59 protein-coding genes and 1 pseudogene (1 of these 60 cut by a window edge) are annotated in these 54,191 nt (G+C 70.2%); 47 read left to right on the top strand and 13 right to left on the bottom strand.

Features of this window, described 5'->3' with window-relative positions; all coding sequences use genetic code 11:
* The 5 genes from HMPREF9336_RS17280 to truB form a co-directional block, all read left to right on the top strand.
* On the top strand, window positions 1-777 hold the 3' portion of the coding sequence (locus HMPREF9336_RS17280; protein WP_007469093.1) for an isocitrate lyase/PEP mutase family protein. Its footprint begins 66 nt before the window's first position; the window shows 777 of its 843 coding nt (coding positions 67-843); its start codon lies off the left edge, out of view; its stop codon occupies window positions 775-777.
* A 121-nt stretch (window positions 778-898) separates the two neighbouring features.
* On the top strand, window positions 899-1,384 hold the full coding sequence (locus HMPREF9336_RS17275) for a hypothetical protein (RefSeq protein WP_425277279.1): 486 nt from the start codon (window positions 899-901) through the stop codon (window positions 1,382-1,384).
* Window positions 1,385-1,460: 76 nt separating this feature from the next.
* The gene (locus HMPREF9336_RS17270) at window positions 1,461-2,381 is read left to right on the top strand and encodes a metallophosphoesterase family protein (protein WP_007469091.1); all 921 of its coding nucleotides are present in this window, start codon (window positions 1,461-1,463) and stop codon (window positions 2,379-2,381) included.
* Window positions 2,381-3,058, top strand: coding sequence for a 4'-phosphopantetheinyl transferase family protein (locus HMPREF9336_RS17265; protein ID WP_007469090.1), 678 nt, complete (start codon window positions 2,381-2,383; stop codon window positions 3,056-3,058). Before HMPREF9336_RS17270 ends, HMPREF9336_RS17265 begins: the two co-directional genes overlap by 1 nt.
* Entirely contained in the window at window positions 3,048-3,959 is a 912-nt protein-coding gene (gene truB, locus HMPREF9336_RS17260) for a tRNA pseudouridine(55) synthase TruB (protein ID WP_007469089.1), read from the top strand. Before HMPREF9336_RS17265 ends, truB begins: the two co-directional genes overlap by 11 nt.
* A gap of 74 nt (window positions 3,960-4,033) precedes the next feature.
* Here truB and HMPREF9336_RS17255 read toward each other — a convergent pair whose 3' ends face one another.
* Window positions 4,034-4,954 (bottom strand): TauD/TfdA dioxygenase family protein, encoded by a 921-nt coding sequence (locus tag HMPREF9336_RS17255; protein WP_007469088.1) that lies wholly within the window; start codon window positions 4,952-4,954, stop codon window positions 4,034-4,036.
* 58 nt (window positions 4,955-5,012) lie between these two features.
* Between HMPREF9336_RS17255 and HMPREF9336_RS17250 the strand changes: the two genes are divergently transcribed.
* Both HMPREF9336_RS17250 and HMPREF9336_RS17245 read left to right on the top strand, forming a co-directional pair.
* A complete protein-coding gene (locus HMPREF9336_RS17250; protein ID WP_007469087.1) occupies window positions 5,013-5,612 on the top strand; it encodes a TetR/AcrR family transcriptional regulator in 600 nt (199 codons plus the stop codon).
* A gap of 62 nt (window positions 5,613-5,674) precedes the next feature.
* Entirely contained in the window at window positions 5,675-6,364 is a 690-nt protein-coding gene (locus tag HMPREF9336_RS17245) for an MIP/aquaporin family protein (RefSeq protein WP_007469086.1), read from the top strand.
* Between the two features lie 25 nt (window positions 6,365-6,389).
* Here HMPREF9336_RS17245 and HMPREF9336_RS17240 read toward each other — a convergent pair whose 3' ends face one another.
* Window positions 6,390-7,091: a metal-dependent transcriptional regulator gene (locus tag HMPREF9336_RS17240; protein ID WP_007469085.1), complete on the bottom strand. Its 702-nt coding sequence runs from the start codon at window positions 7,089-7,091 to the stop codon at window positions 6,390-6,392.
* A gap of 57 nt (window positions 7,092-7,148) precedes the next feature.
* Here HMPREF9336_RS17240 and HMPREF9336_RS17235 point away from each other — a divergent pair, with 57 nt between their 5' ends.
* The 6 genes from HMPREF9336_RS17235 to HMPREF9336_RS17210 are packed head-to-tail and all read left to right on the top strand — an operon-like array spanning window position 7,149 to window position 12,659.
* Window positions 7,149-8,039: a hypothetical protein gene (locus tag HMPREF9336_RS17235; protein WP_007469084.1), complete on the top strand. Its 891-nt coding sequence runs from the start codon at window positions 7,149-7,151 to the stop codon at window positions 8,037-8,039.
* Between the two features lie 28 nt (window positions 8,040-8,067).
* Window positions 8,068-9,036, top strand: coding sequence for an ornithine carbamoyltransferase (argF, locus tag HMPREF9336_RS17230; RefSeq protein WP_007469083.1), 969 nt, complete (start codon window positions 8,068-8,070; stop codon window positions 9,034-9,036).
* The gene (gene argR / locus HMPREF9336_RS17225) at window positions 9,029-9,541 is read left to right on the top strand and encodes an arginine repressor (RefSeq protein ID WP_007469082.1); all 513 of its coding nucleotides are present in this window, start codon (window positions 9,029-9,031) and stop codon (window positions 9,539-9,541) included. Before argF ends, argR begins: the two co-directional genes overlap by 8 nt.
* Window positions 9,541-10,746: an argininosuccinate synthase gene (locus HMPREF9336_RS17220; RefSeq protein ID WP_007469081.1), complete on the top strand. Its 1,206-nt coding sequence runs from the start codon at window positions 9,541-9,543 to the stop codon at window positions 10,744-10,746. Before argR ends, HMPREF9336_RS17220 begins: the two co-directional genes overlap by 1 nt.
* Window positions 10,743-12,149, top strand: coding sequence for an argininosuccinate lyase (argH, locus tag HMPREF9336_RS17215; protein ID WP_007469080.1), 1,407 nt, complete (start codon window positions 10,743-10,745; stop codon window positions 12,147-12,149). Before HMPREF9336_RS17220 ends, argH begins: the two co-directional genes overlap by 4 nt.
* Before the next feature lie 3 nt (window positions 12,150-12,152).
* On the top strand, window positions 12,153-12,659 hold the full coding sequence (locus HMPREF9336_RS17210; RefSeq protein WP_007469079.1) for a hypothetical protein: 507 nt from the start codon (window positions 12,153-12,155) through the stop codon (window positions 12,657-12,659).
* A gap of 28 nt (window positions 12,660-12,687) precedes the next feature.
* Here HMPREF9336_RS17210 and HMPREF9336_RS17205 read toward each other — a convergent pair whose 3' ends face one another.
* Window positions 12,688-14,016: an HNH endonuclease signature motif containing protein gene (locus tag HMPREF9336_RS17205; protein ID WP_007469078.1), complete on the bottom strand. Its 1,329-nt coding sequence runs from the start codon at window positions 14,014-14,016 to the stop codon at window positions 12,688-12,690.
* A 235-nt stretch (window positions 14,017-14,251) separates the two neighbouring features.
* Here HMPREF9336_RS17205 and HMPREF9336_RS17200 point away from each other — a divergent pair, with 235 nt between their 5' ends.
* The 8 genes from HMPREF9336_RS17200 to HMPREF9336_RS17165 all read left to right on the top strand — a co-directional run bounded on the left by HMPREF9336_RS17200 (window position 14,252) and on the right by HMPREF9336_RS17165 (window position 20,860).
* On the top strand, window positions 14,252-14,815 hold the full coding sequence (locus tag HMPREF9336_RS17200) for a hypothetical protein (protein ID WP_007469077.1): 564 nt from the start codon (window positions 14,252-14,254) through the stop codon (window positions 14,813-14,815).
* A gap of 1 nt (window position 14,816) precedes the next feature.
* Window positions 14,817-15,326 (top strand): hypothetical protein, encoded by a 510-nt coding sequence (locus HMPREF9336_RS17195; protein ID WP_007469076.1) that lies wholly within the window; start codon window positions 14,817-14,819, stop codon window positions 15,324-15,326.
* The gene (locus HMPREF9336_RS18755; protein WP_007469075.1) at window positions 15,319-15,819 is read left to right on the top strand and encodes a hypothetical protein; all 501 of its coding nucleotides are present in this window, start codon (window positions 15,319-15,321) and stop codon (window positions 15,817-15,819) included. The genes HMPREF9336_RS17195 and HMPREF9336_RS18755 overlap by 8 nt, the downstream gene beginning before the upstream one ends.
* A 67-nt stretch (window positions 15,820-15,886) precedes the next feature.
* Window positions 15,887-18,865, top strand: coding sequence for an alpha/beta fold hydrolase (locus HMPREF9336_RS17185; protein ID WP_007469074.1), 2,979 nt, complete (start codon window positions 15,887-15,889; stop codon window positions 18,863-18,865).
* A gap of 46 nt (window positions 18,866-18,911) precedes the next feature.
* Entirely contained in the window at window positions 18,912-19,151 is a 240-nt protein-coding gene (locus HMPREF9336_RS17180; protein ID WP_021030937.1) for a hypothetical protein, read from the top strand.
* Window positions 19,152-19,164: 13 nt separating this feature from the next.
* Window positions 19,165-19,743 (top strand): hypothetical protein, encoded by a 579-nt coding sequence (locus HMPREF9336_RS17175; protein WP_007469072.1) that lies wholly within the window; start codon window positions 19,165-19,167, stop codon window positions 19,741-19,743.
* Between the two features lie 11 nt (window positions 19,744-19,754).
* Entirely contained in the window at window positions 19,755-19,961 is a 207-nt protein-coding gene (locus tag HMPREF9336_RS17170; RefSeq protein ID WP_007469071.1) for a Trm112 family protein, read from the top strand.
* Complete coding sequence (locus HMPREF9336_RS17165; protein WP_007469070.1) at window positions 19,958-20,860, top strand: DMT family transporter; 903 nt, start codon at window positions 19,958-19,960, stop codon at window positions 20,858-20,860. Before HMPREF9336_RS17170 ends, HMPREF9336_RS17165 begins: the two co-directional genes overlap by 4 nt.
* Window positions 20,861-20,877: 17 nt before the next feature.
* On the opposite strand, the gene HMPREF9336_RS17160 is transcribed toward HMPREF9336_RS17165, so the two are convergent.
* From HMPREF9336_RS17160 to HMPREF9336_RS17150, 3 genes and pseudogenes are all read right to left on the bottom strand, one after another.
* On the bottom strand, window positions 20,878-21,711 hold the full coding sequence (locus HMPREF9336_RS17160) for a class I SAM-dependent methyltransferase (RefSeq protein ID WP_007469069.1): 834 nt from the start codon (window positions 21,709-21,711) through the stop codon (window positions 20,878-20,880).
* A gap of 59 nt (window positions 21,712-21,770) precedes the next feature.
* A pseudogene (locus HMPREF9336_RS17155) lies at window positions 21,771-22,615 on the bottom strand (alpha/beta fold hydrolase).
* A gap of 37 nt (window positions 22,616-22,652) precedes the next feature.
* Window positions 22,653-23,075, bottom strand: a complete 423-nt coding sequence (locus HMPREF9336_RS17150) for a PPOX class F420-dependent oxidoreductase (protein ID WP_007469066.1) — start codon at window positions 23,073-23,075, stop codon at window positions 22,653-22,655.
* A gap of 140 nt (window positions 23,076-23,215) precedes the next feature.
* On the opposite strand from HMPREF9336_RS17150, the gene HMPREF9336_RS17145 reads away from it, so the two are divergent.
* Window positions 23,216-23,809, top strand: coding sequence for a hypothetical protein (locus tag HMPREF9336_RS17145; RefSeq protein WP_021030935.1), 594 nt, complete (start codon window positions 23,216-23,218; stop codon window positions 23,807-23,809).
* Here the strand turns inward: HMPREF9336_RS17145 and HMPREF9336_RS17140 are convergent.
* The gene (locus HMPREF9336_RS17140; RefSeq protein ID WP_007469064.1) at window positions 23,789-24,328 is read right to left on the bottom strand and encodes a hypothetical protein; all 540 of its coding nucleotides are present in this window, start codon (window positions 24,326-24,328) and stop codon (window positions 23,789-23,791) included. The two genes, HMPREF9336_RS17145 and HMPREF9336_RS17140, sit on opposite strands and share 21 nt — an antisense overlap.
* A 104-nt stretch (window positions 24,329-24,432) precedes the next feature.
* On the bottom strand, window positions 24,433-25,602 hold the full coding sequence (gene prpF, locus HMPREF9336_RS17135; RefSeq protein ID WP_007469063.1) for a 2-methylaconitate cis-trans isomerase PrpF: 1,170 nt from the start codon (window positions 25,600-25,602) through the stop codon (window positions 24,433-24,435).
* A 168-nt stretch (window positions 25,603-25,770) separates the two neighbouring features.
* On the opposite strand from prpF, the gene HMPREF9336_RS17130 reads away from it, so the two are divergent.
* The 12 genes from HMPREF9336_RS17130 to HMPREF9336_RS17075 all read left to right on the top strand — a co-directional run bounded on the left by HMPREF9336_RS17130 (window position 25,771) and on the right by HMPREF9336_RS17075 (window position 36,228).
* On the top strand, window positions 25,771-27,138 hold the full coding sequence (locus HMPREF9336_RS17130) for a DUF1254 domain-containing protein (RefSeq protein WP_051357467.1): 1,368 nt from the start codon (window positions 25,771-25,773) through the stop codon (window positions 27,136-27,138).
* A 37-nt stretch (window positions 27,139-27,175) separates the two neighbouring features.
* Window positions 27,176-27,808 (top strand): hypothetical protein, encoded by a 633-nt coding sequence (locus HMPREF9336_RS17125; RefSeq protein ID WP_156920447.1) that lies wholly within the window; start codon window positions 27,176-27,178, stop codon window positions 27,806-27,808.
* A gap of 102 nt (window positions 27,809-27,910) precedes the next feature.
* Window positions 27,911-28,123, top strand: coding sequence for a hypothetical protein (locus HMPREF9336_RS17120; protein WP_007469060.1), 213 nt, complete (start codon window positions 27,911-27,913; stop codon window positions 28,121-28,123).
* Window positions 28,081-28,716 carry a DNA-3-methyladenine glycosylase gene (locus HMPREF9336_RS17115; RefSeq protein ID WP_007469059.1) on the top strand — a complete coding sequence of 212 codons (636 nt, stop codon included), beginning with the start codon at window positions 28,081-28,083 and terminating at the stop codon, window positions 28,714-28,716. Before HMPREF9336_RS17120 ends, HMPREF9336_RS17115 begins: the two co-directional genes overlap by 43 nt.
* Window positions 28,713-30,119, top strand: coding sequence for a tyrosine--tRNA ligase (tyrS, locus tag HMPREF9336_RS17110; RefSeq protein ID WP_007469058.1), 1,407 nt, complete (start codon window positions 28,713-28,715; stop codon window positions 30,117-30,119). The genes HMPREF9336_RS17115 and tyrS overlap by 4 nt, the downstream gene beginning before the upstream one ends.
* Window positions 30,120-30,249: 130 nt before the next feature.
* On the top strand, window positions 30,250-31,242 hold the full coding sequence (locus HMPREF9336_RS18145; RefSeq protein ID WP_084206713.1) for a tetratricopeptide repeat protein: 993 nt from the start codon (window positions 30,250-30,252) through the stop codon (window positions 31,240-31,242).
* Entirely contained in the window at window positions 31,239-32,099 is an 861-nt protein-coding gene (locus HMPREF9336_RS17100) for an HAD-IIA family hydrolase (RefSeq protein ID WP_007469056.1), read from the top strand. The genes HMPREF9336_RS18145 and HMPREF9336_RS17100 overlap by 4 nt, the downstream gene beginning before the upstream one ends.
* Window positions 32,100-32,109: 10 nt before the next feature.
* Window positions 32,110-32,274, top strand: a complete 165-nt coding sequence (locus HMPREF9336_RS17095; RefSeq protein WP_021030933.1) for a hypothetical protein — start codon at window positions 32,110-32,112, stop codon at window positions 32,272-32,274.
* A complete protein-coding gene (locus HMPREF9336_RS17090) occupies window positions 32,267-33,094 on the top strand; it encodes a TlyA family RNA methyltransferase (protein ID WP_007469054.1) in 828 nt (275 codons plus the stop codon). Before HMPREF9336_RS17095 ends, HMPREF9336_RS17090 begins: the two co-directional genes overlap by 8 nt.
* A complete protein-coding gene (locus HMPREF9336_RS17085) occupies window positions 33,087-34,037 on the top strand; it encodes an NAD kinase (RefSeq protein ID WP_007469053.1) in 951 nt (316 codons plus the stop codon). The genes HMPREF9336_RS17090 and HMPREF9336_RS17085 overlap by 8 nt, the downstream gene beginning before the upstream one ends.
* Window positions 34,027-35,751: a DNA repair protein RecN gene (gene recN, locus HMPREF9336_RS17080; RefSeq protein WP_007469052.1), complete on the top strand. Its 1,725-nt coding sequence runs from the start codon at window positions 34,027-34,029 to the stop codon at window positions 35,749-35,751. The genes HMPREF9336_RS17085 and recN overlap by 11 nt, the downstream gene beginning before the upstream one ends.
* A 72-nt stretch (window positions 35,752-35,823) precedes the next feature.
* Window positions 35,824-36,228, top strand: a complete 405-nt coding sequence (locus HMPREF9336_RS17075) for a hypothetical protein (RefSeq protein ID WP_007469051.1) — start codon at window positions 35,824-35,826, stop codon at window positions 36,226-36,228.
* 90 nt (window positions 36,229-36,318) lie between these two features.
* Here the strand turns inward: HMPREF9336_RS17075 and HMPREF9336_RS17070 are convergent, their stop codons facing one another.
* Complete coding sequence (locus HMPREF9336_RS17070) at window positions 36,319-36,525, bottom strand: hypothetical protein (protein WP_007469050.1); 207 nt, start codon at window positions 36,523-36,525, stop codon at window positions 36,319-36,321.
* 114 nt (window positions 36,526-36,639) lie between these two features.
* A complete protein-coding gene (locus HMPREF9336_RS17065) occupies window positions 36,640-36,933 on the bottom strand; it encodes a DUF1330 domain-containing protein (protein ID WP_007469049.1) in 294 nt (97 codons plus the stop codon).
* A gap of 113 nt (window positions 36,934-37,046) precedes the next feature.
* Between HMPREF9336_RS17065 and HMPREF9336_RS17060 the strand changes: the two genes are divergently transcribed.
* From HMPREF9336_RS17060 to ahpD, 7 genes are all read left to right on the top strand, one after another.
* Entirely contained in the window at window positions 37,047-37,943 is an 897-nt protein-coding gene (locus tag HMPREF9336_RS17060; RefSeq protein WP_007469048.1) for a GNAT family N-acetyltransferase, read from the top strand.
* Window positions 37,940-38,866, top strand: coding sequence for a lysophospholipid acyltransferase family protein (locus HMPREF9336_RS17715; protein WP_021030932.1), 927 nt, complete (start codon window positions 37,940-37,942; stop codon window positions 38,864-38,866). Before HMPREF9336_RS17060 ends, HMPREF9336_RS17715 begins: the two co-directional genes overlap by 4 nt.
* Window positions 38,850-40,115 carry a cysteine desulfurase family protein gene (locus tag HMPREF9336_RS17050; RefSeq protein ID WP_021030931.1) on the top strand — a complete coding sequence of 422 codons (1,266 nt, stop codon included), beginning with the start codon at window positions 38,850-38,852 and terminating at the stop codon, window positions 40,113-40,115. The genes HMPREF9336_RS17715 and HMPREF9336_RS17050 overlap by 17 nt, the downstream gene beginning before the upstream one ends.
* Window positions 40,116-40,155: 40 nt before the next feature.
* Window positions 40,156-41,256, top strand: a complete 1,101-nt coding sequence (mnmA, locus tag HMPREF9336_RS17045; protein ID WP_021030930.1) for a tRNA 2-thiouridine(34) synthase MnmA — start codon at window positions 40,156-40,158, stop codon at window positions 41,254-41,256.
* A complete protein-coding gene (locus HMPREF9336_RS17040; protein ID WP_021030929.1) occupies window positions 41,253-42,269 on the top strand; it encodes a uroporphyrinogen decarboxylase/cobalamine-independent methonine synthase family protein in 1,017 nt (338 codons plus the stop codon). Before mnmA ends, HMPREF9336_RS17040 begins: the two co-directional genes overlap by 4 nt.
* A gap of 154 nt (window positions 42,270-42,423) precedes the next feature.
* A complete protein-coding gene (locus tag HMPREF9336_RS17035; protein ID WP_007469041.1) occupies window positions 42,424-43,017 on the top strand; it encodes a peroxiredoxin in 594 nt (197 codons plus the stop codon).
* On the top strand, window positions 43,014-43,538 hold the full coding sequence (ahpD, locus tag HMPREF9336_RS17030; protein WP_007469040.1) for an alkylhydroperoxidase, AhpD family: 525 nt from the start codon (window positions 43,014-43,016) through the stop codon (window positions 43,536-43,538). The genes HMPREF9336_RS17035 and ahpD overlap by 4 nt, the downstream gene beginning before the upstream one ends.
* A 52-nt stretch (window positions 43,539-43,590) precedes the next feature.
* On the opposite strand, the gene HMPREF9336_RS17025 is transcribed toward ahpD, so the two are convergent.
* Window positions 43,591-44,367 carry an SDR family oxidoreductase gene (locus HMPREF9336_RS17025; protein ID WP_021030928.1) on the bottom strand — a complete coding sequence of 259 codons (777 nt, stop codon included), beginning with the start codon at window positions 44,365-44,367 and terminating at the stop codon, window positions 43,591-43,593.
* Between the two features lie 112 nt (window positions 44,368-44,479).
* On the opposite strand from HMPREF9336_RS17025, the gene ligA reads away from it, so the two are divergent.
* The 4 genes from ligA to HMPREF9336_RS17005 all read left to right on the top strand — a co-directional run bounded on the left by ligA (window position 44,480) and on the right by HMPREF9336_RS17005 (window position 51,055).
* Complete coding sequence (gene ligA / locus HMPREF9336_RS17020; RefSeq protein ID WP_007469038.1) at window positions 44,480-46,618, top strand: NAD-dependent DNA ligase LigA; 2,139 nt, start codon at window positions 44,480-44,482, stop codon at window positions 46,616-46,618.
* Window positions 46,615-48,033 carry a dihydropyrimidinase gene (gene hydA, locus HMPREF9336_RS17015; protein ID WP_007469037.1) on the top strand — a complete coding sequence of 473 codons (1,419 nt, stop codon included), beginning with the start codon at window positions 46,615-46,617 and terminating at the stop codon, window positions 48,031-48,033. Before ligA ends, hydA begins: the two co-directional genes overlap by 4 nt.
* A gap of 108 nt (window positions 48,034-48,141) precedes the next feature.
* The gene (locus HMPREF9336_RS17010; RefSeq protein WP_007469036.1) at window positions 48,142-49,170 is read left to right on the top strand and encodes a TIGR03842 family LLM class F420-dependent oxidoreductase; all 1,029 of its coding nucleotides are present in this window, start codon (window positions 48,142-48,144) and stop codon (window positions 49,168-49,170) included.
* 199 nt (window positions 49,171-49,369) lie between these two features.
* Complete coding sequence (locus HMPREF9336_RS17005) at window positions 49,370-51,055, top strand: bifunctional metallophosphatase/5'-nucleotidase (RefSeq protein ID WP_021030927.1); 1,686 nt, start codon at window positions 49,370-49,372, stop codon at window positions 51,053-51,055.
* 18 nt (window positions 51,056-51,073) lie between these two features.
* Here HMPREF9336_RS17005 and HMPREF9336_RS17000 read toward each other — a convergent pair whose 3' ends face one another.
* On the bottom strand, window positions 51,074-52,483 hold the full coding sequence (locus tag HMPREF9336_RS17000) for an alpha/beta hydrolase family protein (RefSeq protein WP_051357400.1): 1,410 nt from the start codon (window positions 52,481-52,483) through the stop codon (window positions 51,074-51,076).
* 101 nt (window positions 52,484-52,584) lie between these two features.
* On the opposite strand from HMPREF9336_RS17000, the gene HMPREF9336_RS16995 reads away from it, so the two are divergent.
* Window positions 52,585-53,421, top strand: a complete 837-nt coding sequence (locus tag HMPREF9336_RS16995) for a class I SAM-dependent methyltransferase (protein ID WP_007469033.1) — start codon at window positions 52,585-52,587, stop codon at window positions 53,419-53,421.
* On the opposite strand, the gene HMPREF9336_RS19145 is transcribed toward HMPREF9336_RS16995, so the two are convergent.
* Window positions 53,418-53,843 carry a hypothetical protein gene (locus HMPREF9336_RS19145; protein WP_021030926.1) on the bottom strand — a complete coding sequence of 142 codons (426 nt, stop codon included), beginning with the start codon at window positions 53,841-53,843 and terminating at the stop codon, window positions 53,418-53,420. The genes HMPREF9336_RS16995 and HMPREF9336_RS19145 overlap by 4 nt on opposite strands.
* Window positions 53,844-53,881: 38 nt before the next feature.
* Here HMPREF9336_RS19145 and HMPREF9336_RS19140 point away from each other — a divergent pair, with 38 nt between their 5' ends.
* Window positions 53,882-54,142 carry a hypothetical protein gene (locus HMPREF9336_RS19140; RefSeq protein ID WP_244431689.1) on the top strand — a complete coding sequence of 87 codons (261 nt, stop codon included), beginning with the start codon at window positions 53,882-53,884 and terminating at the stop codon, window positions 54,140-54,142.
* Window positions 54,143-54,191: the final 49 nt, after the last annotated feature.

Here is a 54,191-nt window from a genome sequence, read left to right as displayed (position 1 = left end):
TTCGACGGATTGACCGCCAAACTGGTCGAAGAAGCCGGATTCGACCTCATCTACGGGTCCGGCGGCGCGATCTCGCGCAGCGCGGGCTTCCCCGACCTGGGCATTCTGAGCTTCAGCGAGGTCGTCACCCGCTACGAGCACATGGCGATGGTGACTTCGGTGCCGATCATCGCCGACGGGGACACCGGGTTCGGCAACCAGATCAACGCCTCCCGCATGGTCCAGACCTACGAGCGGATCGGCGTGGCCGGGCTGCACATCGAGGACCAGACCTTCCCGAAGCGTTGCGGCCACCTCGACGACAAGACGCTGGTCTCAGTGGAGGAGATGACGCACAAAGTCCGCGCGGTGAAGGCGGCGCAGACCGACCCGGACTTCGTGCTCATCGCCCGGACCGACGCCATCGCGTCGGAGAGCTTCTCCGCCGCCATCGACCGGGCGCACGCCTACCTGGACGCGGGCGCGGACTGCATCTTCGTCGAGGCCCCCGAGACGGTGGAGCAGATCGAGGAGATCGCGCGGCTGATCCCGCAGCCCAAGCTGATCAACATGTTCTTCAGCGGCAAGACTCCGATCGTGCCGCGCGACCGGCTCAGGGAGCTGGGCTACCGGCTCATCATCATCCCGTCGGACTTGCAGCGCGCGACGATCACCGCGTGCCGGAGGACGCTCGAGGCCATCAAGCGGGACGGCGACAGCTCCGCGCTGAAGGACGAGATGGTCTCTTTCAAGGAGCGCGAGGAGATCATCGAGACGAAGAAGTACCTCGCCCTCTAGCCAGGAAGAAGCGCCTCGCCCTCTAGGCCGGGTTGTGGTACTTTCTGCTTGCAGGGAGGCCACGATCAGGGGGGCCTCATCGATGCTGGAAGGATCCTTCATGCGGCCGATTTTTCGCGCGATGGCGCTCGCCGGTTCTGTGATCGCGGCGACGACGGGGCTCGCGCCCTTGGCGGGAGCCAAGCCGGACGAGCCGAAAAACCCGTACCCGGACATCACCCGGTACGTGAAGCAGGATTTCGAGGGCTACCGCGTCGCGGGCCAGCGCGGCGTGTGGTTCTCCACGCCGTCCGGGCTGGACTGCGGGATCTGGGAGGACGGCAGCTTCGGCTGCACCGGCGCGATCCCGGACTCCCCGGCAGGCACGAACCAGATCGGCTGGTTCACCGGCGACAACGCCCCGCACTTCGACAACACCAAGCAGTTGCGGTTCTCGAACGAGGAGGGCGAGGCGCAGCGGGTCCTGCCGACTGACAACTACCTGGAGCTGGGCGGCTCGAAGTGCGCGACCACCCCGGAGGGCGGCGTGTTCTGCACGCGCAACGGCTACACCCAATTCCTCATCGCCGGGGACAAGACCTACATCAACGACTCCTGGCGCAAGTGAGCCGCAGCTGACGGCCAAGCCCCCGGCCCGGCCGGGGGGCTTGGCCGTTCCCGCCCCGGTCGGCTACCTTGGAAGAATGCCAAAACTCTGGGCCGTGAGCGATCTGCACGTCGGACACCGGGGCAACAAGCCGATCACAGAGTCCATCCACCCAGAGGACCCAGGGGATTGGCTCATCGTCGCGGGCGACGTCGCCGAGAAGGTGCACGACGTGCGGTGGGCGCTGGAGCTCCTGCGCAAACGCTTCGCGAAGGTGATCTGGGTCCCCGGCAACCACGAGCTTTACACCACCTCGAGCGACCCGGTGCAGATGTTCGGCCAGGCGCGGTACGAGTACTACGTCTCGCAGTGCCGGGAGATCGACGTGGTCACCCCCGAGGACATCTACCCGCTGTGGGAGGGGGACGGCGGCCCGGTGCGGATCGTGCCGCTCTTCTTGCTCTACGACTACACCTTCCTGCCCAAAGGCACGGCCGACAAACTCCAGGCCCTCGCGTACGCCCGGTCGAAGAACGTGGTGGCCTCCGACGAGTACCTGCTCTCCGCCGAGCCGTACCCGAGCAGGGACTCGTGGTGCCGGGCCTTGGTGGCGAAGGCGGCCAAGCGGCTGGACGCGCTCGACCCCGCCGAGCCGAAGATCCTCATCAACCATTGGCCGCTGTTGCGCGAGCCCACCCGCGTGCTGCATCCGCGCGAGTTCTGCCTGTGGTGCGGCACCACGGCGACCGCCGACTGGCACGTCAAATACAACGCGGCGGCGGTGGTATACGGGCATCTGCACATTCCGCGCACGACCTGGTACGACGGGGTCCGGTTCGAGGAGGTTTCCATCGGCTACCCGCGCGAGTGGCAGCGCCGGGGCCTGCCCGAGCCGCTTTTGCGCCAGATCTGGCCGGACCCCGAGCTCACCGAGAAGACTGTCGGGGTGGGCGGGGCCCGTTTCCCGATGACCCCGGAGATGATCGCCGCCGCCAAAGCCCACCTCGAAGGACAGTGATGGGCCTGTTGAACAAGGTCCTCGCGACCCAGGTGGCAACTGCGGAGGCGCGCGAGGACGGGCCGGAGCTTGTGCCGTATCCGGGCGAGGAGGCGCTGATCGCCCAGGCCGCGCCGAAGCGGCGGGCCGAGTTCATCACCGCGCGCCGCTGCGCGCGCGAGGCGCTCGCCAAGCTCAAAGTCCCGGAGCAGCCGATCCTGCGCGGCGCGAAACGCGAGCCGTTGTGGCCGAAGGGGGTCGTCGGGACGCTGACCCACACGGCGGGCTTCCGGGGGGCCGCGGTCGCGCATTCCCTCGTGATGCGCAGCGTCGGCGCGGACGCGGAGCCGCACCTGCCGCTGCCGGACGGGGTGCTCGGCCAAGTGGCGCTGCCGGAGGAGCAGGCATGGCTGGCCGCGCGGGGCGAGGACGGCCTGCACTGGGACCGGCTGCTGTTCTGCGCGAAGGAGGCGACGTACAAGGCGTGGTTCCCGCTGACCGAGCGCTGGCTCGGCTTCGAGGACGCGCGCATCTCCTTCGAGGAGTCGGCCACGGACGGGGCCGACCGCACGGGCTCGTTCCACGTCCAGCTGCTGGTGCCGGGGCAGGCGCTGAAAGGCCCGCCGCTCGCCACGTTCGAGGGCCGCTGGGCGGTCGCGGACGGCTTCATCGTCACGGGGATCTCCCATGGCTGGTGAGGGAGGAGGCCCGCACGGGCTCGTGCTCGTGGACAAGCCGCAAGGGATGACCAGCCATGACGTGGTCGCGAGGGCGAGGCGCTGCTTCCGCACCCGCAAAGTCGGCCACGCGGGCACGCTGGACCCGATGGCGACCGGAGTGCTGGTGCTTGGCCTCGGCAAGGCGACCCGGCTGCTCGGCAGGCTCACTTCGGACGAGAAGCGATACGTCGGCACGATCCGGCTGGGCGAGCGCAGCTCCAGCGACGACGCGGACGGCGAGATCCTCGGCCGCGCCTCGACCGCCGCGCTCGCGCTCGGCCAAGTCCGGGCCGGGATCGAGCGGCTGACCGGGGAGATCGCCCAGGTGCCGCCCGCCGTCTCCGCGATCAAGGTCGGCGGCGTCCGCGCGCACGCGGCGGCGCGGGCGGGCGAAGCGTTGGAGCTGAAGGCGCGCCAGGTCGTCGTGCGCCGGTTCGAGCTGGCCGCCGAGCGCAGAATCGTCGGCGAGGACGGCGTGGAGCTCTGGGACCTCGACGTCGAGGTCGACTGCACGGCGGGCACCTACATCCGGTCGTTGGCCAGAGATCTCGGCGAGGGGCTCGGCGTCGGCGGGCATTTGACCCGGCTGCGGCGCGTCGCGTCCGGTAAGTTCGACATCGCCGGGGCGAGGCCCCTCGACGCGCTGGAGGCCGATCCGAGCCTTTCCCTCGGGCTGGACGACGCGGCCCGCGCCGCGTTCGCGGCCCGTCCGTTGACCGAAGGCGAGACGAGGGATCTGGGCTACGGGAAGAAGATCCCGCCGGTCGGCCTGTCTGGGGAATACGCCGGTTTCGCCCCGGACGGCTCTCTGGTCGCCCTGCTCGAAGAGCAAGGCGGGGCGGCGAGGCCGTCGGTGGTCTTCCAGCCCGCCGGCGTTTGAGGCAGGGCGCTGTGAGCCCGCCGGCGTTTGAGGTAGGGCGCTGTGAGCCCGCCGGCGTTTGAGGTGGGGCGCTGTCAGCCCGCCGGCGTTGAGACGAGCGCCGGTTCGAGCGGTTTGGGGACGTCGAGGACCGAGTATCCCGAGGCGTCGCCCCGGACGACGCGGCTGCGCTCGCCGCCGACCGCGACCGGCACGTCCCCGGCGAGCGTGACCCGATGCATGAGGCGGCGCTGGTCGCCGTAGTCGTCGACGGCGTAATGCTGGGTCGCGCGGTTGTCCCACATGGCGAGGTCGCCCGGCTCCCAGTTCCAGCGGACGGTGTGCTCCAGCCGGGTGATGCGGTCTTGGAAGAGCCGGATGAGCGCCTGGGACTCGGAGGATGAGACTCCGAGGATCCGTTTGGCGAAATTGCCGAGGAGCAAGGAGCGCTCCCCGGTCTCCGGATGCACTCGGACCAGTGGGTGCTCGGTGGCGAAGTCGATGGCGGACCACGCCGCAGCCAGCTCTTCGCGCGCGTTCGGGGCCGCGTAGTCGAATTGGCTGGTGTGTTCGGCCCAAAGCTCGTCCGCGAGCCTTCGCAGCGGCGCGGGCAGCCGCTCGTACGCGACGGCGGTGTTCGCCCAGCAGGTGCTGCCGCCGTGCGCGGGCAGGACGACCGCGCGCAGAAGCGAAGCCTTGGGCGGGCGGTCGCAGAACGTCACGTCGGTGTGCCACTGGTTGGCCCTCGCGCCGGTCGCCGAGTCGATCGGGACGATCTCTTGGTCCAGCGGCGCGACCGGATGGGCCGTCGTCCGTGTTCCGAGGAGGTCCGCGAAGGCTTTCTGCGCCTCGTCGTCGAGATGGCCCTGTCCTCGGAAGAAGACGACCTTGTGCGCGAGCATGGCGCGGCGGATCGCTTCGACCGTCTCCGGGGCCACGTCGCCGCCGAGGCGGACCCCGTCGATCCTCGCGCCGATGTGCTCGCCCAGTTTCGTCACGCGGATTGCCGTCGCCATGGTCCGTTCCTTTCAATTTAGTCAATCGACTACAAATGTTGTCCGCTATTGTAGCCATGTGACTACAGACTGTCCACCGACACCGCCCGGCGGGGCGAAGCCGACGGGCCGGGACGCGGTCGTCGCGGCGACCCTCACCGCAGCCTCGGAGCTTTTCGCGCAGAAGGGGCCGTCGGCGACTTCGATCCGCGACATCGCGACCCGCGCGGGGGTGAACCACGGTTTGGTCTTCCGCTATTTCGGGGCGAAAGAGCAACTGCTCGGCGCGACCCTCGACTATCTGGCGGACCTCGCCACGAGCCTGCGCCAAGCCGGGGCCGATCCCGACGAGGTCCGCGCCGCCGAGGACCGGCAGCTGCTCGTCGGGGTGCGCGCGACGCTGGACGGCTACCCTGCGGGCAGGCTGCAAAGCCGGTTCCCCGGCATGGAGCTGCTGCTGGCGGAGGTCCGGCGGCGAAACCCGGACGAGCGCGCCGCCCGGATCGCCACAGCGCACGCGGTCGCGCTGCATTTGGGCTGGCGGCTTTTCGGGCCGGGGCTGCGCGCGGGGCTCGGCCTTGACGATCTCTCCGAGGCCGAGCTCAATGCGCGCATCGCGACGGAATGCGACCGGATCACAGCGGCTCGCGCGACGAACGATGCGCGACCGGCTACATGATGGATGATCCGGAAAACTAGCCTGTGCGGGCGAGGCGTTCGACTAGCCTGGTGGAGGCGCGCGTGGCGCGGCGCGTCGTGGCCCGATTCCGCGTCGAAGAGATCCCGCAGGCAAGGGTGGTCATGCTTCGGAAACTTGTCACAGAAGCGCTCGGAACGTTCGTGCTGGTGCTCACGGTCGGGTGCGCCGTGCGCGGCGGCGCCTCCTTCGCGCCGCTGGCCATCGGCTTCGCGCTGATGGTGTCGGTGTACGCGGGCGGGCATATCTCGGGCGGGCACTACAACCCGGCGGTGAGCCTGGCCGCCGCCGTCCGGGGCCGGCTGGACTGGTCCAGGCTCGTCGGCTACTGGGCGGCGCAGATCGCGGGGGCGCTGGCCGCCGCGCTGGCCGCGGGGTACATCGTCCGGCCGGCCCCGGCGCACAAGGCTTCCCCGGTCGCGGACTTCGGGCCGGTCTTCCTCGCCGAGCTGGTGTTCACCTTCGTGCTCGCGTTCGTCGTGCTCAACGTCGCGACGAGCAAAGACCACCCGGACAACTCGTTCTACGGGCTCGCGATCGGAAGCGCTGTGTTCGTCGGGGCTGTGGCGGTGGGGCCGGTCAGCGGCGGGGCGTTCAATCCCGCCGTCGCGCTCGGCGGATCGGCGCTCGGTTTGTTCGCGTGGCAGAGCCTTTGGCTCTACGTCGTCGCGAACCTCCTCGGCGGGGCGCTCGCCGGGGCGGCGTTCCGGGCGCTCAACCCCGAAGACAAGTGAGCCCCCGCGCCTGGACGGTCCTGGCCTACGCCTCGGGGACGATCCACACCGCTTCGGCGGCGGGTTTGCCGAGCTCGATAGGGTCCTCGCCCGTCTGGTCCAGCGCGATCGTGATGGTCCCCGCGAAATCGCGCCGCCGCAGCACGGCGATCTTGGCGTCGAGCGCGAGGCCGACCGAGTCGAAGTAGCGCAGCATCTCCGGGTCGTGGTCGCTGATCCGGGCGATCAGGCCGTTCGTGCCCTCGGGGGCGTCGGCGAGCTTGCTCGCGTCCGGCGTGGGGACCGAGCCGTCCGGCCGGGGGATCGGGTCGCCGTGCGGGTCGCGCGCGGGGTGGCCGAGCTTCGCGTCCAGCCGCTCCACGAACCGGTCGGAGATCGCGTGCTCAAGGATCTCGGCCTCGTCGTGGACCTCGTCCCAGCCGTAATGCAGCTCCTCGACCAGGAACGTCTCGATGAGCCGGTGCCGCCGCACCACGCCGACCGCCTCGGCCCGCCCGGTCGGGGTGAGCGACACCGCGCCGTAGCGCTCATGCTCGACTAAGCCCTGGTCCACGAGCTTGCGCACGCCCTCGGAGGCGGTGGAGGCGGACACGCCCAGCTTCTCCGACAGGAGCTTCGTGGTGACCGGGTCGTCGGACCATTCCTGCAAGTTCCAGAGCACCTTGAGGTAGTCCTGGGTGACCGGGGAAAGCTGCGCGGACGACGTGTTGGCTCCTTGGGAGGGCATGGGGGAGAGTCTATGCGCTGCTAGCATCGGCTGCCAAGAGAAGGGAGAGGGGCGGCGATGAGCGAGACGCTTGGCGAGCCTCGGGCGGGCGTGGCCCGTGTGCGGCGCAGCCCGAGGCCGGGCGACGCGGAGGAGGCGACGGACTCGGTCAGCGGGCAGGAGTTCCGCGTCCGAGCGGGCTTGCGCGACTACGAGCGGCCGATCAGTTTGCTCGCCCTTGGCCGGACGGCCCTCGCGGCGCTGCTCAGCCTCGGGCTGTGCGTTGGCGGGATCGCGCTCGTCCTGCAGGGCGGCCCGCTGTCCGGCAGGACGATGATCCTCGCCGGGGCAGTCGGAGTCGTGCTCTCGTTCGGGCTGTCTCGCAGATCGGGGCACGCTCCGGGCCTCTACGTCACGGCGACCCCGGACCTGCTGCATTTCCCGGCCCGGATCTCCTGGTCCCCGATTCGCTGGCGCGACCTCGAAGCGCTGGAAGTCGCGGGGGCCCGAGGCGCTGCCGTCCTGTCCTTCCGCACGTCCCAAGGCTCGACTGCGCTCCTTCCGCTCGACCAGCTGTCGGACCCGGTCAGGTTCGCCGCGATGCTCTGCGAGATCGGGAACACGCCGAGCCTGCGCGCCAATCTGTTCCGGCGCGAGCAGGGCGAGCGGATCGCGGCGCACCTCGCCCGCCGGACCCGTGCCGTGGACGGCGGACAGGTGGTCGAGCTCAGCGCCGGCCGGATCCGCATGTCTGTCGTCAATCCGGAGCAATACCGGACCAAAGTCGTCGTCGGGGCCGGAGCGGAGCGCGGCCCGGACGGCGAGCGGACCGAAGCGGGGATCGGTTTGGGCGAGGTTTTATCCCAGGACATGGAGTTCCGCGACCCGTCGGTCGTCGTGCTCGACGCGGACGGGACGCCCCGCAGGCTCCGCCTGGACGGGACAGAGGCCGACAGCAGGTTTGAATAAAAATACAACATATCGTATGATTACTCGCATGACTGGCTCCATTCGGCACTTCCTGCGCGACGACGACCTCTCTCCGGCGGAGCAGGCGGAAGTCCTGGCGCTCGCCGCGGAGCTGAAGCGCGAGCCGTTCGCCAAACGGACGCTCGCGGGCCCCAGATCGGTCGGCGTCGTCTTCGAGAAGCCGTCGATCCGCACCCGGTTCTCGTTCGAGGTGGCGATCACCCAGCTCGGCGGGCACCCGATCGTGGTGGACGGCAACTCGGTCCAGCTCGGGGTGCGGGAGTCCGTTCCGGACTCGGCCAGAGTCATGTCCCGCTACACCTCTGCGGTGGTCTGGCGCACGCACGGGCACGACCGCCTCGACGAGCTCGCCGCGTACGCCACCGTGCCCGTCGTCAACGCGTTGGACGACGTGTTCCACCCCTGCCAGGTCCTCGCGGACTTGCTCACCATCTCCGAGCGCAAGGGCTCGCTGAAGGGCCTGCGTCTGGTCTTCCTCGGGGACGGCGCGAACAACATGGCGCACTCCTTGCTGCTCGCCGGGGCGACGGCGGGGATCGACGTGGTCGTCGCGGCCCCGGAGGGTTTCCACCCCGACCCCGCCGTCTTCGCGGACGCGGTGGCGAGGGGCGAGCTGACCGGGGCCCGGCCGCAGATCGTCGCCGACCCGGTCAAAGCGGTGGAGGGGGCCGACGTGGTCGTCACCGACGCGTGGGTCTCGATGGGGCAGGAGTCCGACCCCCGCGACCGCGCCACGCTGATGCGCCCCTACCAGGTGAACAAGGCGCTGCTCTCGCACGCGAAGCCGGACGCCATCGTGTTGCACTGCCTGCCCGCGCACCGCGAGGAGGAGATCACTTCCGAGGTGCTCGACGGGGCGCAGTCCGCGGTCTGGGACGAGGCGGAGAACCGCCTACACGCGCAGAAGGCGTTGTTGGTGTGGCTGTTGGAGCGTTCGGATTCGGGCCGTCCGCACACGGGGCGGGCGGATGGCTGACCAGCCGTCGCGCATCCTGCCGACGAGGTCCGCGCGCCAGGCGCGGATCTTCGAGGCGATCACCACGCGGGTGGTGCGCAGCCAGAGCGAGCTGCAGGCGCTCCTCGCCGTGGAGGGCGTGAGCGCGACGCAGGCCACGCTCTCGCGCGATCTCGAAGAGCTCGGCGCGGTGAAGGCGAAGTCGGTGGACGGGACGAGCCGCTACGTCATCCTGGACGAGACCGGCTCCAGCGGCGTGGTCTCTGCGGGGGTCGAGCCGCTGACGAGGCTGCTCGCGCAGCTGCTCGTCGCGGTGGACTGCTCGGGCTCGCTCGCGGTCCTCCGCGTCCCGGCCGGGGCGGCGCAATACTTGGCCAGCGCCATCGACCGGGCGGCCCTGCCCCAGGTCGCGGGCACCATCGCGGGCGACGACACCATCTTCGTCGCGGCCCGAGGAGCGATCACCGGCGAGGAACTGGTAGAAGTCTTCCAACAACTGGCGCATGATAAGAAGGAGAAGCCCTGATGACCGACCGCGTGATCCTCGCCTATTCCGGCGGACTCGACACCTCGGTGGCGATCAGCTGGATCGGCCAAGAGACCGGCCTCGAGGTCGTGGCGGTGGCCGTCGACGTCGGCCAGGGCGGGGAGGACCTCGGCGTCATCCGCCAGCGCGCGCTGGACTGCGGCGCGGTCGAGGCGGTCGTGATCGACGCGCGCGACGAGTTCGCCGAGCAGTACTGCCAGCCCGTCGTCGCGGCCAACGCCCTGTACATGGACCGTTACCCGCTGGTCTCCGCGATCTCGCGCCCGCTCATCGCCAAGCACCTGGTCGCGGTGGCCCGCCAGCACGGCGGCACCATCGTGGCGCACGGCTGCACCGGCAAGGGCAACGACCAGGTCCGCTTCGAATGCGGCATCACCGCCCTCGCCCCTGAGCTGACCGTCCTCGCCCCGGTCCGCGACTACGCCTGGACCCGAGAGAAGGCCATCGCCTTCGCCGAGGAGCGCAAGCTGCCCATCGCCGCGTCGAAGAAGTCGCCGTTCTCCATCGACCAGAACCTGTGGGGCCGCGCGGTGGAGACCGGATTCCTCGAAGACCCGTGGAACGGCCCGACCAAGGACGTCTACGACTACACCCAGGACCCGCAGGTCGGCTGGAACAGCCCGGACGAGCTGGTCATCGGCTTCACCTCGGGCGTGCCGACCTCCATCGACGGGCGCAAGCTTTCGGTGTGCGAGGTGATCGGTGAGCTCAACCGCCGCGCCGGGGCGCAAGGCGTCGGCCGGATCGACATCGTCGAGGACCGGCTGGTGGGCATCAAGAGCCGAGAGGTCTACGAGGCCCCCGGCGCGATGGTGCTCATCGCCGCGCACCTGGAGCTGGAGGGCATGACCCTGGAGCGCGAGCTCGCCCGGCACAAGAAGCGGATCTGCGACACTTGGACCGAGCTGGTCTACGACGGCCTGTGGTTCTCGCCGCTCAAGCGCGCGCTGGACGCGTACATCGCCGAGACCCAGCGGCACGTCACCGGCGAGATCCGGCTGTCGCTGCACGGCGGGGCGATCACCGTCTCGGGCCGCCGCTCGGACTCCTCGCTCTACGACTTCAACCTCGCGACCTACGACGAGGGCGACACCTTCGACCAGTCCCTCGCGAAGGGCTTCGTCACCCTGCACGGCCTGTCCGCGAAGATCGACGCGGCGCGCGAGCAGCGGCTGGCCAAGTGACCGAGCAGCGCGGCACCAACGAGGGATCGCTCTGGGGCGGACGCTTCGCCTCAGGGCCCTCGGCGGCGCTGACCCGGCTGTCCAAGTCCACCGACTGGGACTGGGCGCTCGCCCCCTACGACCTGCAGGGCTCCAAGGCGCACGCCGTCGTGCTCCACGAGGCCGGGCTGCTCACCGCCGACGAGCTGGCCGCGATGCACGCGGCCCTGGACGCGCTGGCCGCCGACGTGGCCTCTGGGGCGTTCGGGCCGGCCGAGTCCGACGAGGACGTGCATTCGGCCTTGGAGCGCGGACTGATCGAGCGCGCCGGTCCCGAGCTGGGCGGGAAGCTGCGCGCCGGGCGTTCGCGCAACGACCAGGTCGTGACCCTGTTCCGGCTCTGGCTGCGCGACGGGCTGGCCCGCGTGAAATCCCATACGGTCGAATTGGTGAACGCGCTGGTCGGCCAGGCCGAGCGCAACCCCGACGCGATCCTGCCGGGCAAGACGCATTTGCAGGCCGCGCAGCCGGTGCTGCTCGCGCACCACTTGCTCGCCCACGCGCATCCGCTCGTGCGCGACGTGGAGCGCCTGCGCGACCTCGGGCCGCGCCTTGAGGTCTCCGGGTACGGCTCCGGGGCGCTCGCGGGCTCCTCGCTCGGCCTGCCGCCCGAGCGGATGGCGGAGCTTTTGGGCCTCGCGCCGCCGGAGAACTCCATCGACGCCACCAGCGCGAGGGACTTCGCCGCTGAGGCCGCGTTCGTCTGCGCGCAGATCGCCGTGGACCTCTCCCGGCTCGCCGAGGATCTGATCCTCTGGTCCACCACAGAGTTCGGCTACGCGAAGCTGCACGACTCCTGGTCCACCGGCAGCTCGATCATGCCGCAGAAGAAGAACCCCGACATCGCGGAGCTCGCGCGGGGCAAGGCGGGCCGCCTCGTCGGCAACCTCACCGGCCTTCTGACGACCCTCAAGGCCCAGCCGCTCGCGTACAACCGGGACTTGCAGGAGGACAAGGAGCCCCTGTTCGACTCGGTCGCCCAGCTGGAGCTGGTGCTGCCCGCGATGGCGGGCATGGTCGCCACCCTCGAATTCGACACCGCCCGAATGGCCGAGCTCGCCCCTGCGGGGCACACCCTCGCCACCGACGTCGCGGAATGGCTGGTGCGCGCGGGCGTCCCGTTCCGGGTCGCCCACGAGGCGGCGGGAGCCGCCGTGCGCGCGGCGGACGCGAGGGGGGTCGCGCTGAGCGAGCTCACCGACGCGGAGCTGGCCGGGGCCAGCCCCGCGCTCACCCCACAGGTGCGCGAAGTGCTCGACGTGCGCGGCTCGGTCGCCTCCCGCGACGTCCGGGGCGGCACCGCCCCCGCATCGGTCGCGGCGCAGCTTGATCGGCTCAAAGCCCGGATCTCGGCGTTGGATTAGTCCATGGGGGAGACCGAGCAGACCGCGAAGCAGCGCGGCCGGAAGCAACATGGCCGCAAGAAGTGGCGCGGCAAGGCCCTCGTGTGGGCGGTGGCCGGGATGGCCGGCTACTTCGCGATTGTGGACTTCTGCTGGCTGCTGCTCAGCTCCGGCTCTTTCACGCTCGCGGCGGAATCGGGGCTCGTCGCGATCCTGCTGGTCCTGCTCGTCGGCTGGCCCGCATGGCTCATCGTCTGGGCGGTCGCGCTGCTCTGCGGAGGGTCCGCGCTGGCGCTGGTCCCGAAGGAGAAGCGTCGGCTTCGGCTGACATGTTTCATGCTGGCGATCGCGTCCGGCTGCGGGGCGGTCGCGTACGGCCCGTTGGCGTTGATCTATGGGACTGAGATCAGTTGGTCGCCGTTCAGTCCGCTCTTCCTCGCGCTCGTCACTTTCTTCGTTGGGCTGTTCGCGGCGTGGTCGTACTATCCGGGTCGGCGGCCTGGCTCGGAGCAGGAGCCGTCCGCGCTGTGACCTCGGCGGGCAGTGCTGGGCTCGGGCGTTATGCGTTGTCGGTTTGGTGGAGTGTTCGGCGGAGGTATTGGGCGAATGCTGGTGGTTTCCAGTGGGTTGCGCCTCGGTGTTTGGCGGTGTGCCAGTGGCGTGGTCCGGGGCCTGCGAGCCGGTGGTGGGCGGAGCAGGCGAGGGTGAGTTTGTCGATGTCGGTGTTTCCGCCGGTTGCCCATTGGTCGACGTGGTGGACCTCGCAGTAGTTGGGTGGCGCTGTGCAGCCTGGGAACGAACAGCCGCCTTCGGCTGCGGCGAGGGCGATGCGTTGGCCAATGCTGGCGGTTCTCTTTGACCGGCCCAAATACAGCGGCACTTCGCGGTGCTGGTCGAAAATCGTGAGATACGGGATCGTCTTGGCCGCCATGCGGATGAGATCCCGGACGGGGAGGGCTGTCTGTCCTGCGGTATAGGCCAAGCCTGCTGCCTCGTGCAGCTCTTGGAGGGTGACGGTCGCGTTCACGACCATGGGAACGCCCTTTTGGAGGGCCTCTTGGACTTCCTCGACCGAAGTTTTCCCGTCCGTGAATCTACGTGCTAAGAACTTGAGGGCGTCATGCTGGCGTTGGCCGAGGGAGCGTCCGTCGCGTGCCTCGGCTTCCGCGAACGAGATGTTCTCGTCCTCGGTCGTGCTGGTTTGCTCCTGCTGGTCTGGGTTGAGGACTCCGGGGGCTGCCAGTTTGGCGAAGACGACTTCAAGATACGCCCTTGCCTCGGGGTCGATGCGGCCTTTGAGGACGCTCATTTTGTCGGCGCCTTGGATTCCGAGTTGGATGTAGGACTTTCTGCGCCGGTCGCGCTCGTCCTCCAACGACCCGTCCGGGTCCACGCAGGAGAGCAGCCGGATCGAAAGGGGCCGAAATTGATCCGGGCGCAATCTCGTGGCGAATCCCGCGAGTTCCCGGTTGGCTTGCTCCTTCACCTCGGGATCGACCCTCGCGGGGACATGGTTGTCGAACTCGCGGAGCACTCGTACATGCTCCACGCCGATCAACCCCTCGGACTGGGCTTGCGCCGCCTCCCGGAGCCGGGGCGGCAACACCTCCCCCGTGATCAACGTCGTGGCTCCCAGATCCTTCGCCGCGCGGATCCGCTCCGCCGCGTCGCTCAAACTGATCGAGAGCCGGTCGGCGAGCAAATCACGGAGCTTGACTCCGCCGAACCCCGCACAAACCCCCTGCTCGTCCATCTGGTTGATGATCGCATGTCCCGCGCTTTGCGCCCGTCGGACCAGCTCTTCAAGCCCCCGCAAGTGCTCCAACCGCCGCGCGTTCGACCACGAGGAGGTGTCCTCCTGGTCGAGATCGAGCAACCCGTCGCGCATACAGCAATGATACCTTTGTTTGATAGATTTCTCAATAGATTATCGAGTTTATTTTTCAAGAAATTGATTCATGTAAAATAGGGGCTTGGTTTTAGTCCTCCATGGGCTTCGCGGCGCCGTGCCGATGCGGCGGCGTCCCCCGGGACCAGTATCCAGACGACTTTGTAGGCTGGCCGTCTATAGTGACCGGAGTGGGAGATCGTGTGGGTTTTAGGGTCCGTGGGGAGGTTGCGGCATGACGTTGCGCAAACCGAGGGACAAGCAATGGACGAGTGTCGCGTTTAATTGCACGCTCATCGGCAGCCTGTCGGTGGCCGTCGTGCAGGGATTGGTCTTAGCGGTGGTGGAATCGGACCGCATGACGGTGGGCATTCTCTTCAGCGCGTCATTATGCAGTGCGTTGTCGACGACGGCGATCTTGTTGTTGCTGATCGCGGTCTCGACCGCAGGCGTGGCGCGCTTTATGGAGGAAAAGGCGGACCTCGCCGAAACGCGACGCGTCTTCATCCGAGCTGTCGTTTCGATCCCGCAAGGATGCAGCATTTTGTTCTGCTCGTTCGGAGTGCTGGTCGAGTTCGCAGATCTTCATCGCTCCAGTTTGCTGAGCCTGGTGCCCCCGATATTGGACTGGGCGCTGTATTTGGCTCTGACGGTCTTGGCGGCGCGCGCCTCGGCTGCGGCGTATTTCGACTCGGCGTATCCGACCGGCCCGGAGCCGCCCGCGCGGGAGCGGCGCGTGCAATCCTACTTCGCAGAGCCGCCGCTGCCGTCCTCGCCGTTCGAACCGAAGGAGGAATGATATGGCCGCATCTCGCCGCTGGTGGCAGTCTGCGACATGGTGGCTCCTGGGCTTTCCGGTCCTTGGGATGATCGTGTGGGGCTGCGGGAGCGTGTTCGCCCAGATCGGATGGACCGCTTGGTTCGGCGGCTCGAACTCCGTGCCGCGTCCGCTCCTGCCGCTGCTCCTTGGCTCCGTCGTATATTTCGGCTGTATCGGCCTCCTCTTCTCGGCGGCGGTCAGCGCCGGGGCGGGGCTCGTGCACGAATTCGCGAAAAGCGCGCCGTCGGACAAACGGGGCGCGCTCGCGGTGCTCTGCGCTCTCGGTTTCCTCGCTCCGGTGGAACTTGCCGTCTTTTGCTACGGGCTGCCGATGGGCGACGGCCCGGTGAATAACTTCGGACTCGGGTTCACTTTCCGGCTGCCGTGGGCCAGCCCCTACGCGCACGCCGCGCTCGTGGGCTTCGGCGCGTGGTTCGGGGTCCGGGCGAAAGACGAGACGGCCGAGCCGGGGGCGGCGACCCGTGCGTGACCGGGCGAGGCTGTCCTGGCAGACGAAATGCGCGCTCTGGACCGCGGGCGGCGCGGTGGCCTCCGGGTTTTTCGTCGCGGCCGCCGAGGCTGGCTACGGAGGAGACCGCCCAAGCCTGACAGATCGCGCGGCGGCGGGACTGGGGATGGCGGTCCTGGTGCTCATCGACGGGTTCGTCGTCTGGTTCCCGCTGTTCCTGGTCGCGCTGGCGAGCGGCTGCCTCGCGCGCGCCGCCATCGATTTCGGCGGACCGCCGCGCCAAGCATGGCTTCGCCGGATCGCCTTCGCCTGCTGCACCGCGTTCTTCTGCACCGCGTTCGTCATGGCTTGGCTCCACGGCACGTCGCATGCTTTCCTCCGAGCGCTCTCCGAGGCCGTCGCCCCGGTCTCCTTCGTGGCGGCGCTGTGCTACTGCCCGTCGCCGAATGCGCCTTCGGGGCTTGATCGTTATCAAGCCGAGACCTGCTCCGAGCAGGTTCGACAGGGTCCCTAGACGTCTCCCAGTGCCACGCGGTACCCTCTCTCGAAAGAGGCCTGCCTGGCCTAAGAAAGGGGCGAATATGCGCTTGGCTCAGGAGTTTGGCAATGTGGCCGCGCGCCTGATCAACACGGCTCAGAACGGGTTGGAGGTGCTGCGCTTCGGAGGGTTCGACATCGGGCATTACGAGTCCGACCACCAGATCGTCGACACCAAGCCGATGGCCCAACTGCGCCGCTACTTCCCGCCAGGCCAGCGCGACGCGCCCAGGACCGCCCCGGTCCTCCTGGTGCCGCCGCTCGGCGTCTCCGCCGACGTGTACGACATCTCCGAGCACGGCGCGGTGACGCAGCTGCGCGAGGCGGGGCTGGACCCGTGGGTGCTCGACTTCGGCTCCCCGAACCGCTCGGAGCGCGAGGCGGAGCGCAGCCTTTCCGACCACGTGCTCGCCGTCGTCCAAGCCATCGACCTGATCAACAAGCACACCAAGCAGGCCCCGCACCTCGCGGGCTACTCCCAGGGCGGGATGTTCTGCTACCAGGCCGCCGCGTACCGGCGCTCGGAGGGCATCGCCAGCGTCATCACGTTCGGCAGCCCGGTGGACGTGCAGGCCGGGCTGCCGCTCGGCTTCGGCGGAGACACCGGGAGCGATCTCGCAGAGTTCTTGGCCGACCAGGTGCTCCGCCGCCTCGCCGTGCCGAAATGGATGGTCCGCACCGGCTTCCAAATGATGGACCCGGTCAAGAGCGTGCGCGCCAGAGTCGATTTCCTGCGCCACCTGCACGACCGAGAGCTGTTGCTGCCGAGGGAGCGCCAGCGCCGCTTCCTCATGTCGGACGGCTGGCTGGCCACCTCCGGGCCCGCGTTGGCGGACTTCATCAAGGCGTTCGTGGTGCACAACCGGATGATGACCGGCGGTCTGGTGATCAACGGGGTGCCGGTCACCCTCGCCGAGGTCACCTGCCCGGTCCTCGCCTTCGTCGGCAGTTACGACGCCATCGCCCGACCGCCGACGGTCCGCGCGTTGCCGAAGGTGGCTTCGCGCGCCGCGGTGTGGGAGAAGGAGATCCCCGCCGGGCACTTCGGGCTGGTCGTCGGCTCGCTCTCCGAGCGCGAGGTGTGGCCGACCGTCGCCGAATGGATCCGCTGGCAGGCGGGCGAGCGCGCCGGGCGGCCCGAGGACATCGAGAAGATGGCGGTCGTCGCGAAGAAGGCGGCGAAGAAGCCGACCCAGGCGAGCCCGGGGCTGCTCGGGCTGGTGCAACAGGGCGCGGGAGTCCTGGTGGAGGCGGGCGTGCGGGCCGGCCAGGACGCGCTGGAGCTCGGAGTCCAGGTCGGGCGGACCGCGACGGCGTTCGCGGGCGAGGGGACTCGCGCCATCCCGCTCCTGATCCGGCTCGGGCAGCTTCGCCCGCAGACCCGCGTCTCGCTCGGCCTCATCATGGCCGAGCAGGCGCGCCGCGCGCCGCGCGAGGAGTGCTTCTTGTTCGCGGACCGCGTGCACACCCACGAGGCGGTGGGCAAGCGCGTGGACAACGTGGTGCGCGGCCTGATCTCCGTCGGCATCCGCCACGGCGACCGGGTCGGGGTGCTCATGCGCACCCGGCCAAGCGCGCTGGTCACCATCGCCGCGCTCAACCGGCTCGGAGCCGTCGCCGTGCTGATCCCGCCGTGGGCGGACCTGCGCCAGGCGGTCGAGGCCACCGGCGCGGGCGCGGTCATCACCGACATCACCAACTTGGAGGCGGCGCGCGCCGCGGGGGTCACCGTCCTTGTCCTCGGAGTCGCGGAGAGCCGGGACACCCCCGACCTCGGCCCCGGCGTCGTGGACCTGGAGAAGATCGACCCGGACAAGGTGTCCTTGCCCGGCTGGTACACGCCGAACCCCGGTCTGGCGAAGGACCTTGCGTTCATCCTCGTCACCAACTCCGCCGGGCATCTGGTGGCGACGCCGATGACGAACCAGCGGTGGGCGGTCTCGGCCTTCGGCACCGCGACGGCGGCCTCCCTCTCGGCGAGCGACACGGTGTATTGCACCTCGCCGCTGCACCATTCCGCGGGCCTGGTCGTCGGCTGGGGCGGCGCGGTGGCGAGCGGGGCCAGGATCGCGCTCTCCGAGTACAACGACGTGAGCCATAACGATCCGGAGCGTTTCTTCGAGGAGGTCCACCGGTACGGGGTGACCGTGGTCAGCTACACGTGGACGCAGCTGCGCCCGGTGCTGGCGGAGATGGAGAAGCGCCGCTCGGCGGAACAGCGCTTGCCGATCCGGCTCTTCGTCGGCTCGGGCATCCCCGCAGGGCAGTGGGAGCGGGTGCAGGAGCAGTTCGCCCCGGCCCGCGTCGTAGAGTTCTTCGCCTCGGTGCAGGGCGGGGCGGTGCTCGCGAACGTCCGGGGCGTCAAGCCCGGCTCGAAGGGCAGGCCGTTGCCCGGCGCGGCCAGGCTGGAGCTGGGCGCGTACGACGCGTCGGCCGACCAGCTCGTCCTCGGCCAGCGCGGCTTCGTCCGGCGGGCCAAGCCGGGGGAGCCCGGCGTGCTCATCGTGAAGCCCACGCTGGAGCAGGAGTCGTTCCTCTCCCGGCGCGGCATCTTCGAGCAGTGCGACGAATGGGTCATCACCGACCACATCTTCCGGCGCGACGACGACGGCGATTTCTGGCTCCTGGACAACCGGAGCGCGCTGATCCGCGCCCAGGACGGCCCGATCTGGTCGCAGCCGATCCTCGACGCCCTCGACCGGATCCCCGCCGTGGACCTCGCCGTGGTCTACCGGACGCAGACGGCGGGGCAGGAGCTTGCCGTCGCGGCGGTCACCCTGCGCCCCGGAGCCCGGCTGCGCGCGACGGACCTGCAGCTCGGGCTCGGGCCGGTGCCCGCCTCCGAGCGCCCGCACCTGGTGCGGGTGGTCCCGGAGATCCCGCTCAGCCCCACCTACCGCCCCATCGGGTACAAGCTGCAGGCAGACGGGACGCCCCGGCCGGGGCGCGGCGTGTGGTGCCGGGACGAGGACGGCGAGTACGCCCCGTTCACCGCGGCGAAGGCCCGGTCCTTGGGCTGGTAGGGTCTGCTGCGAGGAGGATACTCGCAGCAGAGGAAAGGGGGCCGAGTTGCCTTGGCAGGTCAAGGCGTGCGTATGGATCGTTTCCGGGTATGCCGCCGTGCTGTTCCTCTGGGGTTGGGGATACTTCGTGTCGCAAGAGGGGCTGCGGCTGGAAAGCCTTCTGGACGGTGTCCTGGGCGGCTTCTGGCTCGCGGTGTACTGCTTCGTCCTTTCCTGGCCGGTCCCGCTGGCGCTGTGCCCGGCGGCGGTGCTCTGCATGGGGGCGGCCCGTTGGTTGAGCCGCTGAGCAGGAGGTTGGCGTGAGCGGTCCGGGGTTCGCGGGAGCGGCAGGCCTGACCGGCGCGGTCGGCTGGCGGCGCTGGTGGCCGCTCGTCGCGCTCGGCGGGATCCTCGTCGGCACGTTCTGCTACGCGCTCGTGCTGTTCACGGCGGTGGAGGCGATTCCGCACTGGAACAGCCGTCCGGCGGCCAGCTCCTTGGCGAGTCTGCCGTTCTTCGCGGCCATGTTCGGGCTCTGCTTCGGCGTTGTCCTCTGGTTCCCGTTGTGGGTTTCGGCGGTGGTCGGGGGCGGTCTCGTGCTGGTGGCGACCCCGCGCCCGGCCACCGTCCGAGGGGCCCGGCTGCGCCGCCTCGCGTTCAGCGCGGCGACGGCGCTGTGCTCGGCTGGGACGGTGGGGCTGCTCTTCTTCGCGCTTTTCCGCGCCGGCAGCTGCCGTCCGGGTGCTGGCGATCCGTGCATGTACGACTTCTCCTCGGTGTTCTACGACCCGGTCGTCGTGACGCCGGTGGTGTTCGTCTGCGCGGCCCTCGCCTCCTGGTGGTACGCCCCGGTCGCAGCGCCCCCTCGGGCAGACCGGCCCCAGCGGGGGAGCTGGTAGGCTCGCGACTCATGGCGATCGACGCGAAACTGCTGGAAATCCTGGCCTGCCCGCAAGACCACGGCCCGCTCCTCTACGTGGCGGACGAGCTTCTTTACAACCCGAGGCTGCGGGTTGCGTACCCGGTCGAGAACGGCCTGCCGGTGCTGCTCGCGGACCACGCGCGCGCGGTGGACGAGGCCGAGCACGAGAAGATCCTCGCGACCGCGCAGCAGTGACCGCCGCCGCCCGGCGTTTGGCTCCGGGCCAGCAATGGTCGTTGGCGCTCATCGCCGTCACTGCGGTCTGGGGTTGGTCCTTCACCGCCATCCACGACGTGCTCGCGCGAATCGCCCCGTCCACGTTCGTCGCGTACCGCTTCGCGTTGGCGGCGCTGGTTCTGGCGCTGTTCGCCCGGATGCGCGGGCTGACCGGCAAAGAGGCGCTCGCCGGGCTCGGCGCGGGGGTCTTCCTCGGCCTGGGCTTCGCGCTCCAGACGCTGGGCTTGACCACCACCACGCCGTCCAATAGCGGGTTCATCACCGGGATGACCGTGGTGTTCATCCCCGCGGCGGCGTTCCTCGTCCACCGCGCCCGGCCGAGCCCGGCGCACCTGCTCGCCATCGCGCTCGCGGTCGTGGGCCTGGCGCTGCTGACCCTGCGCGGCCTGCGCGTGTCTTCGGGGGATCTGTGGACGCTGGGCTGCGCGGTCGCCTTCTCCTGCCACGTCCTCGCCCTCGGCGTGGTGAACCGGTGGGGGAACATCCTGCGGATCACGGTGGTGCAGCTCGCCGTCGTCGCCGCGCTCAGCCTGCTCTGGGCGGGGGCGGCGGGCGACCCGGTCGTGTTGGCGGGGGATCCTCGGGTGTGGTGCGCGCTCGCCGTCACGGCCACGGCGGGCACCGCTGTCGCGTATCTCGTGCAGGCCAAGGCGCAGACGGTGCTCCCGGCGAGCCGGGTGGCGCTGATCTTCACGGCGGAGCCGGTGTTCGCGGCCGGGTTCGGCTACTGGCTCGCGGGGGACCGGTTCACCGCGCAGAGCGTGCTCGGCGGCGTGCTCGTGCTGGCCGCGATGCTCCTCGCGGAGTTCGGCGGACGAAGCCCGGAGCCCGACCATTACGCGGGGCCCGTGGGCTGATCCGGGCGCTGCGTGGCCTAGGCGGGTTTCGAGGCGCGCAGCGTGTAGGTCAGCGGCAGGCTCCCGGACTGCTCGGCCAGCGCCCATTCGCCGCCGGGCCGCAGGGTCATCCGGCCGGGAAGGGCTTCCCAGGGCACGCTGTCGTGCTCCACGAGCAGATCGATGCGCAGTCCGCTGGCGATCAAGGCCGTGACGATCTCGCCGAGGGAGTGGTTCCACTCGTAGGTCTTCGAGGCCTGGATGGCCTGGCTCGTCGGCACGTAGGACTGGTCGTCGTCCCATTCCAGCGGCTCGTCGTGCTCGAAGTACGGATAGCGCGGATAAAAGGCTTCGGTCTGGGATTCGTCGAGCGACCACAGGATCGGGTGCCCTTCGCGGATGAAGAGCGATCCGCCGGGGGCGAGGAGTTCGGCGACCACGTCCGCCCACGGGGCGACGCGCGGCAGCCAGCAGAGGGCCCCGATCCCGGTGTAGACGAGGTCGAAGCTCTGGCGCGGGAGCGTGCTCGCCGCGTCGTGCACGTCCGCCCGCACGAACGTCGCGGCGTCGCCCGTCTCGGCGGCCAGCCTCCGCGCCTCGCGGATCGAGTTCTCCGAGAAGTCCAGGCCGGTGACCTCGGCCCCGAGACGGGCGAGGGAAATCGTGTCGGTGCCGATGTGGCACTGCAGATGGACGGCGCGCTTGCCCGCGACGTCGCCGAGCCTCGGCAGGTCGAACTGGACGACCTCGGAGAGCAGCGAGCGGTCCTTGACGAACTGTTGCACCTGGTACCCGGACCCGTCGCGCGCGGCGTGCGCGACGGCCCGCTCGTCCCAGTTCGCTCGGTTCGCGTCAGACCATTGCTGCTTCATCGATGCTCCGCTCTTGTGTTGTCCTCGGCACCGCGCGGCTCCGGGGGGATGGCGGAAATCTAGCAGCGCCCCGTTCTCGCGCGCATCTGGTTTTCGGGACGGGGCTCTGGGGCCGCGAGGAGCCCGTGAAGCTCGCCCGCGACTTGTTCGGGCAGTTCGAGGGCGGGGAAGTGGGTTTTGCCGTCGAGCCGCCGATAGGTGAACCAGGGGTGCTCCTGGTGGAACCGCTCGTGCAGGAGTTCGTCCTCGGAGCCGGCCGCGCCGTTGAAGACATGCCGGACAGGCCGGGGCTCGGCGAGGCGCAGCATGCGCTCCATCGGCGATCCCCACGCTCGGTAGGCGGTTTCGATGACCCGCCCCGCGCGCGCCCAGACGTCGAACCCGAAGCCGCCCATCTCGTCGCGGATATGCCTCTTCACCGCCGCGTTGTCGCTCCCCGCCAGCCAAGCGTGGAGGAAGCGCGTCCGGCTGGCCTGCCAGGTGTCGTGGTTTTGGAACGCGCGGACGCCCTCGAGGAAATCCGGCGGGGCCTCGGCCATGATGAGGTCGATGAGCAGAATCCGGGGGATGCGCCCCGCGCCGAGCCGTTCGGCGGCTTCGAGCGCGGCCCAGCCCCGTGCGCGTGGGCGACCGGCACGCAGGAGCCGATGTCGAGCGCGTCGAGCAGCGCGACGATGTCGGCGGCTTGCTCGTCGAGCCCGAAGTCGGGCACGGGGGTGCGGTCGATGCCGTGCCCGCGCCAGTCCATCCGCACGACCCGGTGGCGGGGCAGCAGGCGCGGGAGCAGCTCGTCGTAGGTCCGGTGGTCGTGCCCCCAGCCGGTCAGCAGCAGGATCGCCGGGCCGGAGCCGAGCCCTTGGTCGTCGAAGGCGATCTGCGCGCCGTTGAGGCTGATGGTGTGCATGTTGGGTTCCTCTCGGGTGCGAATCTCGGGCCGTGGTCTAGGCGGGCAGCATGGCGCGCACGCGGGCGGGGCTCAGCCGCACGATGGCTTCCCCCGGCGCGCTGTGGTGCTCCCGCACGTATGCGGCAGCGCGCTCGCGCCCCAGGTACCTGGCCGCGATCTCGATCAGCGCGGCATGGGTCGCGTCGGGCTCGGGGTCGATCTGGACCGTCCCTTGGACCTGCACGTACCCGTAGGGCTCGGTCTGGCTGGCCACGGTGACGGCCGCGCGGGGTTCCTGGCGCAGCGCGGCGATTTTGGCTGTGCCCAGTTGCGTGACGAACTCCAGCCGGTTGTCGAGGAACCGGTACCAGACCGGCGTCACGACAGGGCCGCCGTCGCGTCCGATATAGCCGAGCTGCCCGATCAGCGCCGGTTCTGCGGCGAGGAACTCGACAGCCCTCGCGTCGATGTGGAACATTCGCGCCAACCTCCTGTGTCGTGGGCCTCCACGGTAGAACCTCAAGTTGACTTGAGGTCAAATCGGCCTTCCGGCGAAAGAGGGGACGCGTCGCCGAAGCCTCCGTGGCGAGTCGGCGCCGTTTGTGCGAGACTGGTCCCGTGGGCGATCACGAGGGGAAACATCGGCGGGTCGACGGTTCCGCGTGGTTGCTGCGCGCGTTGGGGTGGACGGTCGGCGGCATGCTCGCGTATCTGTTGGTCGTCGGGAGCGTTTCCGCGCTGCTGCGAACCGGCTCCATGGGAGACGCTTTGCGCGATGGGTTCGGGCTTGCGGGTTTCGGATTGGTCTGCGGGTTTTTCGTGTGGGTTCCGCTCTACGTCGCGGCCGTGGCGAGCGGTTGGCTGGCGCTTTGCGCGACTCGTCGGGTTCCGCCGGATCGGGACGCGGCCCGTCGGCTGGTCTTCGCCGTCGCCACAGCGGCGGGCTCTGGGATGTTCCTCTTCTTCGGATACTTGTGGCTCTGGACGGGCGGCGACCTTGGCGCGAAAAGCTCGCTCCTGCTCGAGGTCGTGGCTCCGACAGCCGTGATCGCCGGTGTCTCGGCGTGGTGCTACTACCCGCGTGAGAGACAGCAGGGCAGCTTCGACAGGGCGGAGGAGCCGAGGTGGGAGCGGCCGAAAACCTTCCAAGAGTATTTCGCCGAGCCGCCCGCCCCGCCGAGCCCGCCGGGCTCATCTGCGTCCGATGTCTGAGTCCAAAAGAGCCCGCGCCGCCCCGCGCGCATCGGCTTTGTATTTCTCCCAGTCGGACCTGGAGACTTCGTGCTCTTCCATGAAGTAGAGGCTGGAGAAACCGGGCATCAGACCGGCGAGCGCCGGATGCCTTGCTTCCCAATCGTCCGGCAGCTCGCCCGGCGCCACCCAGTAGAGAAGTCGGGAAGCCTCGCGCTCGGAGAGCTCGCCGCGCAGCAGCTGCTTGGACCAATGGCGGGCGAGATACAGGATGGCTTCTTCGTCCGAGCCGAACGGAGCCACGTCCAGCTCCGCCAGCACTTCGACGAACAAGTCGTGCACCGAGGCGGGGTAGTTCTGGACTTCCCGCCGGGTGAAGCCCGCGAGCTCGCGCAGCGCAGGGGTGTCGTAGTCCGCGAGCAGCAGCCGCACGGCGAGATCCGGGTACCCCTCCACCAGCCCGATGCCGAACCGTCTTTCCGCCGCAGCCGCGCAGAGCGCGTCGAGCGGCGAGATATCGAGCTTGCTGTCTTCTTCCATGGCCGCCTCCTCGTGGTCGCCGTCCCCTGCGCAAGCAAAGGGAGACAGCCTATGGCGGGGGGAGCGCCGAGCGCAAGGGCATTATGGTCCGGGCGGCCGGAAGCTCAGAACGAGCCGTGCGGCACGCGGACGCGCCCGTCCATGAGCACCCGAGCGGAGCGCGACATCACCGCAGAGGCCACGGCCCAGCCGTTTGCCCCTTCGCGGGCCTCGACCCCGACTGCCAGCGTGCCGGAAGGGTGGCCGAGCCGGACCGTCGAGCGGACCCCGCAGGCGGCGCTGGCGACCGTGCCGGGCACCGCCGCCGCGGCGGCGAGCGCGACTGCCGCTGTGCCGGGGACCGCGTGGTGCAGCTTGCCCATCGCGATCACGCGGACGAGCAGGTCGAAATTCTCCGCCGCGATAGGCTTCCCGCTGGAGGCCGTGTAGGCGCTCGGGGGCGCGAGGAACGCGAGCTTCGGGGTGTGTTGGCGCGCGACGGCTTCCTCGGGCCGTTCGATCAGGCCCATTCGGACTGCGCCGTGCGCGCGGATCGCCTCGAAAATCCGGAGCGCGCCCGAGTCGCCGTTCACAGCCTCTTGCGGCTCCGCGCCGGTCAGGCCCACCGCGCCCGCGTCGATCAGGACGAGCGGGATGCCCGCGTCGACCAGCGTCGTGCGCACGGAGCCGAAGCCGGGGACGTCGAGCTCGTCCACGGGCCGTCCGCTGGGGAAGAGCGCGCCGCTGTCGGCTGGGTCGAGGAATTCCAGCCGGGTCTCCGAGGCGGGGAAGGCGACCCCGTCCAGCTCGAAGCCGCCGGTCTCGAGCACGGTCCCGTCCGCGACAGGCACATGCGCCACGATGGTCTTGCCGGTGTTGGCCTGCCAGATCCGCACGGCGCACGTCCCGTCGTGGGGCACGCGCTTGGGATCGATCAGGCCGCTCGCGATGGCGAAGGGGCCGACCGCGGCGGTCAGGTTGCCGCAGTTGCCGCTCCAATCGACAAAGGGCTGGTCGATGCCCACCTGCCCGAACAGGTAGTCCACGTCGTGGCCGGGCCGCTCGCTGCGCGAGACGATCACGGCTTTGCTCGTGCTGGAGGTGGCCCCGCCCATGCCGTCGGTCTGCTTCCCGTAGGGGTCCGGGCTGCCGAACACGCGCAGGAGGAGCCGGTCGCGCGCGGCTCCGGGCCGCTGGGCGGCCTCCGGCAGGTCGCCCAGCCGGAAGAACACGCCCTTGCTGGTCCCGCCGCGCATGTAGCTCGCAGGGATGCTGATCTGGGCCGAGGCGCTCACCGCGCCAGGCTACCGGACCTGGTTGCGGAGGATCAGGGCGCTCCTCGTCGGCTGATCGAGACGCATCGGCTATGATCTGTATCACAAATCGAAATGGGAAGGTGTCTTGTGAGCGGTCGGTATCGGTGTTTGGCGGCATTGCTGGTCGCGGTCGGCGCTGCGGGGCTGATGGCCTCGGCTTCGGGGTGCGCGGAGTCCGGGAGGAAGGCGGACGGGCTTTCGGCGGAGGAGGCGCGCTCGCTCGCGATGGACGCCTACGTGTACGGCTATCCGCTGGTCACCATGGAGATGACGCGGCGGGTGATGACGAACACCGCTTCGGCCGAGGCTCCCCGCGCCCCGATGGGCCAACTGATGCGGATGCGCGAGTATCCCAGCGCCTCGTTCCGGGACGTCACCGCGCCCAACGCGGACACCCTGTACGTGAACGCCTTCGTCGACGTCAAAGACGAGCCGTGGGTGTTGAGCCTGCCCGACGCGGGCGACCGGTACGTCCTCTTCCCCATGCTGTCGGGGTGGACCGACGTGTTCGAGGCCCCCGGCAAGCGGACCACCGGCACCGGGCCGCAGACCTACGCCATCACCGGCCCGAACTGGACGGGGGCTTTGCCGCCCGGCGTCGTCGAGTACAAATCTCCGACCTCGATCGTGTGGCTGCTCGGCAGGGTCTACTGCACCGGAACGCCAGAGGACTACGCGGCGGTGCACAAGCTGCAGGACGAGATTTCGCTCGTGCCGTTGAGCTCCTACGGGAAGCCGTACACGCCCCCGGCGGGAACGGTCGATCCGGGGATCGACATGAAGACCCCGGTGCGCGAGCAGGTGAACCGGCTGAGCGCCCAGGAGTATTTCGGCCTGCTCGCCGCGCTGATGAAAGACAATCCGCCAGCGCAGGCCGACAAACCCATGGTGGAGAAGATGGCCAAGCTGGGCGTGGTCCCCGGCGAGAAATTCGACCTCGGCAAGCTCGGCGCGGCGGCTTCGGCGCTGGCCTCGGTGCCCAAAGACGGGTACGCCAAGATCATGGCCCACTTCAGGGGCCTCGAGGCTGTCAACGGGTGGCAGTTCACGACCAAGACCGGCCAGTACGGCGTCGACTACCTGCAGCGCGCCATGATCACCGCCGTGGGCCTTGGGGCCAATCGGCCCGAGGACGCCGTCTATCCCACCTCCGAGAAAGACGCCGACGGCGAGCCGTACGACGGCGCGGGCAAGTACGTGCTGCATTTCGACAAAGGCCAGCTTCCCCCTGCGGAAGGCTTCTGGTCGCTGACCATGTACGACGAGGGCTTCTTCTTCGTCGCCAACCCGCTGGGCCGCTCCACTTTGAGCCAGCGCGACAATTTCGCCCTCAACCCGGACGGCTCGGTCGACCTGTATCTGCAGCACGACAACCCCGGCCCGGAGAAGGAGGCCAACTGGCTGCCGGCCCCGTCGGGCAGGTTCAACCTCATGATGCGCCTGTATTGGCCCAAGCAAACACCGCCGTCCATCATCGACGGCACTTGGAAGCCCCCCGCCGTCCGGCGCGTCTGATGGTTCCGCGCCCAACTGCCGTGAGAGAATCGGCGGCGTGGGGAAAGACGGTGGCCAGCGGCAGGCTGGCGGTTGCATGTGGGTATGGCACGCGCTGGGCTGCACGCTCCTCGGAGCCTTCGGGTACCTTTTCGCCGTCGGCCTGGTGATGGGCCTGGCGCAGAGGAACACTGTGGGGGTGGCCGTGTCGCACGGCCTGGGCCTCTCGCTCTTCGGGGTCCTCTTCGGGCTGATGTTTTTGATCCCGATGTGGTTGGCGGTGATCGTCGTCGGCGGCCTCGTCTTGTGGATGAAGCCGAGGTCTTCGCGCGACGGAGCTTTGGCCCCCCGGATGCTCTTCGTCGTCGCCACGGCAGCCGCAACCGCGTTGATCATGGCCTTTCCCCTCCGGGGCGTGAGCGAGTTCCTCGTGAGCGACACGTTCCGGCCGCCGCGCGCGGCGAAGCAGTTGTTCGCCGTCGTCCTCCCGGTCTCTCTCATCGTGGGGGTCTTCTCCTGGTTCTACTACCCCAGGAAGGCGGACAGGGCGACGACGGAGGAGCTTTCGCCCGTGCCGCAACCGCTCGGAACGGTTGAGGAAAGCTCCGCCGCGCCGCCCGGACCGCCGGGAGCCCCGCCGGGATCGCCGGAGACCGGAGACCGGAGCCTGAAGCCGCCAACGCCCGCCTAGCTGAATTTTCTCGCGCCAGACCCAGACGCGCCTTTCCGAAGGCCGAAATTCAAGTTTTCGGGCGGCCGAACTTTCGAGGCTGGGTTGTGCTAACATGAAGTCATGACAACGCCGAACCTGTCGCAGCCGGTGCTCATCGCGAGCGTGGCCTGGCCCGCGCACAAGGCGCTCGCGGTGTTGGTCGCCGTGGCGGTGCTGCTGGGCGCGCTGATGGCGACCGCGACTGCGCAGTTCGCGTTCGCCCTCGCGTTGGCGGGTGGCATGCTTGTTTCGTGGATTTTTGCGCCTCGCTCTCCGCTGACCCGGTCTCGGTAGCCCGGCGCGTCCTCGGCGCGCGGCTGCTCTGCGGCGACGTCGTGGCGCGGATCGTGGAGGTGGAGGCGTACGGCTCCGATCCTGCGGGCCTGTGGCCCGATCCCGCCGCGCACGCCTATCCCGGCCCCACGCCCCGCGCGAAGATCATGTTCGGCCCTGCGGGGCGCCTGTACGTCTATCGCAGCATGGGCCTGCACTACTGCGCGAACGTCGTGTGCGGGCCGGACGGCTCGGCGGGGGCGGTGCTGCTGCGGGCGGGGGAGATCGAATCGGGCGAGGCGGTCGTGGCGGCCAGGCGGCCCGGAATCCTGGACGCGGACCGATGGGCGAAAGGTCCGGGGAATTTCTGCAAGGCGCTCGGCCTCACATTGGAGGACAACGGGCGCGACCTTGTGGACGTCGAGTCGCCGGTGCGGCTCGTGCTCGGAGCGCCTGTGCCCGAGGCCCGGATCGCGGTCGGCCCGCGCGTGGGGATCAGCAAAGCGGTCGAGCGGCCGTGGCGGTTCTGGCTGCCGGAGTCTCACGCGGTTTCCGCTTTCCGCCAAGGGGGACGCAAGAAAGGCGTTGCCCCGTTTGAGAAGATTGCCCCATGACCGTTGAGCACCCGGAGACCCAGGCGGATGAGAGACAAGACGCAACGAGCCGTGGCGTACTGGGGAGGGAAGAGGGCACGCGAGGCGAGGGTAACGCAGTAGATCGCCGTCTGGGCTCCGGGACGCCCTTGGAAGAGCTGGGCTGGCGAGGCCTGGTCGCCCAATCGACCGACGAGCAGGCGCTCGCCGAGGCGTTCGCGAAGGGGCCGGTGACCTTCTACGCGGGCTTCGACCCCACTGCGGACAGCCTCCACGCCGGGCACCTCATGCTGCTGCTGACCGCGCGGCGGCTCCAACGCCTCGGCCATCGCCCGGTGATGCTCGCGGGCGGGGCCACCGGCCTGATCGGCGACCCTCGGGACGTGGGGGAGCGCCAGCTCGCCGACGCGGAGACGGTGCGCGCCCGCGTGGAGAGGCTCAAACCGCAGCTGATGAAGTTCGTGGAGTTCGACGACTCGCCGACCGGCGCTGTTCTGGCGAACAACTTGGACTGGACCGGCGAGCTGAGCGCTTTGGACTTCCTGCGCGACATCGGCAAGCATTTCTCGGTGAACGTCATGCTCTCCCGCGAGACGATCAAGAAGCGCCTTGACGGGGACGGGCTCTCGTACACGGAGTTCAGCTACCTGCTGCTGCAGTCCAACGACTACCTGCAGCTGCGCCGCAGGCTCGGCGCGACGCTCCAGCTCGGCGGGTCGGACCAGTGGGGCAACATCGTCGGCGGCGTCGAGCTGATCCGCAGGGTGGACGGCGCGCACGTCCACGCGCTGACCACCCCGCTGGTGACCTCGGCGGACGGGACGAAGCTCGGCAAGTCCACGGGCGGGGGCAGTATTTGGCTCGACCCCGAGAAGACCAGCCCCTACGCGTGGTACCAATACTTCCTCGCCGTGCAAGACGCCGATGTGGGCAAGTACCTGCGCTGGTTCACCGACCTCTCCCGGCCCGAGATCGAGGAGCTGGACCAGGCCACCGCCGAGCGTCCGCACCAGCGCCTCGCGCAACGAAGGCTCGCCCAGGAGCTCACGACGCTCGTGCACAGCGCGGAGGAGCTGCGCAGGGTCGAGTCGGCAAGCCAGGCGCTGTTCGGCGCGGGAAAGCTCGAAGACCTCGATCCGACCGCGCTCGGGCAGGCACTCGCGGAGACCTCGCTCGCCGAAGTCGGGCCGGGCGGCGAGGTGGGCATCGTCGATTTGCTGGTGGCCACGGGGCTGTGCGAGTCGCGCAACGCCGCTCGCCGCGCCGTGCAGGAAGGCGGCGCGTGGGTGAACAACCAGAGGGTCGCCGACGCGGAGTGGGAGCCCTCCGAAGACGACTGGCTGCACGGTCGGTGGCTGGTGCTGCGACGGGGCAAGCGCAACCTTGCCGGAGTCGCGCGACGGCCGGGCGGGAACGAGTCGTAGCGCAGCGCCTGCGGGCGCTGCTTCGGGCAGAACCACGACCGGACCGGGGCAGTCGCTTTTGGCCGGTCGAGCACGTACACTTGAGCGACCCGCTTGAGCGGTGTCATGAGCAAGCCGGGAAGGACTAACTGTGGGCTTTGACCGTCCTCAACATCATTCGGGGGACCGGCAGTCTCGCGGTCCGCGCCGCGAGGGCGGAGGTTCTGGTTGGAAGCCTCGTGGCGAGGGTGACCGGGGTGGCGAGTGGAAGCCCCGCGGTCCGCGTCGGGAGGGCGAGCATCGGGATTGGCAGCCGCGTGGTCCTCGTCGGGACGGTGAGGGTTCTGGTTGGAAGCCTCGTGGCGAGGGTGATCGAGGTGGCGAGTGGAAGCCGCGTGGTCCGCGCCGGGAGGACAGCGGCTCCGAGTGGAAGCCGCGCGGACCGCGACGAGACCGGGACCAGGGCGCGGCCCCGCAGCATCCCGAGCCGGAGCTGTCCGAGGACATCCAAGCCTCCGACCTGGATCATGAGCTGAGACAAGACCTGCGCAGCCTCGACAAGGACAACGCGGAGATCGTCGCGCGCCACCTGGTCGCTGCTGAGCAGCTTGCGCTCGAAGACCCGGAGCAAGCGCTCGAACACGCTCGGGCGGCGCGCGCCCGCGCGTCCCGCATCGCCATCGTCCGTGAGGCCGCTGGTGTGCTCGCCTACCGCAACGCGGAATGGGCCGAGGCGCTTTCGGAGCTGCGCGCCGCGCACCGGATGGCGGGCGATGCGAGCCTGCTGCCGCTCATGGCCGACTGCGAGCGCGCGCTGGGCAGGCCCGAGCGCGCCATCGAGCTCGCGCGCGGGGACCGGGCGAAAGATCTGGACCCGGAAGTCGCCGCCGAGCTGCGCATCGTCGAAGCAGGGGCGCGGTTGGACCTTGGCGAAGTCGAGGCGGCGCTCGCCACGTTGCGCGGCGGCGAGCTGGATCCCGAACGGCGCGGCACCGCCGCGGTGCGGCTCTTCTACGCCTACGCCGAGACGTTGTTGGCCTCCGGGGACCAGGCAGAGGCGTTGGCCTGGTTCCGGCACGCCGCGGAAGCGGACGAGGACGAGGAGACCGACGCGGAGGACCGGATCGCGGAGCTTTCGTCGTGACGACGCTGGGCGAGCTGCACGATCATCTGCTCCTCGACCTCGACGGCACCCTCTACCACGGCCCGAGGCCGATCGACAGCGCGGTGCGCGCCTTGCGGGACGTGCCGGGCCCGGTCACCTACGTCACCAACAACGCGAGCCGTTCCCCCCGCGATGTGGCCGCCGCGCTCTCGGGCATGGGCTACGCCGCTGCGGACGAGGACGTGGTGACCAGCGCGCAAGCCGCCGCGGAACTTCTCGCCGCAGAACTCGACCCCGGAGCCTCGGTGCTGGTCGTCGGGGCGCAGGCGCTGGAGGACGAGCTGCGCTCGCGCGGCCTTGTGCCGGTGCGGCAGTTCGCCGACCTGCCGGTCAGCGGCGGCGGAGCGCCCAGGTCGAGCGGCGTGGCGCAGGGGCATTCCCCGCAGACCGATTGGCCCCAGCTGGCCGAGGCGGCGCTCGCCATCCGCGCGGGCGCGCTCTGGGTGGCCTGCAACATCGACCCGACGCTGCCGACCGAACGGGGGCTGCTGCCGGGCAACGGCTCGATGGTCGCGGCGCTGCGCACCGCCACCGATCAAGATCCCTTGGTCGCGGGCAAGCCCGCCGCCCCGCTCATGGCGGCGGCGCTGCGCAGAGTCCCGGCCAAAGCCCCGCTGGTGGTGGGCGACCGGCTCGACACCGATATCGCAGGCGCGAACGCGGTCGGCCTGCCGAGCCTTTTGGTGCTCACTGGGGTCAGCACCGTCGCGGACGCGCTCGCCGCCGAGGCGGCATTGCGCCCCACGTATGTGGCGGCGGACCTCTCCGCGCTGCACCAATCGCCGGAGCCGTTGTTGTTCGACGCGTGGCGCGCTGCCGTCAATGCCATCGGTTAGCCTGGCATTGATGACCGAGCCGCAGTTCCACGACCTCGACAGCGTCGAAGCTGTCGTGACAGAGCTTGCCCAAAGTCCGATCCCGGTGGACGAGTCCGCGTTCGAGCATGAGACCAAGCTCCTCGAACAGGCGCATGAGCGCCTCCTGGAAGTGATGCGGGACGAGGATGCCTGACACGACGACGCGGTTGGACCGCGAGCTGGTGCGCAGAGGACTGGCCCGTTCTCGGGAGCAGGCCGGCTCGCTCATCGCGCAGGGACGGGTGTTCGCGGGCGGGAAGCTCGCTAAGAAACCGGCGTTCGCGGTCTCGGCGGAGACCGACGTGCGCGTGGACGCGGACCCGGAGGAGCCGGATTGGGCCTCGCGGGCGGGCGGGAAGATCGCGGGCGCGCTCGAACGCCTCGGCGTGGCGGTGGCCGGACGGCGGTGCCTCGACGCGGGCGCGGCGCACGGCGGGTTCACCGACGTGCTGCTACGGCTGGGCGCGTCCTGGGTCGCCGCCGTGGACGTTGGGCACGACCAGCTGCTTCCCCGGTTGCGGGAGGATCCGAGAGTCGCGGTGTTCGACGGCGTCAACGTGCGGCACATGACCCCGGAGACGATCGGCGGCGAGGTCGACCTCGTGGTCGCCGACCTCTCGTTCATCTCGTTGCGCCTGGTGCTGCCCGCGCTCGCCGCCTGCGTTCGCGAGGCGGGCGAGCTGGTGGTCATGGTGAAGCCGCAGTTCGAGGCCGCGAAGCATGAGATCGGCAGGGGCGGGGTGGTCCGCGACGCGAAAGCCAGGATCGCCTCGGTGCTGGCGGTCGCCGAGGCGGCTTCGGCAGCAGGGCTCGCGGTCCAGGGGGCCGCGCCGAGCCCGGTGGCGGGGCGGAGCGGGAACCTCGAGGCGTTCCTCTGGTTGCGCAGATCGGCTCCGAAGGGCGATTTCGAGCCGACGATCCGCGCGGGGCTTGCGGACTGGGACGAGCGGGCCGGAGGGGGCGGCGATGCGTGAGATCCTGATCGTCGCGAACCTCACCCCGCAGCAGCTGCCGGAAGTGGTGCCGGTGGTGGCCAGAGTCTTCAAAGAGGCGGGGGTCTCGGTCCGGGTCCTCGCCCCGGACATCGCCAGGCGGGGCAAACCGCTGGCCCCCTCCATCGCGCCGAAGCTCTTCCTGGACGAGCTGTTCAAGCACGGCGACGCGCAGGTGGTCGAGCCTGAGGGCGCGGCGGAGGGCTGCGAGCTGGTGCTGGTCCTCGGCGGGGACGGCACCTTCCTGCGCGCGGCGGAAGTGGCCAGGCCGGCGGAAGTCCCCGTCCTGGGGATCAACCTCGGCCATGTCGGCTTCCTCGCCGAAGCGGAGGCCGAGCAGATCGAGCAGACCCTGCAGCAAGTGGTCGCCCGCGCCTACACCATCGAGCACCGCATGACCATCGACGTGACCGTGTTCGCGGAAGGCCGCGTGGTGGACAAGGGATGGGCGTTGAACGAGGTGAGCATCCAGAACGTCTCCCGGCTCGGAGTCGTGGAGCTGGTGGTGGAGGTGGACGGCCGCCCGGTGTGCGCGTTCATGGCGGACGGCATGCTCATCTCGACGCCGACCGGCTCCACCGCGTACGCGTATTCGGCTGGCGGACCGATCGTCTGGCCCGACCTCGAAGCGCTGCTGTTGGTCCCGAGCAACGCGCACGCGCTGTTCACCCGGCCCATGGTGACCAGCCCGAAGGCGCGGATCGCGGTCGAGCCGACGAACGGCGGGCGCGACGGGGTGGTGGTGTGCGACGGTCGGCGCGAGATCGCGCTGCCGCCGAAAGGGCGGGTGGAGCTGGTCCGAGGCGCGACCCCGGTGCATTGGGCCCGGATCGACAGCGTGCCGTTCGCGGACCGGCTGGTCAGAAAGTTCGAACTCCCGGTGACCGGCTGGCGAGGGCGGGGGCGGGCCGGCAATGCTCAGTGAGCTGCGGATCGAGAACCTGGGGGCCATCGCGAAGGCGGAAGTCCCGTTGCAGGGCGGGTTCACGGTGCTCACCGGCGAGACGGGCGTGGGCAAGACCATGCTCGCGGTCGGGCTGCGGCTGGTCGGCGGGGGCAGGGGCGACGCGGCGCGCGTGCGCGGCGGCGCGGAGCGGGCAGTGGTCGAGGCTCGTTTCGAGCTGCCAGGGCCGGACGTTCTCGACGACGAGGTGCGCGAGTTCCTCGACAGCGCCGGGGTGGATCTGGACGACGAAGACGTGCTCGTGCTGCGGACCCTGGGCAAGGACGGCCGGTCCAAAGCGTTCATCGGCGGTCGGGCGGTGCCGCTCGGGACGCTGTCCGCTTTCGCCGACCCGCTGCTGAACGTCCACGGGCAGCACGACCAGCTCCGGCTGCTCAAGTCGGGGGAGCAGCTCGCCGCGCTCGACCGGTTCGCGGGCGAGAAGATCGCCGGGCCGCTGGCGAAATGGCGCGCGGCGTACGCGAGGTTCGGCCAGCTCGGCGCGGAGCTCGCCGAGCTGCAGTCGAACGAGGAGGGACGCGCAGCCGAGGCGGAGCGTCTCGCCGAAGGGATCCGGCGGATCGCCGAGGCGGACCCCGAGCCGGGGGAGGACGAGTCGCTCGCGGCGGAGATCCGCCGCCTCTCGGACCTCGACGATCTGCGCGAGCGCGCCCACGCCGCGCATCTGCTGCTCACCGGGGAGGACCCGGAGAACCCGGAGGGCGGCGCGGCAGGCGCGGCGAGCGCGTTGGGCCAGGTGGGGACGATCCTCGCCAGCGCGGAGGACCCTCGGCTGCGCGAACTCGCCGACCGGGCCGCCGAAGCGGGGACTTTGGTCGCAGAACTGGGGCTCGACCTCGGCGCGTATCTGGGGGATCTGCCCTCGGACAGCTCGGCCCTCGAGGCGAAGCTCGACCGCCAAGCGCAGTTGAAGGCGCTGGTCCGCGCTTACGCCACCGATGTGGACGGGGTGCTGCGCTGGGCTGCGGAGGCGCAGGCACGTTTGGAGCGGATCGGCGGGGGGACCGAAGCCGTCGCGAAGGTCCAGGCCGAGCTGGACGCGACCAAGGCCGAGCTGGACCAGCTCGCGGGCAAGCTCACGGCGATCCGCCGCAAGGCCGCGGACGGACTGCAGAAAGCCGTGAACCAGGAGCTGGCCGGGTTGTCGATGGGCGGCGCGGCGTTGGCTGTCGGGGTGGAGCCCTCAGGGAAGCACGGGCCGAACGGCGCGGACGAGGTCGGCTTCGCGCTCAAGGCGGCGGGCTCCGGGGAGCCGATCGCGCTCGCGAAAGGCGCGTCCGGCGGCGAGCTGTCGCGCATCATGCTCGCCTTGGAACTGGTGCTGGCCAGGGGCAGGGAACAGGTGACGATGGTCTTCGACGAGGTGGACAGCGGGGTCGGCGGCAGGGCCGCGGTCGGGATCGGACAGCGCCTGGCCAGGCTCGGGCGGCATTGCCAAGTCCTGGCGGTGACGCATCTGCCGCAGGTCGCGGCGTACGCGGACGCGCATATCCGGATCGAGCCCGCCGAGCAGGGCGCGGCGGCTTCGGGCGGCAAAGCGAGCCAGGTGCGCCAGCTGAGCCGGGAGGAGCGGGTCGTGGAGCTCGCCCGCATGCTCGCGGGCATGGCGGAGACCGAGACCGGCCGCGCGCACGCGGACGAGCTGCTCTCGAAGGCGGAACAAGACAAGGGATAACGCCCCGAGAATCACAAGGGATAACGCCCCGAGAATCGGCGGCGCGACAATGCGGGTTGGTACACTGGCGGAATGTGGTTGAAAGCGGTTCCGGTGTTCCTCATGGCGCTCGCGGGGATCGGAGCGGCCCCGGCTGCCGCATGGACGGCGCCGGCCGCCTTAGCGGATTCCGCATCCGCATCCGACGAAGACGCCTCCGGCGACGGGCCGGAGGCTGAGGGGCCCGACGCGGGCCCGGACGAGGACTTCGAGGACGACGGCGCTCCAGGCTTCGACCCCGGCCCGCCGCAGCCGTTCGGACCGCCGGGCGGAATGCCGCCGTTCGGCTCTCCGTTCGGGCCGCCGCTGCCGCTGATGCCGGGCTATCCGGGCGGCTCTCCCTTCGAGAGCGGGCAGGGCATGCCGCCGCTGCCGTTCACGCCGGGCTATCCGGGAGGCTCTCCCTTCGAGAGCGGACAGGGCATGCCGCCCCAGTAGCGAGGCTCTGAGCCGCGAAACAGTTCGGCCCCCGGCGGGAAAACCGGGGGCCGAACTGTTTCGCGGCTCAAGCCGCCTGAGCGCTGGGGACTAGCTGCCGAGGGCGACGGCGGCCTGAGCCCAGAGGAAGAACTTGTTCGTGCCGAGATCCTTGACGGTCTTGATGTTGAAAGCGGCCTTGAGCTTCTCGGCGTCGCCTTCGCTCACGCCCTTGATCGCGTCGACGGGGGCGTCGAGGAGTTCGGCGAGGGACTTGTCCGCATACGCCTTGTCGAACTTGTCGTGGAAATCGGCCATGGGAAATACTCCTTGTTCGGGAACAATGCAGCGGCGCTGGGGAGCCGCTAGCGGCCAGTCTAGGACGTTGCTCCCCAGATCCGCCGATGCCGCCCCGGAGCGTGTCGGCCTGGGTCAGAGGGCGTCCGCGAACCACAGCTGGCGGTGGAGCGCCCGGAGCGCGATCTGCCTGGCGGGCGCGTACTCGGGGGAGTCGTACCAGGCCCGCGCCGCTGCTCGGTCCGGGAATTCGATCACGACGATCCGGGCGGGGGCGGGGTCTCGTGCCTCTTCGACCTCGAATTCCGTGGTGCGAACGAGGTAGGAGCCGTTGTGGGCGAGCACGGCGGGGCGGGCGAGCTCGCTGTAGCGTTGCGCGGCTTCGGGGTCGAGGATGGCGCTGGTCACGGAGATCACGTAGGCGGGCATGGCCGCAATCGTAGTCGCGACAGCGGGCGCGGGAAATTCGTTCATCAAATCGTCGGGAGCCGTACACCGTGTCGATTCCGCGAGGAAGTAACGACTCGGTAACCGTATGAGGCATGGGCAGTTCAGCAGTCCTCATCCCACCCGCACCCGTCGGCAGCGCCCCCGAGGGCCTGCCCCGTTACAGCTTGAAACTCTCCACCGACGCCGACGAGATCGAAGCCGTCCAGCGCCTGCGCGCCGATGTGTTCGCGAACGAGCCGGGGTTCGCCGGGGCGGCGGACTCCTTCGTGGACGGGAAGGACGCGGATGCTTATGACGAGCACTGCGAGCACCTTCTGGTCTGGGAGGAGAACGCGCAGGAGGTCGTCGGCTGCTACCGGCTGCTGCCGCCGCCCTCCGTGATCGTCATGGGCGGGCTGTACACGGCGGGCGAGTTCGAACTCTCGAGCATCGACCCCCTTCGCCCGCAGACGGTGGAGGTGGGCCGGGCCTGCGTGCGCGCGGAGCACCGCTGCGGCTCGGTGCTGGCGCTCATGTGGGCGGGCATCCTCGCCTACCTGGACCGGACCGGCTACGAATACCTGGTCGGCTGCGTCTCCGTGCCGATCCAGGAGGCCCCGGAGGACGTCCCCGGCTCGCACGTGCGGGGCATCCGGGACGAGGTGCTGGCCAAGAACGCCTCGGAATACCGCGTCTACCCGCACCGACCGGTGGTGCTGGACGGGGTGGCGCTGGACGAGATCCCGGCCCCGGCGAAGGTCAAGTCGCCGCCGCTGATCCGAGGCTATCAGCGGATCGGCGCGAAGTTCTGCGGGGAGCCCGCGCACGACCCGGTCTTCGGAGTCGCGGACTTCGCGGTGCTGCTCGCGCTCAGAGACGCCAACCGCCGCTACCTCGACCGGCTGCGCTCGGCGGCGCAGGTGGCAGAGTCGAGGAGCGCCGCGACCTCGCCATTGGAACAGCCGAGGAGCGCCGCGGCCTCGCCGTCGGAACAGCCGAGGCAGCGTTGAAACTGCTCCCGAAGATCCCGTTCCGCCACCGCCGTTTCCCCGTCGCCCAGCCCCCGTCCGTCTTCGAGCGCACGCCGATCCGGGCTCCGGGGCAGGGCTGGATCCCAGAATGCGTCTGCGGCCGGGGCTGCATCCCGCCCGTGTCCGAAGGAGCCGCCGGATGGCTGCGGGCCCTGCGCTGGACCGCCTTCGCCCTGGTGATGCTCACCGCCCCGGCGCTCCTTCTGACCCGCCTGCTGCCGGAGCGGCTGCGCCCGGCTCCGGTGCAGTGGTACGCGTGGCTCGCGGTCTCCTCGATCGGCGTCCGGGTGAAAGTGCGAAGGGCGCAAGACCTGCCGACCATCGCCGCGCCTGCCGGCGCGGGCGAGGTCTGGGCCCCGCAGCACACCTCCTGGCTCGACGCGATCCTCCTGCACGCGATCACCCGGTCGACCTACGTGGCCAGGGGCGATCTGATGCGCGTGCCGGTGGTCCGGACGCTGGCGAGGACTTTGCGGATGATCCCCATCGACCGCACCAAGCTCCGCGAGCTGCCCGGCCTGGTCGCCGAGGCGGGCAGGCGCGTCGCGGCGGGGGAGCGCGTGGTGGTCTTCCCCGAGGCGACCACGTGGTGCGGCAAGCACCACGGGCGTTTCCACCCAGCGTTCTTCGACGCGGCGGCTTCCACGGGCGGGCGGGTGCGCCCGATCCGCATTTGGTACGGCGAGGACGCGGACGAGCCGGACGTGACCCCTTGCTTCGTGCTGGAGGACAACGGGCTCGACTCGATCAAGCGCATCATCGGCCATCGGGGCTTGCGGGCGAATATTTGGATCGGCCCGAGTTTGGCGGGGACCGACCGGCGCGAGCTCGCCGAGCTGACCGAGCGCCTGGTGTTCGGACGGTCCGCCGAGTACGCTGAACAGGATGTCCAAGCAGCCTGAAGCCCTCGAGGAGAGCAACGCGGTCCCGCCCGTCTGCGGCGGGCGCGCGGGGCAGGTCGCGCTGGAAAGCGCCTATCTCGACCACGCGGCGAGTTCGCCGCTGCGCCCGGAGGCCGTCCGAGCCATGACCGAGGCGTTCGGCCTGTTCGGCAACGCCTCGTCAGTGCACGCGCAGGGCCGCGCCGCGCGGCGCGCGTTGGAGGAGGCGCGGGAGTCGGTGGCCGAGCGGCTGGGCGCGCTCCCCTCCGAGGTGGTCTTCACCGGCGGCGGGACGGAGAGCGACAACCTCGGGATCAAAGGGCTGTACTGGGCGCGGCGGTCGGCCGGGCCGGGCCGGGACGTGGTGATCACGAGCGAGGCGGAGCACCACGCCGTGCTCGACGTGACGGACTGGCTGGCGAAGAGCCAGGGCGCGCAGGTCGTGCGGCTGCCGGTGGACCGCACGGGCAGGACGAGCCCCGACGCGCTCGCCGAGGCTCTCGCGGACTGGGGCGAGCGGGTCGCCCTGGTGAGCGTCATGTGGGCGAACAACGAGGTCGGCACGGTCAACCCGGTCGAGGAGTTCGCCGAGCTGGCGAACGCGGCCGGGGTGCCGCTGCACGTGGACGCGTGCCAGGCCGTCGGCCAGCTCCCGGTGGGCCTCGCCGGCTCGGGGGCGGCGGCGCTCTCAGTGGCCGCGCACAAGTTCGGCGGCCCGGTCGGAGCCGGGGCGCTGGTCCTCTCCCGCGCGCACGACGTGGTCGCGTTGCAGCACGGCGGCGGGCACGAGCGGGGACTGCGCTCGGGCACCTCCGACCTCGTCGCGATCCGAGGCTTGGCCGCCGCGCTCGACGCGGCGACCGAGGATCTGCAGTGCGCCTCGGCGAGGCTCGCGAAGCTGCGCGACGCGCTGGTCTGCGGCGTGTTCCAGCTCGTCCCGGACGCGCTGCTCAACGGGGCTCCGACCGGGGCGGGCCGGTTGCCGGGCAACGCGAATTTCAGCTTCCCCGGCTGCGAGGGCGATTCGCTGCTCATGCTGCTCGACGCGGCGGGGGTGGCCTGCTCGACCGGGTCGGCCTGCACGGCGGGGGTGGCCTCGGCGAGCCATGTGCTGCTCGCGATGGGCGTCGAGCAGGACGTGGCGCGAGCCTCGCTGCGCTTCTCCCTCGGCTGGAATTCGAGCCAGGCGGAGGTGGACCTCGCGCTGCGGGCGCTGCCGGACGCCATCGCCAGGGCGAGGGCGGCCCGCTCGGCCGTCGCCCCGGTGTGAGCGGTCCTCTCGTTTTGACCTGCTCAGTAGAATGAGTCCCATGCGCGTGTTGGCGGCGATGAGCGGTGGAGTCGACTCCGCGGTGGCCGCTGCCCGCGCCGTGGAGGCGGGCCACGACGTCGTCGGCGTGCACCTCGCGCTCTCGCGCAACCCGGACAACACCAGGGGCGGCAGCCGGGGCTGCTGCTCGGTGGAGGACTCCAGGGACGCGCGAAGGTCGGCGGACGTGCTGGGCATCCCGTTCTACGTCTGGGACTTCTCCGAGGCGTTCGAGCGCGAGGTCATCGACCAGTTCGTCGCCACCTACGCCGAGGGTCGCACCCCGAACCCGTGCGTGACGTGCAACGAGAAGATCAAGTTCGCGGCGCTGTTGGACCGCGCGGTCGCCCTCGGCTTCGACAAGGTCGCCACCGGGCACTACGCCCGCCTGGACGGCACGACGCTGCGCCGGTCGGCGGACCCGGACAAGGACCAATCGTACGTGCTGGCCGTGCTCACCGCCGAGCAGCTCGCCAGGGCGATGTTCCCGGTGGGGGACACCCCGAAGCCGCAGATCCGCGAGGAGGCGGACCGGCGGGGGCTGGCCGTGGCGCAGAAGCCGGACAGCCATGACATCTGCTTCATCCCCTCCGGGGACACCAAGGCGTTCTTGGGCGCGAAGCTCGCGGTGCGCTCGGGAGCGGGGTCAAGGCCGGGGGAGTTCCGCGACCACCGCACTGGCGAGGTGCTCGGCCACCACGACGGGGCGGTCGGCTTCACCGTCGGCCAGCGGCGGGGGCTGCGCCTCGGGAACCCCACCGGGGACGGGATCCCGCGCTACGTCACCGCCGTGGAGCCGGAGACCGGCGTGGTCCGGGTCGGGACGCTCGAAGACTTGCGGGTGCGCTCGCTCGTGGCGCGCAAAGCGGTGTGGGGCGGGGGCGAGGCCCCGCACGGGGCGTTCTCCTGCGTCGCGCAGATCCGCGCCCACGGCGGCCTCGCCCCGGCGCGCGCGCGGGCGGCCGGAGGCGGCTTCGAGGTCGAGCTCGACGAGCCGCTGGAGGGTGTCGCCGCAGGCCAGACGGTCGTCCTCTACGAGCCGGACCCCGTGCTCGGCGACCGGGTGATCGGCTCCGGCGTGATCAGCGAAGCCGACAGGTGAGCGAGGCGGGCGTCGCGCAGCTCGCCGCCGCGTCGAGCGGGTTCGGCGAGTTTCCAGGACGGGACGCGTGGGAGGCGGCGAGGATCGTCGTCGGGGAGCTGAGCGTGCCGTATCTGCCGCTGCTCCCCGAACGCGGGGTCCAGGCCACCGACGTCGGCCGCACGACGGCTCTATTGACCGATTTCCCTGTGGAGGTCGGCCCGCACGGCTACCGGATCGCCTCCCGCGCGGGGGCGGACGGCAAGCGCGCGGCGGATTTCTTGGCCCAGGACGTGGACGCGCTCGAAGAAGTGCTCGAACGGGACGGGCGGTCGGGCGGCGCGGTGAGCGTCGAAGCCCTCGGCCCGCTCTCTTTGGCGGTCGTCCTCGAATTGGCGAACGGCCATCACGTCTTGAGCGACCGGGGCGCGCTGCGCGACCTCGCCGCCTCCTTGGCGGACGGGTTGCGCTCGCACGTGGCCGAATTGCGCCGCAGGCTGCGCGCCGACGTCGTGCTGCGCCTGCGCGAGCCCGCGCTCGACGACGTCCTCGGCGGCGGGGTCGCCACGGTGAGCGGTCTCGGGACGTTGCCCGCCTTGCCGACGAACGCCGCCGTCGAGCTGCTGCGGCCCTTCGCCGACGTCGGCGCGGCTGGCCTGGTCGTCGCCTGCCCGGTCTCCGCCTCGGCGCTCGCGGCGCTGCGCGAGCTGCCAGGCGCGGGCCTGTGGGCCGCCGCCGCCCAGTTGGACCCCACGCGCTACGACGAGCTCGGCTGGTTCTTCGAGGCCGGCCGCACGGTCGGCCTCGGCCTGGTCCCGGAGCGACACCCCACGAGGCCGCCGAGCGTCAAGGAGCTGATCGCGCCGGCGCTCGCCCTGGTGGACCTGCTGGGCTTTCCTCGCTCGGTCCTTGCCAGGCAGGTGTACGCGACCTCGGCCAAAGGCTTCGCGCCGGAGAGCGGCGCGTGGGCCGCGAAGGCGCTCCGGCTCGTGGCGCGGGCCGCCTCGGCGCTCGCGGAGGAAAGCGCGGCCTGAGGAGAGGCGGCCGCCGCGGGCCTGTCACGCGGGGCGTGTAGCATTGGCTAGAGGCTCTTGTTGGAACAAATCCAATACTTGACTCTTTCCAAAATTCTCGGTACGTTGGACAGTGCGACCAAGCACACATCCAAAGCAAGCTAAGGAGAAAACCATGGCTCTGTTGACCATCGGCGACCAGTTCCCCGCGTACAAGCTCCAGGCCGTCGTCCCCGGCGACCTCTCGCAGGTGAACGCGCAGAAGCCGGACGACTACTTCACCACCGTCGACTCCACCGCGAACCCGGGCAAGTGGCGGATCGTGTTCTTCTGGCCGAAGGACTTCACCTTCGTCTGCCCGACCGAGATCGCGACCTTCGGCAAGCTCAACGGCGACTTCGAGGACCGCGACGCGATCGTCCACGGCGTCTCGATCGACAACGAGTTCGTCCACTTCCAGTGGCGCGCCCAGCACGAGGACCTCAAGAAGCTCCCCTTCCCGATCCTCTCGGACCTCAAGCGCGAGCTGGTGGCCGCGACCGGCGTGCTCAACGCCGACGGGGTCGCGGACCGCGCCACCTTCATCGTGGACCCGAACAACGAGATCCAGTTCGTCTCCGTGACGGCGGGCTCGGTCGGCCGCAACGTCGAAGAGGTGCTCCGCGTCCTCGACGCGCTGCAGTCCGACGAGCTGTGCGCCTGCAACTGGAAGAAGGGCGACCCGACGATCCAGGTCACCGACGCCCTCGTCGCAGCGGCGCACTCGTGAGCGTCGAGGCCCTGAAAGAGGCGCTTCCCGAGCACGCGAAAGACCTCAAGCTCAACCTTGGGTCCATCGTCCGCTCGACCGTCCTCTCCGAGCAGCGGCTGTGGGGCGCGATCCTCGCCACCGCAGCGGCCACCCGTTCGCAGAAACTCCTCAAGGAGATCTCTGAGGACGCGTTGGACGTGCTCTCGGCGGAGGCGGCGCAGGCCGCGCTCGGGGCGGCGGCGATCATGGGCATGAACAACGTGTTCTACCGGACCCGGCACTTCCTCGGCGGGAAGTACGACGACCTGCGCGCGGGCCTGCGGATGAACATCATCGCCAACCCCGGCGTGCCGAAGGCGGACTTCGAGCTGTGGGCGCTGGCCGTCTCGGCGGTCAACGGCTGCGAGGCCTGCGTCACCTCCCACGAGGCGGCGGTGCGCGAGGAAGGGGTCTCCCGCGAGGAGGTCCTTGAGGCGATCAAAGTGGGAGCGATTCTCGCGGGGGTGGGCCAGGCCCTCACGACCGCGGAGGTGCTCTAGCCGTTTGCGATGACGAATGCCCGGCCGCATGGCCGGGCATTCGTCATTTCGGTCAGCCCTGTTGGGCGGCTTGCGCGACCCAGTCGGAGCCGCCGACGTAGCGGGTGTGCCCGTTAGGCACGGCGGCCTCGGCCTCGGCCACGATCTCGGCGGCGAACTCCTCCACGTTCGGCAGGCCGCCCGCCGCGGCCTTGCGCGCCTCGACCTCTTCCGGCTTGCGCCGGGCGAGCAGCATGACCATCGTGGTGCCCTCGATCATGTCGCCGGTGACGACGGCGAGGCTCACGCCTTTTCGCTCCAACGACGGGATCCGGGCCCGGATCCCGTCCTCGCCCGCCCGCTTGCTCGCGGCGATGGGCGTGTACTCCTCGGGCACCGGCTTGTCCGGGTAGAAATGCGCCTGGTGGCTGGTGACGAACACGACGCGGGAGCCGCGCGGCATGATGTCCAGCGCCTGCTCGAGCAGGCGCACTTGCGAGTCCCGGTTGATGAGCATCGGGTAGTCCGGGGAGGCTCCGGGCTCCAGCCCGCCGGAGGCGTTGAGGACCAACAGGTCGAGCCTGCCGTACTTCTCCCGGACCTCGGCGACGAGCAGGTCGCGGGAGGCCTCGTCGGTGACGTCCGCGCCCAGCGCCACCGCCGATCCGCCCGCCGCCTCGATCTGCGCCACGACCTGGTCCGCGCGCTTGCGCTTCTCCCGGTAGTTGACGACCACTCTGGCGCCTTTCGCGCCGAGCAGGCGGGCGGTCTCCGCGCCGATGCCCCGCGAGGCTCCGGTGACCAGGGCGACCGAGCCGTCCAATCGGGGTGGCTGTTGTGGCTGGCTCATGGGTTCTCCTCGCGACGTGCAGCCGCCCATTCTAGTCGGAGGGCCGCAGATCGGTCCGAAGCCGCGAGCATGTCGGAGCCGTCGATTAATCTTTTCGCATGAGGCTGTGCGCATGAGCGAGGGCAAGGCTGCCGGGACGACCCCGCAGGAGCGGTGGCTTCGGCTCGCGGACCAAGTCAAGGAGCACCAGTTCCGGTATTACGTGCTGGACTCGCCGACCGTCACCGACGCGGAGTTCGACGCGTTGCTGCGCGAGTTGCAGGCGCTGGAGGACGAGCATCCCGAGCTGGCCTCGGCGAGCTCGCCGACCAAACTCGTCGGCGGCGCGGGGTTCACCACGGACTTCGCCGAGGTCGGGCACGTTGAGCCGATGCTGTCGCTGGACAACGTCTTCAACGAGGAGGACTTCCTCGCCTGGGCGGAACGCGTGGCGCAGGGGGCCGAGCAGCCGATCAACTTCGACTGCGAGCTGAAGATCGACGGGCTCGGGATCAGCCTGGTGTACGAGCGGGGGCGGCTCGCGCGCGCGGCGACGCGCGGCGACGGGCGGACCGGGGAGGACGTGACCCTCAACGTCCGCACCATCGCCGACGTCCCGCACGAGCTGAGCCTTGCGGCCGGCGAGGAGCCGCCGGAGCTGTTGGAGGTCAGGGGCGAGGTGTTCTTCAAGCTCAAAGACTTCGAGGCGCTCAACGCGTCGCTGGTCGCCGAGGGCAAAGCCCCGTTCGCGAACCCCCGCAACAGCGCGGCGGGCTCGTTGCGCCAGAAGAACCCGGCCATCACCGCGAAGCGCAAGCTCGCGATGCTCTGCCACGGCCTCGGCGCGACCGGCGGCTGGAGCCCCGCGACCCGGAGCGAGGCCTACCAGAAGCTCAAGGACTGGGGGCTGCCGGTGTCGCCGTACAACACGACCTTGGCCAGCCCCGAGGCCGTGCTCGGCCACATCCGGCACTGGGGGGAGCGGCGGCACGAGGTCGAGTACGACATCGACGGGCTGGTCGTCAAAGTGGAAGAGATGTCCCTCTACGCCAGGCTCGGCAACACCTCGCGCGCCCCGAGGTGGGCCATCGCCTACAAGTACCCGCCCCAGGAGGTGCAGACCAAGCTGCTCGACATCCGGGTGAACGTCGGCCGCACCGGAAGGGTCACGCCGTTCGCGTTCATGGAGCCGGTGCTCGTCGCCGGGTCCACAGTCGGGCTCGCGACCTTGCACAACGCCTCGGAGGTGGCCCGGAAAGGCGTGCTCATCGGCGACACGGTGGTGCTGCGCAAAGCGGGGGACGTGATCCCGGAGGTGCTCGGCCCGGTGGTCGCGCTGCGCGACGGCTCCGAGCGGGAGTTCGTCATGCCGGCCCAATGCCCGGAGTGCGGGGCGGAGCTCGCACCGGCGAAGGAGGCCGACGTCGACATCCGGTGCCCGAACGCGCGCACCTGCCCCGCGCAACTGCGCGAGCGGGTGTTCCACGTCGCGGGCCGGGGCGCGTTCGACATCGAGGCGCTCGGCTACGAGGCCGCCGTCGACCTGCTCAAGCACAACGCCATCGAGGACGAGGGAGATCTGTTCGACCTGGATGAGGAGCGGCTGCTCAAGACCGAGCTTTTCGTCAACACGTCGGGCAAGAACGCCGGACAGCTCTCGGCGAACGGACGCAAGCTCCTGCAGAACCTGGAGCAGGCCAAGAGCCGGGATTTGTGGCGGGTGCTCGTCGCGCTCTCCATCCGCCACGTCGGCCCCACCGCCGCGCGCGCGCTGGCGACCAGGTTCGGCTCGGTGGACGCGGTCTTCGGCGCGGACCAGGAAGCGCTGGCGGAGGTGGACGGGGTCGGCCCCACCATCGCGGCCTCCGTCCGCGAGTGGTTCGAGGTGGACTGGCACCGCTCCATCGTGGAGCGGTGGCGAGCGGCAGGGGTCACGATGGCCGAGGACCGGGAACAGTCCCCGCAGACGTTGGCGGGCCTGACCATCGTGGTGACCGGCTCGCTGGACGGGTTCACCCGAGAGAGCGTCCAGGAGGCGATCATCGCGCACGGCGGCAAAGCCTCCGGCTCGGTCTCGAAGAAGACCTCGTACGTGGTCGCGGGCGAGGGCGGCGGCTCAAAGCGGGACAAGGCTGAGCAGCTGGGCGTGCCGATCATCGACGAGGCGGCGTTCGTCCAGCTGCTGGCGAACGGGCCGGAAAAGGCCGAGGAGCCGGAAGAGCCGGAAGAGCACGGGCAGGTCGGACCCGAACCGGAGGAGGCGCAACCATGACGACGACGTTCGTGCACGGCGGCCTGGTGGTCACGCCGGACGGCAAGCACCACGCGGACGTGCTCATCGACGGGGAACGGATCGCGGCCCTCCTCGCGCCCGGCTCCACTGCGCTCGGCTCGGACTTGCGGAGCACGGCGGATGTGGTCGTGGACGCCACGGGCAAATACCTCATCCCCGGCGGGATCGACGCGCACACGCACATGCAAATGCCGTTCGGCGGCACCGAAGCGTCGGACACGTTCGCGACCGGCACCGAGGCCGCGGCGTGGGGCGGCACGACGACCATTGTGGATTTCGCCATCCAAAAGCCGGGGGAGCGGGTGCTCGACGCGCTGGAGTCCTGGCACGCGAAAGCGGCGGGCCAGTGCGCGATCGACTACGGCTTCCACCAGATCGTCGGCGGCGTGGACCACGACGCGCTGAAATCGCTCGAAGCGCTCGTCGCCGAGGGCGTCACCAGCGTGAAGCTGTTCATGGCCTATCCGGGCGTGTTCTACAGCGACGACGCGCAGATCCTCACGACGATGCAGCAGGGCGCCGAGCTCGGCGTTCTCACGATGATGCACGCCGAGAACGGCATCGCCATCGACGAGCTGGTCCGCCAGGCGCTGGCGCGGGGCCGCACCGACCCGGTCCACCACGGCCTCACCCGCCCGTGGCAGTTCGAGGAGGAGGCGACCCACCGCGCGATCCGGCTCGCCGAGGTCGCGGGCGCGCCGCTCTACGTCGTGCACGTCTCGGCCCGCCAAGCCATGGCCCGGATCGCCGAGGCTCGCTCGGGCGGGCAGAACGTGTTCGGCGAGACCTGCCCGCATTACTTGTGGCTGTCGCTGGAAGAGCAACTGGGCGCGCCCGGCTTCGAGGGGGCGAAGTGGGTCTGCTCGACGCCGTTGCGCTCGAGGTCGGAGGGGCATCAGGACGGTTTGTGGCAGCACCTGCGCGCGGGCGAGGTGACCGCGGTCGCGACCGACCACTGCCCGTTCTGCCTGAACCAGAAAGAGCTCGGCGCCGGGGACTTCTCCAAGATCCCCAACGGCATCGGCTCGGTCGAGCACCGGATCGACCTGATCTACCAAGGCGTCGCCTCCGGCAAGATCACCGCGGAGCAGTGGGTGCGGGTCTGCTCGACCGAGCCCGCGCGGATGTTCGGCCTCTACCCGCGCAAAGGCGTGATCGCGCCCGGCTCGGATGCCGACCTCGTGGTCTACGACCCGTGCGGGCGCACCAGCATCGGCGTGGGCAAGTCGCACCACATGAACATGGACTATTCCGCCTACGAGGGCTGGGAGATCGAGGGCAAAGTGGACACGGTCATCTCCCGAGGCTCGGTCGTCGTCGCGGACGGCCAGTTCCACGGCAGGGCAGGGCACGGGAAGTACCTCAAACGAGGCCTCGCCCAGAACCTGACGTAGTTTTCCCGGGCTATCGCGGTGCGCATCCGTTCGGATCTGCGGCTGTGCGACAAAGGCCCGCGCGCGGGGTTCCCAGGAAAATCTGAGGCCGACGTGACAAGATGAACCATGGATTTCGGACTCGTGGTGCAGCTGCACCGTCCCGCCGCCCGCGCCGTGGAACTCGCCAAGAGCGCCGAGAGCTATGGGTTCAGCCATTTCTGGGCCTTCGACTCGCACATCCTGTGGGAGGAGTGCAACGTCGTGTTCGCCGCGATTTTGGAGAACACCCGAAGGATTTCGGTCGGGCCGCTCGTGACCAATCCGGTGACCAGGCACCCCACCGTGACGGCCTCGACCTTCGCCACCCTCAACGACCTCTACGGCAACCGCACGATCTGCGGCATCGGGCGGGGGGATTCCGCGCTGCGCACGCTCGGCCGTCGGCCGGCCGGCCTCGCCGAGCTGCGCGACTCGGTGCGGACGATCCGCGCCCTCGGCAACGGCGAGGCCGTCCAAGGGGAGGCCGGGGGCACGATCCGGCTGCCGTGGGCGGGGGATTCGCGGCTGCCGGTCTGGGTCGCCGCGTACGGGCCGAAGGTGCTGGCGCTGACCGGCGAGGTCGCGGACGGGCTCATCGTGCAGCTCGGCGACCCCGAGCTTGCCGTCTGGATGATCGAGCAAGTGCGGACCGCGGCGGACGACGCTGGCCGCGACCCGGCTTCGATCAAATTCTGCGTCGCGGCTCCGGCTTACGTCACCGGGGCGCACGGGGACCTGGACCACGCGCGGGAGCAGTGCCGTTGGTTCGGCGCTATGGTCGGCAACCACGTCGCCGACATCGTCGCCCGGTACGGCGCGAGCGGGGGCGCGGTGCCCAAGGCGTTGTCGGACTACGTCGCGGCCCGCGAAGGCTACGACTACAACCAGCACGGCCAGTCGGGCAACACCCACGCCGAATACGTCCCCGATTCGATTGTGGACCGGTTCTGCCTGCTCGGCGGGCCGGACGAGCAGATCGAGCGGCTGCGCGAGTACGAGAAGATCGGCGTGGACCAGTTCGCGCTCTACCTGCAGCACGACGCGCCGGGCGAGACATTGCGGGCGTACGGGGAGAAGGTCCTCCCCGCGTTGCGCAAGACCGCCGCGCTCGGCTGACCCGACGCGCGCATCGGTCGGTTCCTCAGCCTCGCGTGTTCGCCTTGAGCCGTTGGCGTGGCAGGGGGTCGTTTCGGCGCAGCGAGGCGGAGGCCGAGGAGCTGCGGGAGGACGAGGCCGGGCTTGATCGGCGCGGCTTCGCCCGCACCTCTCCCCGGCCTCTCTCGATGCAGCTCTGGCCAGGATGGAGAATATCCCCATGAGGTTTTCGCGCGCGCGGGGCGCGCTTTTCGGAGCAATGCTGATGGTCCTTGTCCTTGCGGTCGGAGCGGCGCTGTGGACACGCGGCCGGTCTGCGGAGGAAGGCGTGGTCGCGATCCGGCTGATCGCCCTCAACGACTTCCACGGGAACTTGGAGCCGCCGACAGGCGGGAACGGCGTGATCGCGCTGGCCGACGGGAAGACCGTTCCCGCCGGCGGGGCCGTGTACCTCGCGACCAGGCTGCGCCAGCTGCGCGCCTCGGCCCCGCATTCGCTCGTGCTTGCCTCGGGCGACAACGTCGGAGCCTCGCCGACCGTCTCCGCGCTCTCGCACGACGAGCCGACCATCGAGTTCTTCAACCAGCTCGGCGTGCAGGCCTCGGTGGTCGGCAACCACGAGTTCGACCACGGTTTCGCCGAGCTTTCCCGGCTCTCGCACGGCGGCTGCTCCCCGAAGGACGGCTGTGTGTTCGACGAGCGGTTCCCAGGGGCGAAGTTCCCGTACCTCGGGGCGAACGTGACGTTCGACTCGGGGGAGCCCGCGCTGCCCGCCTCGACGGTCCTCTCCGTCGGCGGCGTGCGAGTCGGGGTCATCGGCGTCACCCTGCGCGGCGTGCCCGAAGTGACGAGCCAGGAGGCGGTCAAGGGGCTGCGGTTCGGCGACGAAGTGACGGCGATCGACCGCTCCGCGAAGGATCTCGACGCGCAAGGCGTGAAGGCCATCGTCGTGCTCATGCACCAAGGCGACCCCGCCCAAGGCGGCCCGAACGACTGCCGGCTCTCGCCCGGCCCCGCGGCGGGGATCGCCGAGCGCGCGTCGCCGTTGGTGGACGCCGTGTTCACCGGGCACAGCCATCAGCAATACAATTGCATGGTCAAGGATCCGGCGGGGGACCCGCGCCCGGTGATCCAAGGCGAATCCTTCGGCAGGCTGCTCTCGGTGGTGGACTTGAAGATCGACCGGGCGACCGGCGAGGTGCTGCGGGCGCAGACCAAGGCCGAGAACGAGGTGGTCGCAAGGGACGTGGCCCCCGACCCCGACGCGGCGGCGCTCGTGGCCAAAGCCGAGGAGAAGTCGGCGGGGGTGGCCTCTCGTCCGGTCGGCCACATCCTCGCGGACCTCTCCGTCGAGCCGGACGGCTCCGGGCAGTCGAGCCTGGGCTCGGTGGTCGCCGACGCCCAGCTCGCCGCGACTCGGGGCGCGGGAGCCCAGGTGGCGCTCACCAATCCCCGAGGGGTGCGCGCCGACGTGGTCCGCGACGCGCGGAACGGCGGGGCCGTCACGTACGGGGCGGCTTTCGCCGCGCAGCCGTTCGCGAACCAGCTCGAGACGCTCACCTTGACCGGAGCCGGGCTCAAAGCCGTGCTTGAGCAGCAGTGGCAGGGCGAAAGGGCGCAAATCCTACAGGTCTCCGCCTCGTTGTCCTACCGGTGGTCGAGGTCGGCCCCGGACGGGTCGAAGGTCGCCGATCTGCGCGTGAACGGGGCTCCGGTGGACCCGGACCGCGAGTACCGCGTCACGACGAACAACTTCCTCGCGTTCGGCGGCGACGGGTTCACCGAGTTCGAGAAGGGGACCGAGGCCACCGCAGGAGGAGGGGATTTGGACGCGTTGGTCGAGTACTTCCAGCAGCACGACCCGTTGCCGGTCCCCGCAGGAGGGCGGATCGTCGCGGTCGGCTGAGCGCGCCGGGCCGAACGGCTACCGCTTAGGCGGGAACCGCCCTGCGAGCCAGGCGATGACATAGTCGAGCACGGCGGGGTCGATGGTGGTCTCGATCCGCGCGTACTCGTCCGGGCGGCCGGTCTGGCTCGGCTGCATCAAATGGTTGCGGTCCGGGAAGACGTGCACGGTCGCGTCGGGGTCCTGCGCCAAGAGCCGCCGCGCGGCGGGCTCGCTCTGCTCGGCGGGCACTTGGAGGTCTTTGCCCCCGTAGAAGGCCAGCACGGGCATGCGCAGCGAGGACAGCGCAGCCGTCGGGTCGAAGCTGGCCAAGGCGCGGAAATAGGGGGAGGAGTACGACGCGATTTCCGGCTCGGACAAGCGCCGGTCGCCGGGCAGGGTCTGGTTCCGCTCGCGAAGGAAATCCTCGACGGCCTGCCGGTTCCCCGCTTGGACCAGCGGGAGGAGCTCGCCGAGGAAAGCCAGGTCGGCTTCGACCTTCTCTCGGGGCGCGCCGCTCGCCTGAGCGCTGAGGCGGTTTTGGGCTTTGAGCACTTCGGCTCCGGGGACTGCGGGTCCGGCCATCATGACGACGAAGGCGACCCGGTTGTCCGGGCGCGACGCGACCAGCGGCGCGAGATAGCCGCCCTCGCTATGGCCCAGCAGGCCGATCCGGTCGCCGTCGATCTCCGCCCTGCCGCGCAGGGAGCGCAGCGCCGCGGCAACGTCTGAGGCCAGCGCCTCGTAGTCGGCCTCCGCCAGCGTGCCGCCGGTGCCGCCGACTCCGCGCTTGTCGACGCGCAGGACCGCGTAGCCCGCGCGGGTGAGCGCGTCGGCGAGCACGAGGAACGGTTTGTGCCCGAACACCTCCTCGTCGCGGTTGTTCCGGCCGCTGCCGTTGAGCAAGACCACGGCGGGGAACGGCCCGTCGCCCTGCGGCTCGGTCAGGGTGCCCGCGACCGTGATGGCTCCGCTGGGATAGGCGACGTCCTCGGCGCGATAGGGGTACGGCGGCTTCGGCTCCTGCGGCCGGCTCGGGCCCGCGATCTTTCCCCGGCGCAGCACGAGCGGGAGCGTCTGGCCGGATTGGGCGAACTGGCCGGTGATCGTGTGCTTCTCCGGGTCGTAGACCCCGTGGAACGTCGGCGCGCCTGGCAGGCCGGGGATGGCGAACTCCACGTCGCCGGGCTCCGTCTTCACCCCGCTGAGCGGCGTGGCGGCCAGGCCCTGGGCGGGCACGTCGATGGAGCCGCCGTCCTTCGCGAGCGCCACGCCGACCCCGAGCGGCCCCGCCGGGGTTTGGATCTCGCCGTTCCAGTCGCCGAGCACCGAGGAGCCCGGCTCCGCGGACGGCACGGGCGGCCCTGCTTTGGTCCCCGCTTCCGAACAACCTGCCACCGCGACACCGCACGTCACGAGGAGCGAAACCACGTCGCGAACACGTCCCATGGCGGTCAGCCTACCTGCCGGGCCGAGGCGGCTCGCTCTGGGCGACGCGCGCGCTGAACAATCGTTCAGCATATTGAACAATTGTTTAGTACACTGGGGGCATGCATGAAAGGACAGCGTCTTCGGGCTCCGGCAAAATCGACTTCACCGGCGTGCAGTGGACCATGCTCGTCACCTTGTACCTGCGCGCCCGCGACGCGCGCTCCAAGCGTCCGATCCTCGGCGACGACCTCGCGGACGAGCTGGTCGGCCGGATCGACTACGACTTCGACACCTGGTGGTTCCGCGCCATCTCCGGCGACCAGTACATGGTCTCGGCGCGAGCGAGGCAGCTCGACGAATGGGCGGCGGCGTTCTTGCGCGAGCATCCCGACGCGACCGTGCTGCACCTCGCCTGCGGGCTGGACAGCCGGGCGCAGCGGCTCGACGTGCCGCCCGGCGCGCAGTGGTTCGACGTGGACCTGCCGGACGTGATCGGGCTGCGCCGCAAGCTTTACGCGGAGCGCCCCGGATATCGGATGATCGCGTCCTCGGTGACCGAGCCCGAATGGCTGGAGCGCATCCCGGCGGGGAAGCCGACGCTGGTGATCGCCGAGGGCCTGCTCATGTACCTCACCGAACCCGACGTGCGCGCGCTGCTCGTCCGGATCACTGAACGTTTCCCGTCCGGCGAGGTGGTCTTCGACAGCTTGCCGGGCTGGGCGATCTGGGCCTCCAACCATCTGGTCGGGCGCTGGGCCTCGTTCAAGATGGGCTGGCCGGTGCGCGACGAGCGCGACGCGATCCGGCTCGCGCCGAAGCTGCGCTACCTCGCCTCGGCCACTGTGGCCGACCATCCCGAGCGGATCGACCAGCCCTTCTACCGGTGGTTCTATCGGGGGATGCGCCGGGTCGAGGCGCTGCGCAACTCGCTGCGGATGTTCCGCTACGAGTTCTAGCGGGGCACGACCACCACTCGGTCCCCGCCGCCCTTGGCGGCCTCCCACGCCTGGGCGACGTCGGGCAGGGCGAAGGCGCGATAGGGGATGCGGACCGCGCCGGCGGCGATGCGCTCGATGTAGCGGGGCACCTGGCGCAGGTACTCCTCGAAGGAGAACGAGCCGAACCCGCTGCCTCGCACGCGGATGTTCGTGCTGCGCAGCACCTGCGCGGGCACCGCCGCGGTCGCGCCCGCGAGCGAGCCGATCTGCACGAAGGAGATGTCCGCCCCGCTTGAGGCGTGGCCGCGCCCCTGGAAGACCGCGAGCGCGGCCTCGGCGGGCGGGCCCCAGACGAAGTCGAGCACCGTGGACGGGCTCGACCCGTCCAACGCCTCGGCGATGGCCCCGGCGTCCTCGGCGGCCTCCCCGGTCAGCCGCACAGTCCGCTCCGGCCCCCAGCTCGGCGGCGCGGGCGAGCTTGGCCTCGTTGCGCCCGACCGCGACCACGCGCTCGGCCCCGAGCGCCAGCGCGTTCTGCACGGCGAGCAGGCCGGCCATGCCGGTGGCCCCGAGGATCAGGACGGTCCCGAGCCCGTCCACCTCGTCCGCGCGGGCGATCAGCGGCATCCACGAGGAGATGCCGGGGTTGATGCCCGCGGCGACTTGGAGCGGATCGGCCCCGTGCGGGAGCGCCACCGCGCCGCCCGGCGCGACGATCAGTTCGGCAAGGGTGCCGTAGGGCGCGACGGAGAAGCCGACGTAGACGAGCGAGCCGTCCTCGGCCCGTC

This window comes from Segniliparus rugosus ATCC BAA-974 (assembly GCF_000185725.2).
Classification (GTDB): Bacteria; Actinomycetota; Actinomycetes; order Mycobacteriales; family Mycobacteriaceae; genus Segniliparus; species Segniliparus rugosus.
This window is presented reverse-complemented; position numbering and strand designations above follow the sequence as displayed.

Coding starts and splice junctions, on each gene's coding strand:
- argR (WP_007469082.1), top strand. CDS start 9,029: ATGGCTGACCAGCCGTCGCGCATCCTGCCGACGAGGTCCGCGCGCCAG.
- HMPREF9336_RS17090 (WP_007469054.1), top strand. CDS start 32,267: ATGCCTGACACGACGACGCGGTTGGACCGCGAGCTGGTGCGCAGAGGA.
- HMPREF9336_RS17185 (WP_007469074.1), top strand. CDS start 15,887: ATGCGCTTGGCTCAGGAGTTTGGCAATGTGGCCGCGCGCCTGATCAAC.
- HMPREF9336_RS17120 (WP_007469060.1), top strand. CDS start 27,911: ATGACAACGCCGAACCTGTCGCAGCCGGTGCTCATCGCGAGCGTGGCC.
- HMPREF9336_RS17170 (WP_007469071.1), top strand. CDS start 19,755: ATGGCGATCGACGCGAAACTGCTGGAAATCCTGGCCTGCCCGCAAGAC.
- HMPREF9336_RS17070 (WP_007469050.1), bottom strand. CDS start 36,525: ATGGCCGATTTCCACGACAAGTTCGACAAGGCGTATGCGGACAAGTCC.
- ligA (WP_007469038.1), top strand. CDS start 44,480: ATGAGCGAGGGCAAGGCTGCCGGGACGACCCCGCAGGAGCGGTGGCTT.
- recN (WP_007469052.1), top strand. CDS start 34,027: ATGCTCAGTGAGCTGCGGATCGAGAACCTGGGGGCCATCGCGAAGGCG.
- HMPREF9336_RS17235 (WP_007469084.1), top strand. CDS start 7,149: ATGAGCGAGACGCTTGGCGAGCCTCGGGCGGGCGTGGCCCGTGTGCGG.
- tyrS (WP_007469058.1), top strand. CDS start 28,713: ATGACCGTTGAGCACCCGGAGACCCAGGCGGATGAGAGACAAGACGCA.
- HMPREF9336_RS17240 (WP_007469085.1), bottom strand. CDS start 7,091: ATGCCCTCCCAAGGAGCCAACACGTCGTCCGCGCAGCTTTCCCCGGTC.
- HMPREF9336_RS17005 (WP_021030927.1), top strand. CDS start 49,370: ATGAGGTTTTCGCGCGCGCGGGGCGCGCTTTTCGGAGCAATGCTGATG.
- HMPREF9336_RS17010 (WP_007469036.1), top strand. CDS start 48,142: ATGGATTTCGGACTCGTGGTGCAGCTGCACCGTCCCGCCGCCCGCGCC.
- HMPREF9336_RS17095 (WP_021030933.1), top strand. CDS start 32,110: ATGACCGAGCCGCAGTTCCACGACCTCGACAGCGTCGAAGCTGTCGTG.
- HMPREF9336_RS17060 (WP_007469048.1), top strand. CDS start 37,047: ATGGGCAGTTCAGCAGTCCTCATCCCACCCGCACCCGTCGGCAGCGCC.
- HMPREF9336_RS17025 (WP_021030928.1), bottom strand. CDS start 44,367: ATGAGCCAGCCACAACAGCCACCCCGATTGGACGGCTCGGTCGCCCTG.
- HMPREF9336_RS17210 (WP_007469079.1), top strand. CDS start 12,153: ATGGGGGAGACCGAGCAGACCGCGAAGCAGCGCGGCCGGAAGCAACAT.
- HMPREF9336_RS17075 (WP_007469051.1), top strand. CDS start 35,824: ATGTGGTTGAAAGCGGTTCCGGTGTTCCTCATGGCGCTCGCGGGGATC.
- HMPREF9336_RS17130 (WP_051357467.1), top strand. CDS start 25,771: ATGGCCTCGGCTTCGGGGTGCGCGGAGTCCGGGAGGAAGGCGGACGGG.
- HMPREF9336_RS17065 (WP_007469049.1), bottom strand. CDS start 36,933: ATGCCCGCCTACGTGATCTCCGTGACCAGCGCCATCCTCGACCCCGAA.
- HMPREF9336_RS17160 (WP_007469069.1), bottom strand. CDS start 21,711: ATGAAGCAGCAATGGTCTGACGCGAACCGAGCGAACTGGGACGAGCGG.
- HMPREF9336_RS17000 (WP_051357400.1), bottom strand. CDS start 52,483: ATGGGACGTGTTCGCGACGTGGTTTCGCTCCTCGTGACGTGCGGTGTC.
- hydA (WP_007469037.1), top strand. CDS start 46,615: ATGACGACGACGTTCGTGCACGGCGGCCTGGTGGTCACGCCGGACGGC.
- argF (WP_007469083.1), top strand. CDS start 8,068: ATGACTGGCTCCATTCGGCACTTCCTGCGCGACGACGACCTCTCTCCG.
- HMPREF9336_RS17270 (WP_007469091.1), top strand. CDS start 1,461: ATGCCAAAACTCTGGGCCGTGAGCGATCTGCACGTCGGACACCGGGGC.
- HMPREF9336_RS17205 (WP_007469078.1), bottom strand. CDS start 14,016: ATGCGCGACGGGTTGCTCGATCTCGACCAGGAGGACACCTCCTCGTGG.
- HMPREF9336_RS17255 (WP_007469088.1), bottom strand. CDS start 4,954: ATGGCGACGGCAATCCGCGTGACGAAACTGGGCGAGCACATCGGCGCG.
- HMPREF9336_RS17140 (WP_007469064.1), bottom strand. CDS start 24,328: ATGGAAGAAGACAGCAAGCTCGATATCTCGCCGCTCGACGCGCTCTGC.
- HMPREF9336_RS17085 (WP_007469053.1), top strand. CDS start 33,087: ATGCGTGAGATCCTGATCGTCGCGAACCTCACCCCGCAGCAGCTGCCG.
- HMPREF9336_RS17050 (WP_021030931.1), top strand. CDS start 38,850: ATGTCCAAGCAGCCTGAAGCCCTCGAGGAGAGCAACGCGGTCCCGCCC.
- HMPREF9336_RS17265 (WP_007469090.1), top strand. CDS start 2,381: ATGGGCCTGTTGAACAAGGTCCTCGCGACCCAGGTGGCAACTGCGGAG.
- HMPREF9336_RS16995 (WP_007469033.1), top strand. CDS start 52,585: ATGCATGAAAGGACAGCGTCTTCGGGCTCCGGCAAAATCGACTTCACC.
- HMPREF9336_RS17220 (WP_007469081.1), top strand. CDS start 9,541: ATGACCGACCGCGTGATCCTCGCCTATTCCGGCGGACTCGACACCTCG.
- HMPREF9336_RS17275 (WP_425277279.1), top strand. CDS start 899: ATGGCGCTCGCCGGTTCTGTGATCGCGGCGACGACGGGGCTCGCGCCC.
- HMPREF9336_RS17195 (WP_007469076.1), top strand. CDS start 14,817: ATGGCCGCATCTCGCCGCTGGTGGCAGTCTGCGACATGGTGGCTCCTG.
- HMPREF9336_RS17200 (WP_007469077.1), top strand. CDS start 14,252: ATGACGTTGCGCAAACCGAGGGACAAGCAATGGACGAGTGTCGCGTTT.
- truB (WP_007469089.1), top strand. CDS start 3,048: ATGGCTGGTGAGGGAGGAGGCCCGCACGGGCTCGTGCTCGTGGACAAG.
- HMPREF9336_RS17150 (WP_007469066.1), bottom strand. CDS start 23,075: ATGTTCCACATCGACGCGAGGGCTGTCGAGTTCCTCGCCGCAGAACCG.
- HMPREF9336_RS17035 (WP_007469041.1), top strand. CDS start 42,424: ATGGCTCTGTTGACCATCGGCGACCAGTTCCCCGCGTACAAGCTCCAG.
- mnmA (WP_021030930.1), top strand. CDS start 40,156: ATGCGCGTGTTGGCGGCGATGAGCGGTGGAGTCGACTCCGCGGTGGCC.